We start from the raw sequence: 57,671 nt of genomic DNA, 5'->3' as shown, positions 1-57,671 counted from the left end.
AAAGATTCAGAACCACGAATCAAACTTGTTGAAAGTGGCATATTCACATTACCAAACTCTATTCTTTTGATAATCTTGTCTTCACCTCCTGCATTGGGTTTATTCACATCATTCAAGCCTTTTGTCTGAAGATCTTTCCAGGTACCTTTTGACTGCCAAACCAAATTCATTCTATTCTCAAAAGCAAAACCGCTTTGAGTATCATAATTGGCTTTAAGCTGTAAGTTTTCACCAACTTTTCCAATTAATCCCAATTGAATTCTCTGGTCAATATCAAATGTAAAACTCGTTCTGTTTTGTGGTAAAATTAAAGGGTTATCGATTTTTTGATATAGACCTCCAAAATCAAATGAAGCATATCCTGAAGGAATAATTTCAATTTTATTACTTCCAAAAATAGATTCAAAAAGTCTGTTATTGATCGTTAAAGAAGGGATAAGACCTTTCTTTGCCGCATCAGATTTATCCTTTCTGAACATTAAGTTGTAGCTGTCAGATTTATCTCTATAAAAAGCTTTAGATTGCTCTGCAAGCATAAACTCTTTATAATCTTCCGGCGACATGGCAACAGGTGGTCCGGTAATTGTATTACCAATCTTAGGATATACGTAGTACATTCCGATTTTCACATCGTAATATGCTTCATAGTAAGTTGGGTCGGTAACTTCGTAATTCTTTTTTATAGAAACACCTTGCTGATTTTGCACCTGCCCAAAAACATTCATTGAGCAGAATAAAAACGACAAGAGTATATAGATGCTGAGAAACTTATTATTTTTCACCAAATGTTAAATGTTTTTTAAAATTTGTTTTACCAATTCTTCTACAGTAATTTCCGGAACTTGTTTCAAAATTCGATCTGCAATTTTCTCACTTGTTCGTTTAGGAATCCCTAGAACTTCTAATGCAGATAACGATTCTTCCTTCACTTTATTATTCTCAAACGAAGAAATATTACCTTCAGTATTCCCGAATTTTTGAACCTTATCCTTCAAATCGACAATAATTCTTTCGGCAGTTTTTGCCCCGATTCCCTTGGCTTTCTGAATCACAGCTCCGTTTCCGGAAAGTATTGCCGATGCAATTTCTTCAAGGCTTAAAGTTGATAATAAAATAAGTGCTGAAACTGCACCTACACCGTTTACACTTATTAAGAGATTAAACATTTCTTTTTCCAAACGGGTATGAAACCCAAAAAGCAAATGCGCATCTTCACGGATGATCTGCTGAATGAATAAAAATGTTTCTTTATTTAAAGTTAGTCTTTGAGAAGTCATGAGGCTGATTCCGACATAATATCCTATACCATTTACGTTGATTACAGCGTAAGTTGGGGTAAGCTCCTGAACGATGCCTTGTAAAGAAAATATCATTATTAAATTTTATAACTTCCAAATATAGTAATTTAAACTAAGTAATAAATTCATTTAACATAAGAATGATATTTAACTTTTTTTATCATTACAATGGCAATGATTCAGCTGGAAAACAAAAAAACTCCAAAATAATTTGGAGTTCTTGTATTATGATAAAATAAACTGATTTACTTCTTGCCTTCTCTTCTCTGCGCATCCAAAACTGCAACCGTTGCCAAGTTTACAATCTCATCAACACTTGAACGCATTTGTAAAACGTGAACCGGCTGTTTCAGTCCCATCAAGATTGGCCCGATTACTTGCGCAACCTTCATTCCTCTGATAATTTTGTAAGATAAGTTTGCAGATTCTAGATTCGGGAAGATGAATGTATTAGCTGGAGTTGTTCCTAATTTTGAGAATGGATAATCACTTAAATGATCAGAGTTCATTGCAAAATCAGGCTGAATTTCTCCATCCACAATCATTTTCGGGAATTTCTCATGAAGAATATTTACTGCTTTCGCCACTTTTTTGGAAGTATCAGAAATGGCAGAAAAGTTTTCGAAACCTAACATTGCAATTCTCGGTTCAATAGCGAATGACTTCACGGTGTGTTCTGCCATTTTAGCAATATTCACTAAATCTTCAGCGGTAGGATTTTGGTTGATCGAAGTGTCTGCGAAGAAAATAGGTTTCTTTTCAGATAAAATCATCATCATTGCCGCTACTTTATCAACCCCTTTATCTTTTTCAATTACTTCTAAAACAGGTCTTAAAGTAGAAACATAGTTTTTAGAAAAACCAATAATCAATCCGTCTGTATCACCATGTTTTAGCATCAAAGGACCAAAATAATCTCTCTGGCGAACGTATCTTTTTGCTTTATACTCGTTCATCCCTTTTCTCTGACGAAGTTTCCAAAGGGTTTCTCTGTATTTTTTTCTGTTTTCTTTCTGATCGTCATCACTAGGATCGATTATCGGAACATCAATGTTGATTCCGAAACGTTCCATTTGTTCTTTCACATATTTTTTGTCCCCTAAAAGAATAGGATGAGCAATTCCTTCTTCATATAAAATCTGTGCAGCTTTCAGAACATTATATTCTTCAGCATTACCCAAAGTAATTCTCTTAGGATTTGCTTTTGCACGGTTCTGCATCATTCTCACCAATTTCTCATCTCTTCCCATTCTGTCGAGAAGCTGAGTTTCATATTCGTCGAAATCTGTGATGGTTTTTCTTGCAACTCCACTGTCAATAGCCGCTTTTGCAACTGCACTTGATACTTTAGTAATTAATCTGTTATCAAATGGTTTTGGAATGAAATATTCTCTTCCAAACTGTAAATTCTTAACATTATAAGCAAGAATTACCGCTTCAGGAACTGGTTCTTTAGCTAAATCAGCAATTGCATGAACGGCAGCCAATTTCATTTCTTCATTAATTCCTTTTGCCTGAACATCTAAAGCACCACGGAAAATATATGGGAAACCAAGAACGTTGTTTACCTGATTAGGATAATCACTTCTTCCCGTCGCCATAATCACATCCTTTCTTGTAGAAAGTGCCAAATCATAAGCGATCTCAGGATCTGGATTTGCCAATGCAAAAACGATTGGGTTTTCGTTCATGCTGCTCAACATTTCTGGTGTCATCACGTTTCCTTTAGACAAACCAATGAAAACATCTGAACCTTTTACAGCATCTTCTAAAGTTTCAACATCTGTTTGAGCAATGAAATCTAATTTTTCAGGAGTAAGATTTTCTCTTTTATGGTTGATAACACCTTTGCTGTCGCACATCAATACGTTTTCTCTTTTTAAACCAAGAGAAATATAAAGATTGGTACAAGCAATTGCTGCAGCTCCAGCTCCATTTACCACCATTTTTACTTCTTCAATATTTTTATTGGCAATCTGAAGAGAGTTAATCAATGCTGCTGCAGAAATAATAGCTGTTCCGTGCTGATCATCGTGCATCAACGGAATATCTAATTCTTCTTTTAATTTTTGCTCAATATAAAAAGCTTCCGGAGCTTTGATATCTTCAAGGTTGATTCCCCCAAAAGTTGGAGCAATCCCTTTTACGATCTGGATAAATTTATCGGGATCTTTTTCGTCGATTTCAATATCAAAAACGTTGATGTCTGCAAAAATCTTAAACAAAAGACCTTTCCCTTCCATTACCGGTTTTGAAGCTTCAGCGCCAATGTCTCCCAAACCAAGAACTGCCGTTCCGTTTGAAATAACTGCCACCAAATTTCCTTTTCCTGTATAATCGTAAACGGTTTCAGGATTTTTTTCAATTTCCAGACAAGGAATAGCCACTCCGGGAGAATAAGCCAAAGACAAATCTCTCTGCGATGAGTGTGGCTTTGAAGGAATTACCTCAATCTTTCCTTTGGGTTCTGCTTTATGATAATCTAACGCTGCCTGACTAAAGTTTTTTTCGTCGCGGTGAGTTTTACTTGACATATAATTTTCGGTTTTTTATTTAATATGTATCAAATTAGAAGTTATAAATGTTCTTTTGTCTTAAAACAAAAGAACCAAAAATTCAAGACTGGATTTCTCCGCTAAAATTTTAAAAACTTCCTAAAATTTCCAAACTCGGGCGGAAACAATTTTTCAGATGCTGATCATATTTTCTGCCGCCACTCAAACAGTGGAAATTTCTTTACGGAATCTTTTAAAATTTCTTTACGCTGCGAACTCCTAAGTCGTTTAGAAAGTTTTATTACTTAATTTGACATTTATTTATATATTATCTTTTTTATTAAACTTATTATCTACTATAAAATATATTTAATGTGGTAATCAACCAAGCTTTCGATTGGCTTCTGTACAATGTGCCCCACATTCAAATTGAGTTCTGACGCTGCAGAACGTAAAATATTTTCGTAATAATAAGCAATAGAGCCGATAAAATTGATCTCGGCATCCTGAGATTCTTCATACGGAAGAACCTGATAATCGAAAAAGTTTTTCATCTCTTCCAAAACCATTGCCTGAAAGTAAGGATGATCTTTTCTTTCGACCACAAATTTATTGAAATTGGCTAAGTAAGCATTGGGTCTGGTTGTATGATACATGTTTTTCAATGCTTCATCAATCGTTAATCCATACATTTCTTTGAACTCAAGATGTAAATCCTGAGGAAGTTTCTGCATAAAGAATCTGCGCACCAACTGTTTTCCAATGGCGCTTCCACTTCCTTCGTCACCCATAAGATAACCTAATGAAGGAAGTTTTATCTTTAAATTTTCTCCGTCAAAATAACATGAGTTCGAACCCGTTCCCAAAATACAGACAATTGTTGGTTTCCCGTTATAAGCTGCATAAGCTGCTGCATACAAATCTTCTTTTACAATAATCTCTGCATTGGTAAAAATCTTTCCTACTTCTTCTTCTATTGTCTGGCAATTTTTTCTAACGCCACATCCTGAACCGTAGAAAAAGATTTTGGTAATTGAATTTTTTACAGATAATAAACTGTTATTTTTTTCAATTTCGGGTACAATAAGCTCTTTGCTGATAAAATTGGGGTTGAAACCAATGGTTTCGGTCTTTAAGAAAACATTTTTGAAGTCGTCCAAGATTACCCAGTCAGATTTAGTAGAACCACTATCAACAATAGCAACCATATTTCTAATTTTAAGGGGCTAAATTATGAATTTATCTTTAATTAGCCCTCAAAAACAGACACAGATACTTCCATTTATGATTAAGTTCAGTTTTTGATTTCGCTTTTATTTTGGTTATACTGTATTAGCCAGTCTTCTATCTCTTCTTCAAGATAAGTAGCCTGCATTACCATCGCGTTGATAAAATCGTCGGGTACAGGATCACCATTAGAATTTTCAAGATTCCAAAGATCATCCGACATATTTTCGTACTCTGAGTACACCCTTTTGAAACGGGTATTTTCTTTTTCCAAAACTTCAATATTTTTTTGTTGAAGCTGAAATTTTCTGTATTTGTTTTGAGATTTCATACAAATATTTAGGTTAAAGTAGTTCGTAAAACTTGTGTAAATTCTTTTCATCATGCATTACAAGATAGAAAGACCATCAACAGAAAAAGTTGAAAATGAATTTTTTATCAGGTACAGTTTCTTTTGTTCTGAAAATTAAAATTAGAAATTATTTTAACACGAAAAAAAAAAATTAACAACTTTTTTCACTGTTTAACATATAGTTATAAATTTGCGTATTATTAAAATAGATGAGAGCATTACTACTACGCCACAAACAAGTATTATTATTTATTATTGCAGGCGGCCTCAGTGCGATTGTGGAAATCGGGAGTTTCAAAATATTCAGCACCTATCTTCCACAAGCCATTTCTCAGGAACAAAATTTTCACGGAATTCATTATCCGTTAAGTAATATCTTATCGACAAGCTGCGGAATTTTATTTAATTATTTTCTGAGCATCTGGTTTGTTTTTGAGCGTGGAAAGCATTCTAAACGAAAAGAATTTGCTTACTTTATGGTAGTTTCTTTTATTTCGACCATTTTAAGTTTAAGTTTCTTCCAAATCTTTTATAGTTTTATATTTAAAGATAATATTGATTTAATTTTTTATACCTTGAGTCCGGAAATGACGAGTAAGATTGCTGCTATTTTATTGGTTTCTATTCTTAATTATTCTGTAAAGAAAAAAGTAATATTTAACGGTTGATTTGTGACTACAATTTTAAATTACCTCTGGAGATTCTGGCTGATCATATTGGCTTTTGTTCTGACTATTATTCTGGGATTACCCGTTTATATTTTATCTTTAAAGAAAAACACCTTTAAATACGCTCATGTTTTAATAAGAATCTGGTGCTACGGAATGTTTTTCGGAATGGGTTTAAGATATGAACTTATCAATCTTACCGATAAAAAAATCGACAAAAACACACAATACGTTATCATTTCAAACCATACTTCGATTATGGATATTATGCTTCCCTGCATTTTGTTCCCCAATCATCAGCTTTGTTATGTTGGAAAAAAAGAACTGGAAAAAATTCCGATTTTCGGAACTATTTATAAAAGAATCTGTGTAATGGTTGACCGAAGCAGCCCAAAAAGTCGTGCCGATGTCTACAGAAGATGCGCCAAAAAAATGGAGGAAGGCAACAGTATTGTTCTTTTTCCTGAAGGCGGTGTTCCCGATGATACCTCAATTGTTTTAGATGAATTTAAAGATGGAGCTTTTACACTTTCATCCAAACACCACTCACCTATTGCTGTTTTCACTTTTATCGGTTTGAAGGAAATGTTTCCATTTGATAATTCTAAAGGCTATCCCGGAAAAGTAAAAGTATTTTTCAACGATATTCTGGAACCAACAAACTCTCCAAGAGATTTAAAACTGTCAGCTTTTGAGACAATAAAAAAAACATTAACAGAACACAGTTAATCACATAAAAAATATATATTTGTTATTAAGAATCTATTTTTAACAAATATGTCAAAAACAACTACTCAACCTACTAATTATCCCGCACTTTATACACTGATTTTAGTGTTTTTCTTTTGGGGTTTTATTGCAGCAGGAAACAGCATTTTTATTCCTTTCTGTAAAAATTATTTTTCACTCGATCAGTTCCAGTCGCAGCTTATCGATTTTGCATTCTATACTGCATACTTTTTGGGAGCATTATTGCTTTTCATATTTAGTACAATCAAAGGCATAGACATCATTGGTAAATGGGGCTACAAAAAAAGTATTGTTTACGGTCTCCTCCTTTCCGCAATCGGAGCAGCTATTATGATCGTTGCGGTGAAAGCAAATGTTTACTACGGAATGCTAATCGGATTATTCGTTGTAGCACTGGGTTTTTCTATTCAGCAGACTGCAGCCAATCCTTTCGCTGTTTTGTTGGGAGATCCTAAAACAGGAACAAGCCGACAGAATCTTGCAGGTGGAGTCAACTCTTTTGGTACATCAATCGGACCTATCATTGTAGGTTTAGCTCTTTTCGGAACTACTGCAACGGTAGATGATGATCAGATTAAACATTTAGCTTTAGACAAAGTAATTTTATTGTATACCGCTGTTGGAGCATTGTTTTTAATTGCTGCCGGAATTTTTCATTTTTCTAAAAAATTACCTGCCGGAATTTCTACAGAACCAATGGAAAAAGCAGGCAAAGCAAGAAAGAATCTAATTGCAATGACTGTTTTGGTAATTCTTTGTTTCATCCCTGTATTTGCAAGTTATAATTCTGATGCAGCTAAAAAGATAGAAACTTTTAATGAGGAAATTACCGTTTTAGAAAACAGCAAAAAATCTGAAACCAATGTTGCTACGATAGAAAATATTCAACAAAATATTGACACTAAAAAAGCAGAATTACTGGAAGTAAAACATCCTTTAGAAAAAACAAGAATGTACTATTTAGGTGGTGCTTTATTAGCCGTAGTTCTATGTCTTGTTTATGCAAATACAAGCTCTAAGAAAAATCCGGAAGGATGGGGAGCTATGAAATATCCACAGCTTGTTTTGGGAATGCTTGCCATTCTTGCTTATGTAGGGGTAGAAGTTGCTATTGGTAGTAATTTGGGTGAACTTTTAAGTTTACCGGAATTCGGAGGACATCAGTCTTCAGATTTAGCGCCTTATATTTCGATGTATTGGGGAAGTTTAATGATCGGAAGATGGACGGGTGCGATTACCGTTTTCAACCTTAATAAGCAACAGCAAATGATTGCCACTATTGTAGTTCCATTTGTTGCCTTTTTGGTGATTATAGGAATTAATGTTATTGCACAGAAAGATATGTCTAATCTGTATTTTTATGCAATCTGTATCGTTATTCAGGTGATATTATTCCTGGTGAGTAAAAATAAACCGGCTTTAACGCTTATTATTTTTGGTCTTTTTGGTGTTATTGCAATGATTGTAGGTTTAATGACCACAGGAAATTTTGCTATTTACGCATTCTTATCCGGAGGTCTTGCATGTAGCATTATGTGGCCATCAATTTTTACTTTAGCCATTACAGGATTAGGAAAATATACCGCTCAAGGTTCTGCATTCTTGGTAATGATGATTTTGGGAGGCGGAATAATTCCTCCGTTACAAGGAAAGCTTTCTGATATTATCGGAATCCACAGCTCTTATATAATCCCGGTACTCTGCTTTGCTTATATTACCCTATTTGCTTATCTTGCAAAGAAGACCTTAAGCAAACAAGGAATTGATGTTGACGTTTTAGAATCTGAAGGTGCACATTAATACTACAAAAACATATAAAAAAAAGAGATTTTGGGCGGGTATTTTACTTGCCCAATTTCTTTTGTTCTATACTTTTTCAAAACTGAAAATTGTGGTTTCTTTTTTTGAAAAAGTATTTGAATTTCAGAAAAAAATCCATCAGCTATTATTCGCATGGATTCCTTTTTCATTTGGAGATGTACTGTATATCTTATTGGGAATTTTATTGATTTATTTAATCATCAAACTCTTTAAAAAGAAAACAAGAAGCAATGCTTTATTTAAAATATTAATTGTTTTAAATATTACTTATTTCACTTATCAGGTATTTTGGGGAATGCTTTATTTTCAGACACCAATTATTGCAAAACTTCCAAAAACTGACGTTACACTGAACGTAAGAAAAGCATTAGCTTTAGAGTATCTTGAAAAATCGAAAGCAACCAGAAAGCTCGTTAAAGAAGATAAAAACGGAGTTTTTGTCATTAAAGATTTAAATGCAATTCAGCAAGAAATATTAGATCGACAAAAAACACTTCCTAATTTTATAAGTCAAAAAGAAAGCACTACAACCAATTCATTTAAATCCAGTTTATTTGGAAAAACAATGAGTTTTACAGGGATTTTAGGATATTACAATCCTTTCACTTCAGAAGCTCAATTCAATGGTGAATTACCTTCTTCTTATCTTCTATTCACTCTTTCTCATGAAAGTTCTCATCAATTGGGATTTGCAAGAGAGCAAGAAGCGAATTTTGTAGGCTATCTGATTGGTGTACATTCAAAAAATCCTGAGCTCAGATACAGCACAGAATATTTTACTTTAAAAAGTTTATTAAATTCTATCGTTAATGAAGATGAAAAGTTTGTAAAAACTGCTTTAGAAAACTATTCTGAGGGAATGAAGCGAGACCGATTGAATGAAAGGAAATTTATAGAAGAACATCAAGGCTATCTTAATGACTTTTTTGGGTTTACCAATAATCTTTTTCTTAAAAGCAATCAGCAGGAAGGCGCAATTACTTATTCTTATTTCATTGACCTTTTAGTACGCTACAAAAGCATGTTTACTCCATAAAAAAAGAATCGTATCAGGCGATACGATTCTAAAAACACAAATGATGAAAAAAAATTTATTACCTTGACTTGTTCCCTCATTCAAGGCACTGTAAAAGTACGATTTTTTTTTAAAATTCAAAATACCACCCCCTATTTTATATAACTTTTATGAAAATTTTATGATTTGAGACTTCTTAGATCTATATTTCTCTCGCAATTATGATTTACAGATTAATTAAAAAGATTGATTATAAAAGTATTATATGAAACATATTATTTCTAAAATAAAAAATAATTTAAAAACAAGGAAATAATTTTACACCCAAAATTTTAACTATTTTTAATATTTTTATTGCCTCATAAAAAAAGTATACTATTTGCCTTGATAGAATAATCAAGTCGGACATTAACAGCTATCAGAATCACACTTTTATATCTTAACTCTCATTTGGGTGTTGTATGTGTTACAAGATTATAAATGACATAAAACTTGTTCCCTTATTATTGATTTTATTTTACTATAAAATATTTTAAATCAGAAGGAAGGGATAATAAAGTTAAACAAATTAAGAAATAGAAACTCTCTGAGCTTGGAAACTGATTCCCAAATTGCTATTTTACGTTTTGCGCAAAAAAAAACCGCAATCAATGATTGCGGTTTAATATTGTAGCGAAGACGGGAATTGAACCCGTGACCTCAGGGTTATGAATCCTGCGCTCTAACCAACTGAGCTACCTCGCCTTTTTGGTGGTGCAAATATAGAAAATATTTACTAACCTCCAAAATTATTTTAGCTTAAAATATTCTAAAACATCCCCGACATGATTGGGCTTACTGATAATCTTATTGTTAGCATCTAAAATAAAATACGTTGGTGTTGCATGAATATTATAAATTTCGGCAAAAGAACTGTTCCATCCTTTCAATTCCGAATCATTGATCCAAGGAAATGCAGCAATTTTAGTTGTATAAGCATTTTTATCAGTATCTAGCGACATTCCGATTATCTGAATATTTTTTGCCTGTAAATCTTTGTATTTAGTTAAAAGCTGTGGCAATTCATTTTCACAATGCGAACAGGTTGAAGACCAAAAAACAATCACTTTTTTATCAGCTTTCACGTCAGCAATCGACTTAGCATTGGTGTTTACTGCAGAATGGAATTTATAAGCAGGAAAAACAGCACCAATATCTATAGCCGCGTTAGATTGTATGGTAGACGCCAAACGATCATTAATTGTACACTTTAAACCCTTTGCAAGGGTGAGATATTTAGTTTTAAAATCACTCATATCATACACATCAAAGATATCAATCAGTTCAGAAAGCACAGTTTGTCCTCTAGGTGTTTCAACATTTAATTTATTAATCAAAGTATCTACAGAAGCATTGACATTAGTGTTGCCACCCACATTAAGATAAGATACAAGAATTGGACGTAAAAGAGACGAACTCTCCAACATATCATTTGATTTGTCTATAAAACTGACAATCTCTTCCTGGGTGACTTTCTTTGCAGGATTATTGGAAAGAAATTTATTATAATTGGTATTATAATAATAAACAAACTGGTGTTTCGTCTGATCGATACTATTTGCGCCGGACAGTTTACCCATCTCACTGATTAATGCTTTCCCGAACTCTGTATTGTCTTTATAATACTCTTTAATCTGAACTAACGCAGGAAGAATAATTTCTTTTTTCTGAGAAGATTCCTGAATAGCATTCATCAGCTCATTAGATTCATCCTGATAAATTACATTTTGTATTTTATTTGCTTTTGTTTCAAGTTGAATGTTAATATTTTTGTTTTCAGAAATAAAACTCACAGAATTATTGGTATTTGGAAAATACACTTTCATCATTCCAGAATAATTCTTGGGGTATTTGAAAGTCCAGACATTTCCTTTACTTTTTTCTTTGGTAACAATAATATCTTTAGAACCGTTTAATGTATACAAAACAGCTTCTTGCTCATTAAAATCCGGTTGCGACTGAATATTTACAGAAAACTGCGCTTTAATAGAAAATGCCAACAGCATTCCTGATAATACAAGTATCTTTTTCATAATGTAAAAATAAAAAAACTCTCCGACTAATCAGAGAGTTTCAAATATTTTAATATAATTTTTATATTTTCTGTACCTTGTATTTTTTAGCAAAATAAAAAATTATTAAAATTGCTAAGATTACTAGAATATAAACGTACATATCAATTGGTGAAGCCACCCGTCCCGGTCCTGTTGTTCCTGGTACGCCCGGGGCCGTTCCGCCTCCTGGAGGAGTTGTTCCTGGCTGACCATAGGCAAAGGCTGATAAGAAAACTAATACTGAGGGAAGTATAAATTTATTAATCTTTTTCATATTTGCTATTTAAGTATTTTTGTATTAACCATTTCACCGCTGTCAGCAACTATTTTCACTAAATAAGAATTTTTAATAGAACCATCCAGTTCAATTACAAAATCTTTTGAAGCGCTAACATCTTTTTTAGAAATAATTAACTTACCACTCATATCATAAACCTGAATATCAGCTTTTTTCCAGTTAGGATCAAATCTCACAATATAATTTGTTATTTCAGGATTATAAACAACAACCGTACGCGATGGTTTTGTATTAACATTTTCTGTATTCAATACAGAGCTTGAGCTTGGCTCACCATAGTAAAGATCATATTCTGCATGGGTGACACTTGTAGTTGCCCCTTGATTAATCGGCTGTAAAGTTCCATTTTGTGCTTTATAGTAGAAACCAATCCCGGTAGACAATTGGTGAGTTCCATTTGCCACCAATACAGCATTTTCTCTAACTTCAAATTTATATGATTTAGCTCGGTTTAAATCATAATTTACCAATTTAATATTTTTTCCTAAAAAATTAGTCTCATTTGCTTCATTAATATATAACCAATAAGAGTTTGTATAATTCATGTCGTACCCTCCATTAGGTGCCTCTTCATAGGTATTTATTAAATCTGTAGAATACCCTACAATCTGTGTCTTAGAATCTGCAGAATGACCAGTAGTACCATTAGGATAAACCACATAATAAGTTCTACCTACCTCATTGCCATCACCATCAAGTGCAATTATTCCTAATTGTTTAACGGTTCCTGTAGTAGTATTTTTTGCAGCTGCAACATTATAATTTGTAGACTCAGTTCTTGGTAAATAATTAAATCTTCTTAGAGATCTAAAATCAAATGCTTTATCGGGCCCCGTTACGTTATCATTTAATTTCATAACAAAAGTTCCGAAGGGTCTAATCATTACATAATCTACATCACCAGTAGGTGCTCCAGCATTAAAAGTAATACTTTTATATGTACCTGTACTACCACTACCACTAGAAGAAGTATACTGTACACCTGAAGGCTCTACTCTTACTGCATATAATTGACTCAAATTATTATTATCGGTTGTGCCTGTATTTTCAGAATAGGCAATATTTCTCAAATCAAGATTAGTAAGAAACGGATTTGAGAACTGATATATATTTTTACCAAAATCCCCAGCCCAATACTGACCACCTGAACCTATTTCATAAGGATCATGCAAATATGAATTATAATATTCATTATACTGATTCACTCCGTAGCCTCCGTTACCAAAATTAGCACCAGCACCACCATCGTGTAAATTTAAAGTTAAATTTACATCACTATCTGAAAAAGGTCTTCCTTTTATTGTTCTAGTTTGCGTGTTTGCATCTAATCCTAACCCTCCTATCATTAAATATGTAGTTGACGGTAATGAAGTTCCAAATTTAGAGTTTAAACTGGTTACTGATTTTGATACTGCCGCAAAATTGTCGTAAAACAAAATTTCGTTTTTTGAATACCTCGTTGTATTAAACGTCTTACCTAATTCAGCACTCAGAGTGGAAATTGTTTTGTCATAAAATGGAATTCCCATTTGTTGATAATCTCCTTGCCTTATCTGTCTATACTCTTGATCTACAATACCAGTAATGTTACCTTGCGGAATCCCAGATATATATAACTGACCATATGTATATCTTTTAGATTCATCTACAGCAGGAGTTGATAAATCATCTGGAATGTTATGTAAAGCAAAATTATTTTCTTGATTAAGCTTATTTACAAAATTCCCACCACCATCAGCTTCCAACTTATTATCGTCTGATGCATTAATAGTTTTGAAAGAGTCCGTACTAGTTCCAACCACCATGAAGTTACCATGATTTTCAATGCTGCCAGTAGCTTTCATTTGCAAACCACCTCCGTTATATACTAATGTACCTTGGCTTACATACATTTTAGCTGCAGTATCAACATGCATAAGTATATTCTGCGCCTGAACAGAAAGACTTATAGCTAAAAGCCCTATAGTTAATAAATTTTTTTTCATTGTCGTATATTGTTTTTTGTGTTAAAAAAAATATTCGCTGTAAAGATATGACTTTTTTCTAAAAAAAAAGTAAAATCACTTAATAATCAAAATATTATCTTTTGTAAGAACAATCTCATCCTGCTCTCCTACCGTAAACATGTAGTCTTCTAATACTTTTTCAGTAGTTCCTCGTAAGCCTCTAGCGCCCAAACCTTTCTCCATAGTTTCGTCAACAATCATTTCTACAGCTTCGTCCGTGAATACCAATTTTGTGCCGTCCATTTTAAAAAGTTCCACAAATTGGTTGATAATAGAATTTTTAGGTTCTTTCATAATTCTTATCATTGTCTCTTTAGTTAACTTTTCGAGATAAGTGATAATTGGAAATCTTCCTAAAAGCTCAGGAATTAATCCAAATGAACGAAGATCGATTGCATTAATATTTGTTAAAACATATTCATCTTCTTCTACATTATTGATCTTTTCAGCACTGAAACCAATCGCCTGCTTATTCATTCTTCTTTCGATGATCTCTTTAATACCATCAAAAGCACCTCCTGCAATAAATAAAATATTTTGTGTATTTACCTGGATATATTTTTGATCAGGATGCTTTCTTCCCCCTTGTGGAGGAACATTCACGATGCTTCCCTCTAAAAGCTTCAACAAACCTTGTTGAACACCTTCACCAGAAACATCTCTCGTAAGACTCGGATTATCAGATTTTCTGGCAATTTTATCAATCTCATCAATAAAAACAATTCCTTTTTCTGCTTTTTCTACATCATAATCTGCAACCATCAAAAGTCTTGAAAGAATACTTTCAACATCTTCGCCCACATATCCTGCTTCCGTTAAAATAGTTGCATCAACAATACAGAAAGGAACATTAAGTTCTTTGGCAATAGTTTTTGCCAAAAGCGTTTTTCCAGTTCCTGTTTCACCAATCATTATAATGTTTGATTTCTCAAGCTCTACTTCCCTGTTTTCGTCTTTTGCATGGAGCAATCTTTTATAATGATTGTATACCGCAATTGAAAGCTGTTTTTTTGCCTGATCCTGCCCGATCACGTATTTATTTAAAAACTCTTTTATTTGTTTTGGTTTTTTAAGTTCGTCAATAGATTCAGCCGGTGAAAATCCCGCTGGTGAAACTGTATCTTTTACAATTGAATGCGCCTGCTCAATGCAGTTTTCACAAATAAAACCATTCTGCCCAGAAATCAGCATTTGTACTTCATTTCTTTTCTTACCACAGAAAGAACATTGGTTTGAATTCATCTCTATATAAAGTATATTATTAAAGAAAATCGTAAAAAATTTCTTTTTTACGACCTTCTATTATTGTTAAGAATTAATTATTGAATTTTGAATTTCGGAATATTCTTCCGCAGAAAGTTTCAGTCTTTCGTTTCTGAAATTCATATCCTCCATTTTATTCAATGGGATCAAATGAATATGAGCATGAGGAACTTCTAACCCCACAACTGCAACACCCACTCTTATACAAGGGATTGCATTTTTCACTTTTTTAGCAACCGTTTGTGCAAAAGCCCAAAGATTTTTGTATTCTTCGCTTTCCATGTCAAAAATAAGATCTACTTCTTTTTTAGGAATTACCAAAGTGTGACCTTTTACCAAAGGCATTGCATCTAGGAATGCTACAAAGTTTTCATCTTCTGCAATTTTATAAGCAGGAATTTCTCCGTTGATGATTTTTGTGAAAATTGAACTCATATTTAAAATTTAAATTCAGTTTACAAAGTTATGTCTAAAACCTGAAAAGACAATTTGTTACCGTTTGGAAGAACAATCTCTGCAGTTTCGCCAACTACTTTACCTAGTAAACCTTTTGCAATAGGTGTGTTTACAGAAATCTTTCCAGACTTCAAGTCACTTTCATTATCGGGAACCAAAGTGAAAACCTGCTCTTTTTTCGTATCGTTATTCAAAAGTTTTATTGTTGTAAGAATTGAAACTTTAGAAGTATCCAATTGTGTTTCATCAATTATTTTAGAAGTAGTCACAACGTCTTTTAGTTTAGAAATTCTCATTTCCAACATTCCTTGCGCCTCTTTGGCTGCATCATATTCTGCGTTTTCAGACAAGTCGCCTTTATCTCTTGCTTCTGCAATCTGTTGAGTGATTTTTGGTCTCTCAATTTTTTCTAATTGTTCAAGCTCGGCTTTCATTTTATCTAAACCTTCCTTGGTTACATAGCTTGCCATAATATTTTATTTTAGTTTTAGTATAAAAAAAATTATCCGACATTTGCCGGACAATGTTTTTGTTTATTAATCGTTATTGTTTTACAAATATATAAAAATTTATATTCAAATGAAAAAAACTTTTTCAACCCTTACAATTCTCACCTTTCTGATATTCAGTTTTTTAAATATAAATTCTTGCAGCAGCCGTGAAGATACTGTAAGTTGTTTTCCTAATTCTACAATCAATGTAAATTTAAATCTGAACCTTGCAGCTTATAACAACCTTAACTTTGTGGGACAGCCAATTTACATCGACGAACAGCAATCCGGAACAAGAGGATTAATTGTTGTGAGAACCGTCGACAATCCTGCTACGTTTAAAGTTTATGATAGAAATGCACCTCATCTTTGTCCCGACACCAATACTACTTTAGAAATAAAAAACGGCACCAGTATTTTTTGCCCAAAAGATAATGCCACATGGATTCTGATAACCGGACAGCCAACTGCTGTGGCTAATCTTCCTCCTAAAACTTATTTTTGGAACTATGACGCCGCAACAAAAAATTTAAGTTTATATAATTAATGAAAGCAGTAATACAAAGAGTTTCTGAAGCCTCTGTAAAAGTAGGCGGAAATGTTGTTGGGAAAATAAAAACCGGCTTTATGCTTCTGATCGGGATTGACGAAAGCGACGAAAAGACAGATGCTGACTGGCTTGTACAGAAAATATTAAACCTTAGAATTTTTGGCGACGAAAACGACAAACTCAACTTATCTATTAAGGATATTAAGGGAGAGATTTTGTGCATCAGTCAATTTACTTTAATTGCAGATTACAAAAAAGGCAATCGCCCATCATTTATAAAAGCAGCAAAACCTGATAAAGCCATTCCGCTTTTCGAGTATTTCAAGGAAGAACTCTCCAAATCAGATTTAAGAATTGAAAGTGGAATTTTCGGAGCAGATATGAAAGTTTCGTTAACGAACGACGGACCTGTAACGATTGTAATGGATAGTCTTACAAAACAATAATAATCCCTAACTACACAATAATTGTCTATTTCTAATAAATTTCTATCATTCAATAGAAGCAAACTATAAAATCAACAACAAAACCGCAACAAAACCCTCAAATAATCCGTATAAATACGGATATGTTTAAAAATTAACATTAATAACTATTTTTTTTTGAATTCATAGTGTTTTTTTTGTTTACCTTTATGTAACCAAAACTAAATAACTATGAAAAACTGCTATCTTCTTGTAATCCTTTTTATAATGGGTTACAATATAAATGCACAAGTGGGTATTAATACAAGTAATCCCAAATCGACATTACATGTTCAAAAAAGACCTGAGCTTACTTTTGCAGACGGTATTATTCCTCCAAGAATTTCCGGAGATTCCCTTAGATTAAAAGAAGCCGCCTACACAGCAGCTCAAAACGGAGCGATTGTTTATGTAACAAGTCCAGCAACAACGACAGGCCCCAAAACAAATGGTGTTACAAGTGATGGTTTATTTATTTACGATGCCGTTACTAATAATTCAAGTGGAAATCCAGGTCTTTGGTTTAAGTTACCAACTACGGCAAGTAGCGGCACTGCCGGTGATGTGCCTATTCTGCAAAATTTACTAGTAGTTTTAATTTATTAGGACTAACACTTGGAGCAAGTGGTCAAAAGCTTCTCAGTTTATCAGCTACTACATCAACCGGAAGTGCAGGTACCACAACTGTTCAAGTTCCGTCTACAGCTATGAATGCTGGGATATACACCGTGCCATCCACTGGTTTATATCAGATTAATTATAGTTATAAAGAAGGTTCGGGAGCCAATGTAAGTCTACTTACTAGTTCGGGTGTAGTAATAACCAGAACTCCTTTTGGATCAAGCACGCCCGCCATTTTAGAATCCCAAACATTTGGAGGCGTCAGTGTTGCACTTATTCTTACAGTAAGTATAACTCAAACTCAGATAAGTCACGTTTACAGTCTAACTGCTGGTGATCAAATTCAATTCGGGGTAAATAGATCCGCTGTATTAACTGCAGACGTAGCGAATGTTGTTGAAGCAAGTATCTCAATTTACAAAATTAGGTAACACAAATTCTTTATATGACAAAAGCTTTCTTACAATCTAAGAAAGCTTTTGATGTTTATGTTAAAACGTTTATCTTACCGGAACGCTGCTAAAGTTTAATGCAACTTTCAGATTCATATCAGAGCTTGTCTGATTTTTAAGTTCATAAACCGTTCTTACTGTTAAGCCTGAACTTTTTACTACAGAATCAAGAAAACCTGTATCATTATTTAAATCTAAATTTAAACTTGATGAATTGGTATCAATAGCCGATCTTGAAGCGACTAATTTTTCACCGGTTCCATTTGAGGAGATATAGATTTTTATAGATTTCAAAGCGCTTAGATTGCCGCCACTTGGTGAAGCTACAGAAATTTTAGCATCTGAAATTCTTACATCTTTAATCTGCGCATTGTTGTTTCCGCCCACCCAAGTCTGCACATTGGATGCAGTGGCAGTAGAAGAAACTTCTTTATCTGCAGGAACTCCTGTAGATACCAAAACATTGGTTGTGTACGGAAATGTATTTTGTACAATCGACTGTACCGCACCACAACTCGTCAAAGCGATGGATGATACTATTGCTAATGAAAATATATTTTTCATAATATTAAAATTTGAAAATTACATTTGCATAAACTATACCAATTTATTCTATTCTTACAGAAAAACGACCCACATTATCACCATCTGCCATTAGATTTTTTCCGATGATAAGCCAAACTTCACCTTTACCTAAAATTTTATAAGAAATTTCTCTTCCAAAAGGTCCGTCGTATTTTCCGTCAGGTGTTTTAATTTGATTAAAACGAATATTCATATTATTATTTTCAGGAATAATGTTCGCTTTCAACTGATCTTTCTTGTAGTTTGCAATTCTCACAACTACTTTTTGAATTTTATCTGTAAATTCACATTCTAAGGTAGAAGGAAGTTTCTCGCCGTCAACCAATTTTACGGTTTCGCCATTTTTCTTGCTTACATTCTCATCAGATTTTGTATTTACTGATTGTAAGGTGTCATTTTTTACTTTAGCATTAGTAGAATCAACTTGTAAAGCATTTGAAGACTGCTCAGAAACAATCACCGAATCTGCCTTATTTTCCTGTGAAGGAACTGCTTTTTTACATGACACAATCAATAAAAGACTTGCTAATAAAACTGAATTTTTCATAACAATTTATTTTTGAATAGTTTCATAATAAAGGATTTTAGATAAAAACGTTGGCGAAATACCTAACTTAGTTTTTTCTAAAATCTTTTTTTTAAGGTCAACATCGTTTTTCTCCTCAGCATATTTTAAAAGATATTTTTCATTAAAATTAATCGAGTTGATATGATAATCGACCACAAAATCGGGACGTTTCATATTTTGAGAGGTAATAATCCCTCCCCAATTTATAAAACTGCATACTAAAACCATTCCATAAAAACACCAGCTCATCGAGTTGAAAAGAAATGCGTTTTTCTTTTTAAACTGAATTTTGTAAAAGGTAAGAACCAAACCAATCAATGATAAAAGCAGAAAAGCGTAAACACCAAGTCTTTTGTAGGTAAAGCCATAGCTTGTAATGTATTCTGTATTTGTCAACATTGCCGAAAAAATTAAAACTACATTTAAGAAAAGCCAAACTTTGGCAAGCAACCTTAATAAACCAGATTTAGAATCAAAATTAAATGCCGATTTAAAATAAAACATCATTACCAAAATCACCATAATAATAGAAAATATGAGTGAAACTACTCGTTCATGAGTTTCCTCAGAGAGTTGATTCGGAGTTTTTGTTACCTCATAAAACTGTTCGTAGTTGTAAATTACAATAAAGAAAACAAGCAGAATATTTAGCAATACCAAAGAAATTACTCCACTCATTCGTTCTGTATCGAGATCAAGAAAAGAAAAAGTAGATTTCGGAGTTTGCTCATTTTTCTGAAAATTGTTATCAAGAAAATGATGTTGCTTATATAGAAACTTTTCAACTGCAAAGTTCCAGAAATTAAAAGCGATGAAAAACCCAAAAATACTAAGCCTAAAAATCTGCCAAAAATCAAAATCGAACTCATATTCGTTAAAAACTCCTGCAAAATGGTCGCTCACTCCTGCATAAATACCGAAAAATACCAATACAAAAATTAAAGGAACAATGACGAAAGCAAATATTTTCTGAAACAGATTCGGAATATTTTTTTTGGGCAACCAATCGCCAAAGCTAAAAACCCGACAAATGAATGTAAAAAAATTGATCACAAATACAGGAACAAGAAAAAGACTTTTCATTCTTCTGTTTCTTGACCGGAAAGAAAGCAGCAAAAGTGAAACGACTAATGCCAGAAACGAGCTAAAATCGGCGAACCATGCAAAAGCAATACTCGACGAAATTCCTGCCGCAAAAAGGAGAAAGAAAGTTTTGCTGCGGTTTCTTTCCGGGGTTTTAATAAGCGTTAAAACTGAGTACAAAACGCCTAAAATACCAAGATTCAGACCTACATCTTCGTTATAAAACAAAACGATAAATGCGATGGTGCTAAGAAATATATAGTGATGTGTTTTCATGAGTTTGAGATTAAGGTTAAGGTTAAAGTTGAGTCTAAGATTAATAGAAAACAGGAGTTTCTTTTTGCTTGAAAAAATCCTGAATATTTTCAAAATTCTGCCACAATAAAGATTCAAAATCGATGTGGTGAAATGCTCTCATACTTCTTCCTTTTTGGTAAGCATTACGATACATTTTATGATATTCCGGAAGGATAATGCTTCCTAAAACCACCGCTGCCAAAAGATGAGCATTGAGCTTTCCGTTTCCAAGAAGCAAAAACTGCATTGCGATTTCGTCTTCGAAATTGGTTCCGCAACCTGTTAATAAATGATGTACGTCGTGGTTTTCCATTTTAGGAATCATTGTAAAACCATGCTTTTTATAAAATTCACCGAGTTTTCTGCCTAAAGAATCTTTGTGAAATTCCAGCAATTGTTTTTCATTAAACTGCCATTGTCTTTTTTTCTTTTTGAAATATTTTCTGTAGAGTTTTTGTGTTTTGTCGTAGACGAAAAGGAGGAATTGTACACGTATTTTTTTCATAGTTATTTATGTTATTATTAAAAGTATGTAGACAAGAAATAAAATTGGGAAATTGAAAAATAACATAACTGCCGAATTTTTAAATTCTATTCTATTTTCTGGAAATACATAATAGAAAACAAAGAGAAACAATATCGAAAAGAGATTTATAATTAAATTGAATGCGCATAAAAACAATAAGATATATGCAAGCTCATCCTGTGTTTCAAATACTTTCAATAAAATAATTATAATTCCAATCAACCAACTAATGCCGAAATAAACTAATGCGACATTATTTAGTTTAAACTTCTTCATCACGTTCAAGCTTAAAAACCGTTATTTCCGGACGCACCATAAAACGTACCTGATAAGAATGTCCTAAAGCCCGGTTGATGTACAACATTCTTCCGTCTTTTAAATCAATTTCTCCGGAAACATATTTTCTGTTTTCCACCGGAAGAATTGGCGTAATGACTCCCGGAATTCGGCATTGTCCACCGTGAGTATGACCACTTAAAATCCAGCCTTGATAACCGTTCCAGACATCTTTGTCGCAAACATCGGGATTATGACAAAGTACAAGATTAGCTTTTTCAGGATTATAATATTTCATCACTTTCATGGGATCAAAATTGGGCGACCACAAATCATCGAAACCGATAATATTTAAGCCATGAGATTCTGTTTGCTCATTTTTAAGCATGGTGACGCCATTGTTTTGAAGAATGCGATAAATCTCTTCTGAAGAACCCAAATCTTTCCAGTTTTTTCCGTAGTCATGATTTCCAAGAATTCCGAAAGTTCCCAGCTTTCCATAAACCGCTTTTGCCATTACTTTTTCTAAATTTTTATGATCTTCTTCTGTACCATGATTCACATAATCGCCGGTGTACACCACAAAATCCGGATCGAATTCTTGAGCTTTTTCGAAAGATTCAATCAAAAAATTCCAGTCGAATCTGTTTCCAACGTGTAGATCCGAGATCTGCATCAAAATCTTTCCTTCTAATTCTTCAGGTAAATTTTTAATGGGAAGTTTCCGTTCTACAAATTCAACCCAAAAAGGCTCAATCTGCCAAGAATAGAGAAAAGGTAAAGCTCCAACTACTGAAAGCTGTAAAAGTCTTTTTAGAAATTTTTTCCTAGTCATTATTTCAAAAAAATCAAAATTAACTTCCGGCAAAAGGTGTCCCGAAAAGTCCCACTGCAAGCTCTACCCAGGTAAGAATCAGCACAAACAAAACCACAACGCATAAGAGAATTTTATAGGTTCTGTTTTTTACAATCCTACGAATCAAATCGATGATAAGAGCTGTACCAAATAAGAGAATTCCTGCAATAAGAAAATCGGAGGAAGACCAGCTGAATTCTTTAGAAAATAGATTTCCAAGTACCGCAACACCCATTATTAGAGCAGGTACAGAATAAATCATTGTTGTTTTTTGTTTTTGTGTCATCATAATATTTTTAATTTTATTTATTTAAAGTACTTTGTATTTCAAAGTAAATTTTCAAAAAAATATAGACTTTATCTGCCTATTAATTTTTCTAATGCATCAAGATGTTCGGTAAATGCAATTCTTCCCGATTGCGTTACACGATATGAAGTCTTAGGTTTTTTGCCTACAAATTCTTTTTTCACTTCAATATAATTGGCTTTTTCTAATGCATTGCTGTGACTTGCCATATTTCCGTCTGTAATCTCAAGAAGGTTTTTCATTTCAGAAAAATCAACCCAATCGTTAACCATAAGAACGGACATAATGCCCAATCTTACACGGCTTTCGAATTCTTTGTTGAGTTGACTGATGTTAATCATTGCTTAGTATTTTTGTTAATCAGCTAAAAACGTTTTTAGTTTTAAAAAATTATTATTTAGACTTCATTTAATGATTGATAAACTCAAACATTACTTTAAACACATTATATAAATTCATGAAAAAAAATAAAAGAGCGCTTATAATAATAAAGCTAAAAACTAGAATTATTATTTTAATCAGCCTATATTTAGAAATCATAAACTCATGTTTATTTATACTTCTTATGCATAATCAAACCATATACAATATGCAAAACCCCAAAACCAAAGGTCCATGCGACTAATCCCCATCCTAAAAAAAACAAAGAAATCAATCCTAAACCAATCTGACAATATCCTAAATATTTTATATCTGTTAAAGTATATCGTTCTGCATTTACCAACGCCAATCCGTAAAAAATCAAAGTAGCCGGAGCAACCAATGAAAAAAGATGATGGTACAACAAGCCCAAACAAACAAATCCACCCGTCACTAAAGGGATTGCAAAGGTAAACAAAAGTCTTTTAGTTGTCGCATCCCAGATTTTCAAACCTTTCTTTTTACTTTTATTGGCTGTAAAAAAATATCCACTTAAGACGGCAACCACCAAAATCACAGTTCCGGTAATGACCAATTCATTGATCATACTTTTACTGAAAGTGATTCTGTCACCATCAAAATAATTGAGCCCTTCCCTTTCAAAAACATAATAAACATAAGCAGCACCAAGTATTGCCGCTAAACCAGCAACAACTCCGGATAATCCACTTAATGAAATAAACCTTGAAGATCGTTCCATCATAGAACGAATGTGCGATAAGTCTTCGTGATAGTTTTTTGATTCCATATAAAAAGAACTTTGAATTACAAAGTTATATTTAATTTTCAAATAACAAAACTTTTATTGAAATATTTTATTCAAATTCTTAACTTTAAAAAAACGTATTGTATGGACAAAGAAACTTTGCGCTCAGAAATATTCAAGCATTTGGATGGTGTTGTTACAGCACCTATCGTAGCTTCGTTGATGAAAAAAGAAATCATTGCTTTGGTTATTGAGCGACAAAAAATGTCTTTGAGCGGACTTTCTGAAGAGTTGAAAGCCAACGAAGGGTATTTGAATGTCGCGATTCGGGCTTTGGCATCGCAAGGTTTTTTAGATTATGAGGTCGATAACGAGACTGATCGAATATCATTTTCAGCTAATAGCAAAACTCAGTTTCTGCAAAAATACAGTTTGCTATACCTTAAGGTAATTTCTTTTTTAAAACATTCTACGGATATTAAAAATCAGATCAACGAAAATTCATTTATTGAAGAATTTACACGATTGAGCGATTCTGTGAAAGATCATTTTGGAATTCAGCTTTCTGATGATACGGAAGAAAAAAAAATTCAGAAACAGATTTTAAAACATATTGAAGGCTGCATCATTGGTCCGGTGATTGTTTATCTCGGAATGACAGGAATGTTTCATAAATACTTTATGGAGACTTCATTTCAGGCAGCAGAGTTTCATAAAAATTCGGAAAATTTTGAAGTGATACTAGACTTCCTGGCTTATTTGGGTTGGTTTAAAAAGACTGGCGATAATTATAAATTTACCGAAACCGGAATTTATTTTGCCAAAAGAGCTCCGTCGTACGGAGTTACGGTTTCTTACCTTCCGTTGCTCAATAAAATGAATGATCTTTTATTTGGTGATGCTTCAAAAATAAGAGAAATTTCAGATGGTGAAGACGAAATTCATGTTGACCGTGCGATGAATGTTTGGGGAAGTGGCGGTTCGCATTCCAATTATTTTAAGGTGGCGAATGATTTTATTATTCAGATCTTCAATCAGCCTATCCATCTTCAGCCGAAAGGTGTTTTAGATATGGGTTGCGGAAATGGCGCTTTCATTCAACACATATTCGAAACCATAGAAAGATATACAATTCGTGGGAAAATGCTCGAAGAATATCCTTTGTTTTTGGTAGGTGCAGATTACAACCAAGCTGCTTTGAAAGTAACCAGGGCCAACCTGATTAACAACGATATTTGGGCAAAAGTAATTTGGGGTGACATTGGAAATCCTAAACAATTAGCCGATGATTTAAAAGAAAATTATGAAATTGATCTTTCAGATTTACTGAATATCAGAACATTTTTAGATCATAACAGAGTTTGGAAGGTTCCGGAGAACAGTCATCCTACAAGAATCAGCACTTCAACCGGAGCGTTTGCTTATCGAGGAAAAAGGCTTCCGAATAATTTGGTGGAAGAAAGCCTGAAAGAACATTTGGAACTTTGGCTTCCGTACATCAGAAAAAATGGACTTTTAATTATTGAACTTCACGCTTTAGATTCTAAACTGACAAGCGAAAATTTAGGAAAAACTCCGGCAACAGCGTATGAAGCGACGCATGGTTTTTCTGATCAATATATTTTGGAAGTTGATGTTTTTAAAAAGATTTGCTTAGAAACAGGATTGAATATTGATAAAGAATTATTCAAAAAATTCCCAAATTCTGAGTTGGCAACGGTTTCAATTAATTTATTGAAAAGCTAAATTTCAATACATCTCACGCAGATTTTTTTGATTAAGCAGATTTCATTTTACTGTTTTATATCTGCTAAATTTGCACAATCTTCGAGAAAATAATTATTTAAACGAAAAAAATGAAATTTGAAACAATAGAAACAGAACGTCTTCTGATTCAAAAATTAGATTCTGAAACAATGAATCAAATTTTTGAATTGAATAATGATGACGAAATTAAGAAAATACTAGGCATTACAACTGATGAAGATTTTGACCGACAGAAAAAAATCCATCAACAAGGTTATCAATCTTACAATCGAAAAATGTTGAACTTTCAGATTGTAGAAAAGCAGAGCTCAGTAATTATTGGAAATTGTGGCTTTCATACCTGGAATCCTCAACATTATCGCGCAGAAATTGGTTATGCATTAAATGCTGATGAATTTAAAAACAAAGGTTTTATGAAAGAAGCTGTTGAAAAAGTGCTTGAGTTTGGCTTTGAAGAAATGCAGCTCAACAGAATTGAAGCTTTGATTGATGAGAACAATACCCCTTCAAAAAAATTGTTAGATTATTTTGGCTTTACCAGAGAGGGAAACCTTCGTGGACATTATTTGGTGGATGGAATTTTTGAAGATTCCGTATTATATTCTTTATTGCAATCCGAATACAAAAAATAAAGCGTTGAAAGTCTCAACGCTTATTTTTTATTTTGCTCTTAATCTTTCTTTAATTGCCGCAATATTTTTCTTAGCAGAATCTTCGAGAATTAAACTTGCACTCATATGAATTCTTGCAGGCATCAATTCGTTGAAATGTTCTGTTCCTTCCCAAGAAACTTTTTTAATTAAAGCTAAAGCATCTTCACTTCTTGTTGCTAGAGTATTTAAGAATTTCTCCAATTTAGAATCCATCTCAGCAATGTTTTCTGAAACAGAATGATAAATATTATGTTGCTCTGCCCAATCTGCTGATCTGAAATCTGCATCAATTGCCATTGCCGAAAACTGAGATTTTCCGATTTTTCTTTCTACGTAAGGTCCGATTACAAAAGGTCCGATTCCCAAATTAATTTCAGTTAAAGCCAAAGCAGAATCTTTGGTTGCAAAACAGTAATCTGCACCACAAGCCAATCCTACTCCGCCACCGGTAGTTTTCCCCTGAACTCTTACCACTACAATTTTTCCGCAATTTCTCATTGCATTTAAAACTTTGGCAAAACCTCCGAAAAATTTGGTAGATGCTTCCAGTTCTTCAATTGCCAAAAGCTCATCAAAACTTGCACCAGCGCAGAATGCTTTTTCACCCTCACTTTTTACAAGAATTGCTTTTACTTCTTTTTTAGCCCCTTCTTCTAAAATTGTTTCCGCTAATTTTTCGAGAATTGCTCCGGGAAGAGCATTACTTTTTGCTGTTCCGAAAGTAATTTCGGCAATATTATTTTTAATTTCTGATGTTACAAAATCACTCATTTTTAGTCTATATTCGATTTATACAAAAGTACTAAATAAAGGACTTTTGAGAAAACTAATGTTCTAATTTTTAGTTCTAAAAATATTTAAATTAAAACTCCATCAGTAAAAATACTGATTTTTAAATACCGTATTTATACTCTATTTTGCTCTAACCGAAATCCGTTATTTTGTGATAGATAAAAAAGTTATCAAACTAATTCCCATGAAAGCTTTTATTATGCTATAAGCTTTCAACAAACGATTCTAGGCATAAATGAAATTCCCCGTTCTTCGGGGAATTAATTTTTTCAGAAAAAGCTTCATTTATTTTTTTCCGTAAAGCAGCATTCTTTTAAATGCGTAAATTGCAGGAAATGTTTCAAATTTTTCAGCAATACGCTTTTTATATTCGATGATAAATTTTTCTTTATTTTCTTCATTCAATCTTTCCAAATACGGAATCAAAGCTGAACCCGAAATAAACTGGAATAGTTGTTCTGCATTATCAGCAATAATTGGATATACTTTTATAGAAATATTTAAATCTTTCAATCCGGCATCAAACATCATTTTAGCATATTCATCCAGACTTAAAACCGGAGAAACCCTGTTCCAATGTTGAAGTTGTGTTTTGTAAGGTTCTTCCGAAGCAAGCTGAAACAAAATTTGATTAAGTATATTCTCTGATTGAATCGGCATTTGAACAGCAAATTGCCCTTTCTCACTTAATAAAGAAAGCTGCTTGGAAAATAATTTTTTGTGATCATCTGACCATTGCAAAGCTGCATTGCTAAAAATCAAGTCCCATTTTTCTTCTGAATCGTATAATTCCTCAACCGTTTTTTGCTTAAAATTTAAATTTTCATTTTTAAATTCTAAAGATTTCTGAAGCATTTCCGCAGAAGAATCAATTCCTAAAAATTCTGCATCTTCAAATTTTTCTGAAAGTATATGAGTTTGTTCACCCGTTCCGCAACCGATGTCGATTGCTTTCTTGAGATTATCAGATGAAATTAAATTCATCAAATCGAAAAAAGGTTGATAACGGATATTTTTAAATTGGTTGTAAACTTCAGGATTCCAGGGCATATTTTTTATTTTTATTTGGTTAAATTGTAAAGGCGGATTCCGTAGGAATCCTATCTGTGTAGCAATGGATGGTGTGATGAGGGCGCGTTCCGTAAGAACGCTATCTCTAATTTCTAATCGTAAAATTCAAACAAATATTGTTCCTGAAATTCAATTTCAAAAGCATTTAAAAATTCTATATATTCTTCTTTAAAAGTTTTCTTTTTATGATGTAATTCTTGGTTTAAAATATAATTTACAACTTGCTCTTTCTGACTTTTTGCGTAAGAAAATGCACCATAGCCTTGTTGCCACCCAAAGTGATTTAGACATAGCTTTTTTTCATTGATAAAATTTGTTGATTCTGTTTGACGGTTTTCACCAGATCTGAGATAGTAATTTGTAAATTTTTATAACTAAAAAAGATGTGAACATGATCCGGATTCGCATAAATAGCCAAAACTTTTTGCCCTTTATTATTGAAAATACCACAAATATATTTTTCAATTTCATCACGAACAGAATTTATAATTTTATTGTCTCTACGTTTTGTGGCAAAGACAAGTTGAATATAAATTTGTGTGTATGTGTTTGGCATTTTTCACTTTTTAGATAGCGTTCCTACGGAACGCCTAATTGCTAATCATTATCTTTTCTACACAGATTGCATTCCTACGGAATGCGCCATTCTGCGATAAATTCCTTAGAGAACAATGTTCACTTCAAAAAAAATTCTTAGGATTTTTAAACCAATAATTTATTTGTTCTTTAAAGCTAAAATATACTTATCAATATACAAATCTTTTTCTTTGGATTTGTACTGCTGAATATATCTCGGATGTTCTAAAACGGTCATTTTTTCAAACAGATGAGCTTCCTGATTTAGTTTTGAAATAAAATCGGCATTCTTTTTCCCTAAAATAAAAACTTCGGAAGTATCAAGATTTAAACTGATGTGTTTTTTCAAAGAATCAATCATAAAATCTTTTACATCATTGAAAAGTTCATTATCGTCGTAATAATTCGCATTAATCCAGTTTCCTTTTGATTTTCTTACAATCGCCAACGGAAATGGAGAATTGATATAAATATCTCTGTAAAATTCATCCGCTCCTCCATAAGCAGCAATCATATCATAAATAAAAACTGAAGAAATTTCATGCGTATAAGCAGATTCCATTTTAATTCCGCAGACACTTTCCAAACGTTTTGTATCGGTGAACGGAACTCCGGTAACTCCTGCTCCATGACGACTCGGGTTAATTCCAATTAAAAATTTTCTTTGATTTGAATCGTTGTAATATTTATGATAAAACTTTTCCATGACAACCATTGTTCCAGGATTATCTAAATACGGATTCAGAACCTGAAAATCTTTCGGTAACTTTCCGGAATACTGTAAATTCCGATTAAATTCTATGACTTTATCAGCAAAAGTTGCATTCATTAGTTCAGAAAAACAAAATTTTGTGGCTGATCATTTTCGCCTTCCTCATCGTCATCATCACTTAAAGCCAATTCGATATCAATGAACTGAATGTATAGGCCACAGATTTCTCCATTTGCATCGTAAGCAAAATACACAGGATAAGATCCATCACCAAAACCGCTTGCAAACATGGGAATTTGAAATGTTGTATTTGGAATCGTCCAGTTAATCCAATCTCCTGCATTTCTTTGATTGTTTGGGTTTTCTTTATAGCTCTGAGCAAACAATTCTGCAAAATAATCGTCATAAATATTATCTACGTTCAAATCAGCAATAAATTTATCAAATTCAGGAAGCGCTTCTGCATCTGCAATGCAACCTAATCCGGCATCAACATGAAATCCAAAAAAATCATCTTCTTTTACTCCATCCAAATTTTCATTTCCAATTAAAGCTTCCTGATAAAGAACTGGCTTTTCATCAGTAAATTTAACTTTTACAGCAGCGTACCTATCACCCCAATCTTCAGATTTCACCACAGCAATCGTTACCGGAAAATTTCCTTTTGGAGTTTCAATAAAATACGGTTTTTGTTTTGAATTCAGAAAAACCAAAGGATCTCTCACCACAACTTTTCCGGAAGGCAAAGAAACATTTCCTATTTCCATAACTTCCATTTTTTCACCTGCAATTTCTTCTAACGTGAAGTATGATTCCAAATCTGTGGGGCAAGTAAGAATATGTTTTACTTCTGCATATTTCTGCATCCAGTTTTCTTTCATAATAAAATATTTTTTGAATTGATTTTAAGTTTGAAAATAATGAATAAAAATTAAGGCATGAAATCTGGAATGTGTTTTAACAAAAGATTATAAAAAAACAGTGTAACAAAAATTGCTACACTGTTAAATTATTTTTATTGTTAAATTTAAAATATTAAATCAATCCAAACTGTTCAAAATGATGAGTAAAATGTTTCTTATGCATTAGCTCCCACATTTCTTTATTCAATTTTCCGAACACAAAATTCATATGTTCTGCTTGTGGATTTTCTTTATAATAAATAGAGAATCTCTTCAAATTATCTAAGAAAGACTGTTTTGCAGCATCAAGATTTTTATGCTTTAATTCTAATAAAGTTTCATCTTCAGCCAAGAAAGGTGCAGGGAAATCTTTTGGCATTTTTCTGTGATTATACAGAGAATCTTGCCATTTTTCCAGTTGTTCTTCAGGAGTGAAACATTTGTCAGCTTCCGGTTCGCCTAAACTTACCAAAACGCCATGTTCCAAATGCTCGATCATTTGCTGAGGAGACATTTTCCCCCAAGCTGGCTGAGTATTTTCAGATAGTCCGTTTACAATTTTCTGAACATGTTTAAGATCAATAAAAGGAGAATGTTTAGCTACTAAAGTTAAAATTGTTGCTACACAAACTACCTCTTCTCTTTGGTTCACTACTTCCACCAACCATTTTACAACACCAGAAGGAATATTTCTGCCTTTTACCCCACGGTTGATCTTTTCTTTTGCCGTTAAATAAACCGTAATCGTATCTCCTGCATAAACAGGTTTGAAGAACGAACAGTTTTCCAATCCGTAATTTGCGATAACCGGTCCTTTTTTACCTGAAACAAATAATCCAGCCGCAGCAGAAAGAATAAAGTATCCGTGAGCAACCGTTTTATCGAAAATAGTTCCCGTTAAACTTGTTGCATCTGTGTGAGCATAGAAATGATCCCAAGAAACATTAGAGAAATTAACGATATCTGCATCAGTAACTGTTCTTCCGGCAGTTTCTAGAGAATCTCCAACCTCAACATCTTCAAAATATTTTTGGAAAGGATGTTTGTCTGAATATTTTTTCTCAGCTCCTTGCTGATATACTTTTGTGATTGCCGTTAAAATATCCGGAGAACCTTGAATTGCCGTTTTTTGAAGGAAAAAATGAAGACCGTTCAATCCACCCATTTCTTCACCACCACCTGCTCTTCCAGGACCTCCATGCATTAAAGTAGGAAGCGGAGAACCGTGACCTGTACTTTCTTTCGCATTGTCTCTGTTTAAAACAAAAATTCTACCATGCTGAGAAGCCATTTTCCACGAAGTTTCGGCTACAAATTTCTCATCATGAGAGATAATTGAGCCTACCAAACTTCCTTTTCCTCTTTTTGCCAACGCTGCAGCTTCTTCCGCATCTTTGTAAGGCATCAACGTAGAAACCGGACCGAAAGCCTCGACATCGTGAGAGATATTTTTAGTGAAAGGAGAATCGTTTAAGAACAACTTTGGACTCATAAATGAACCGTTTTCGTAATCAGCATCTACTAACTCATGTTTTCCTTCGTAAACAAGCTCATTTTCAGTTTTTAAAATATCAACTTTTCTTAAAACTTCATCATACTGTTGTTTTCCAACCAAAGAACCCATTCTTGTTTCTCTGCTTAATGGATTTCCGATTTTTGTCTGATCTAAAGCTTTAGATAAAGCATTTTGAACGTCACCAATTAAGTTTTCAGGAACGATAATTCTTCTGATTGCTGTACATTTTTGTCCAGCTTTCGTCGTCATTTCTGTACGAACTTCTTTGATGAATAAATCAAATTCAGGAGTTCCCGGTTTTGCATCCAAACCAAGAATTGAACAGTTCAAAGAATCAGCCTCCATATTGAAACGAACTGCATTTCCAGCTACAGAAGGTAAAGATTTTAATTTTCTACCTGTATTTGCAGAACCTGTAAATAATACAGAATCTCCGTCCTGAACGTAGTCTAAAATATTTCCCGGTTCACCACAAACCAATTGAAGTGCCCCTTCAGGAAGAACGCCACTTTCAATCATATCCTGGAAAACCGCATTCGTTAAATAAGAACCAAACGGTGAAGGCTTCACAATTGACGGAACACCTGCTAACAAAGATGTGGATAACTTTTCTAACATTCCCCAAACCGGAAAGTTATAAGCATTAATTTGTACAGAAACCCCTTCACTTGGCGTTAAAATGTGAGCTCCCAAGAAAGTGCCATTTGCCGAAATTTTCTGAGTTTCACCATCTACCCAAAACGGAGTGTTCGGAAGCATCCTTTTCGCCAAACCAGAATAGGTAAAGAAAGTACCAAAACCACCTTCAATATCTACCCAAGAATCTGCGTGTGTTGCACCTGTTTTATATGATAATTCGTAATATTTTTTCTTTCTTTCTAAAAGGTAAAGCGCTACTTTTTTCAACATTTCTCCACGATCGTAGAATGTCATTGAAGAAAGGTTTTTGTAACCTACCGTTCTACCATAATCAAGAGCCTGCTCAAAATTCAGTCCTTCAGTATCCGAGACAGCAACTTGCTCTCCTGTCACAGCATTGTACAAAGGAATTCCGTTTCCATTTCCTTCGACCCATTCGCCGTAGATATAGTTTTTTAACTTTTCCATAAAATATTTTATATTTTAATTTAACGATGTATCAATCTAGCAGTTTACCAATGAGATGATTCGAAAATCTCAGTATGACATTATGTAATTGTTAGATTTGTACATTGGTATATTGTTACATTTATTTTGGTTCTTGATACGGAAACATTTTCACCAAACCTTCATACAAACTTCTGTGAAGAATGGTTGCGTGATTGTCTGTTTCCATCATTTTATATTCTACCGTCCAGTTTTTCTTGTTTGATTTTTTCAGAACATCGTAGAAAGCTTCAGCATCTTTTACCATTACCGGATGCTCGCCTTTTCCGACAGAAACATAAATAAATTTCTTTGTATCCGGAATTTTAGCTAACAATTGAGGAGCCTGTTTCAAAAGACTTTGATCATCCCACCATAAACTCGGACTGATGATAAAATAGTTATTAAACATTTCAGGTTTTTTCAACAAAATTTCTGTTGCTAAAAGTCCGCCCAAAGATTGTCCGAATAAATATTTATCAGTTGTTTTAAACTGACTTTCAACATAAGGTTTTAATTCTTTCTCCAAAAAACTGATGAATTTATCAGAATGTCCTGTTGTAGGATAATCTTTCTGTAAATCTTTTAAATCGGTGTGAAATGTGAAATCTCTTTTACGGTCAATATTGGCAATTCCTACCACGATTGTTTCCGGCATGGAATACATTTGATTAAAGAACTGAATCAATCCTGTAACGTGAATAAAATCTTCATTCATACTTCCATCCAGAAGATAGATAATCGGGTAAGATTTTGTTTTGTCAAAATTTTGCGGAAGATATATGTTCAGAACTCTATCTTCATTTAAAATCTTAGACTTTATGGTTCTGATTTCTCCAATAGTCAATGGCTTTACATTTTTAGTCTGAGCAAAAGTCAGAGATTGAAATGCAAGCAGAATACTGCAGAAAATGAGAAGTTTTTTTAACATATTTAAATTTAAAGTGGGTTATTTAACATCATCCCAAATGCTGTAATCAACAACTTTTGTAGGAATTTGTTGAACATATTCTGTAAACGGTTCGCAAGGTAGAATAGCGTCTTTTCCTTCTCTTGCTAATTCCTGATACAATTTTGTTCCTTCCGTTTTCCATTTAATCATTTCATCAGAAACATCACGGATAATTTTCGCAGGGCTTCCAACAATTAGTTTTCGTGCATCACATTTGAAATTCGCAGGAACAAAAGCCAATGCTCCGATAATGCATTCATCACCGATAACTGCTTTGTCCATTATAACAGCATTCATTCCAACCAAACAGTTTCTACCGATATGTCCGGAATGAATAATCGCACCGTGACCGATGTGTGCAGATTCTTCTAAAATCGTTTCAATACCCGGAAAAACGTGAAGCGTACAGTTTTCCTGAACATTGGCACCGTCTTTAATGATAATTTTGCCCCAGTCGCCACGAATAACTGCATTTGGACCGATATAAACTTCTTCCCCGATCTCTACATTCCCGATAATCACCGCTTGTGGATGAATATAAGCAGAAGGTTTGATGATGGGGCGAATGCCGTGATATGAGTAAATATTCATAAAGTTTTTTGTTAAAAAATTAATGTAACAATGTATCAGTTTACCAATGTACCAATTTAAAAGCTACTTACAAGAATTGGTACATTGATACGCTGCTAGATTGGTACATTGTTATATTGTTACATTATTGAAAAAATTACATTTTTTCAATCACCATTGCATAACCTTGCCCGACACCGATACAAAGGGTACACAATGCATATTTTTTATTTTGTTTTTGAAGTTCAAGAGCTGCAGAACCGATGATTCTCGCACCGGAAACTCCAAGTGGATGACCAATTGCGATCGCTCCACCGTTTGGATTTATTCTTGAATCGTCATCCTGTAAACCTAAACTTCTTGTTACTGCTAAAGATTGAGCAGCAAATGCTTCGTTCAATTCAATAACATCCATATCTTCTAATGAAAGATCTAATCTTTTCAATAGCTTCTGAGTCGCTTCAACAGGACCTATTCCCATGATTCTTGGTTCAACACCGGCAACAGATGAACCTAAAATCTTAGCTTTTGGTTTTAAACCATATTTTTTTACTGCTTCTTCGCTTGCTAAAATTAAAGCTGCAGCTCCGTCATTCATTCCTGAAGCGTTTCCAGCAGTTACTGTTCCGCCTTCTTTTCTGAAAGCTGGACGAAGTTTCCCTAATCCTTCCATTGAAGAAGTTGGCTTGATAAATTCGTCTGTATCGAAGATTTTCGGTTCGCCTTTTCTTTGTGGAATTTCAACTTTCACAATTTCTTCCGCCAATCTTCCGCTTTCCTGAGCTTTAGTCGCTTTTTGTTGTGACCAAAGCGCAAATTTGTCCTGGTCTTCACGACTGATGTTGTGCATTTCTGCTAAATTTTCAGCAGTGTCGCCCATTGCATCTACGCCATACATTTCTTTCATTTTCGGATTGACAAATCTCCATCCGAAAGTAGTATCAAACATCTGACTATCTCTACCAAAAGCAGTACTAGGTTTTGACATTACATAAGGCGAACGCGTCATGTGTTCTACTCCACCTGCGATGTAAATTTCACCTTCTCCTGCTGCAATCGAACGGAAAGCATTGGCAACCGCAGACATTCCTGAAGCGCACAATCTATTTACCGTTTCACCTCCGATTTTGTAAGGAAGACCAGCCAATAAAAGTCCCATCCTTGCTACGTTTCTGTTATCTTCACCTGCCTGATTAGCACATCCGAAAATAACGTCCTCAATTTCCTCAACAGGAACTTCAGGATTTCTTGCTACAATTTCTTTTAAAACAATAGCAGCCAAATCATCGGCTCTAACTTCTGAAAGACCTCCGCTTAGTTTTGAAATAGGAGTTCTGATGTAATCTATGATGTATACGTTGTTCATAATTTTAATTTGAAAAATTAAGAATGAAGAATTCTGAAAATTACTATATTCTCTTTTTCTATTTATTTGTTTTTATTTCTTATTTCTAAAACCTTTTGTAAAGTATAAGGTTCGTATTTAAAATCCTTTCCGAACATTCTCTGAGCATTCTCTTCAATGGTAGAATCAAATCCTGCATCTTTTCTTCTTTTATTTACATTTTTAGGATCTTTCAAGGGCCATACAAAATTGATAAAAACCTGTTTACCATCTTTATCCTTTGTCATTTCTCCTTTTCCTTGTGTTCCGTAGATCTGTTCTTTGTTTTCATTCATCAGATATCGGTCTTCCATCATTGCAACCCATGTAAAAGGAATTTCTTTCTTTTTTCCAGCTTCCTTAATGAGAGGCAGATATTTTCCAATCTTCGTTGAATGTTGAATGACATACCATGCCGCCTGATTTGTAGGCTCTCCTACCAATGTTTTTCCGGGATAGCCATATTTTGAAATAATATTTTCAATTTTCTGCATATTCAGACTATCATGTTCTGCAACCAATTGCCAGTTTTTCTTTTCAAACTCTTCTTTATCAATATTCAGATCTTTCAGTAATTTATCCTTTTTTTCTGGAGTTATTTCGGAGTCAAAAAGCATTCTGTAGCCCTGATCTACTTTCATGATTTCATCGAGTTCTTTTTTCAAAACTTCGTTTACTTTCTGCTGAGCATTCATCAGAAAAGTTAAAAGCGTGAAAAGCAGTAAAAACATTTTTCTCATATTGTTTAAATTTGATGGTTGGTGCTTTTACAAATCGGTTACTTTTTTTCCGATTTTATAGACTGTTCCGACAAATTTTGCAATCAATTCTTCGTTTTGATTCGTAATTTTAATGTCGTAAACAGCGGTTTTTCTTGTATCGTTTACCAAGATACTTTCTGCTCTGAAAATATCACCCTCTTTTCCTGCTTTCGTAAAATTGATGATACAGTTCAATGCAACAGCTGCATCTCCGGAATTGTTGGACGAAAATGCCAATGCAGAATCCGCAAAAGCAAACGTAACGCCTCCGTGAACGGTTTTCAACCCATTAATCATTTCCTTTTTGATGGGCATTTCGAGTAAACAATAATTTTCTTTGATTTCGATCATTTTGATATTCATCCATTGGGAAAAATAATCCTGATCAAACATATATTCTGCAACCTGTCTTGGATTCATTTTGAATTTCTGCTTGTTAATTTTTCATACAATTCATCAACCAATTTGTCGTAAACACTCATGGTCTTACCGAGAATTATCTGCTCGTATGAAAGATCTTCTGAATTTGATGGATCTTCAGTTGGATAAGGCGCACTTAAATCTATACCGTCTTCATTGGCAATTCTTTTAATCAGCTCTTTGTATTTTTCATTAAATCTTCCTAATAAATCAAGCTTTTCTTTATCATCCTTTATCGAAGAAAGTTCCTGAATTAAATATTCTTTTTCAATGAGAAGCCTTGTTTCTAACTCGGCTCGAAATCCATCTATATCCATTTTTTAATGTAATAATTTAACAATGTAACGGTTTACCAATTGAGATTCTTCGCTTTGCTCAGAATGACAGACAAATTGCTACATTGTTAGATTGGTATATTGTTACATTTTGCGTAGTAACGGGCTTTGTCTGTATCTTTCTTCCTGATATTCTTCGTAAAGACTTTGTAGAGTTTCTGAGATTTTTGCATATCCGATTTCTTTTCCCCAAGCTAATAATCCTTTTGGATAGTTTACTCCTTTTTGCATTGCCAATTCTAAATCTTCATCATTCGCAACACCTAATCTTTTTGCTTCAACCGCTTCATTGATCAACATCGAAATAATTCTTAAAAATATTTGTTGATAAAGAGTCTCGTCTTTTTGAGTAACAGGTTTTACAGCATCTTCACTATAATCATAGAAGCCTTTTCCTGTTTTTCTGCCATGAAGCTTTGCTTCAGACATTCTTTGCTGTAGGAGAGATGGTTTGTATTTCGGGTCGTAGAAATATTCGTTGTAAACCGTTTTGGTTACCGAGAAATTTACATCAACGCCAATTAAATCCATTAATTCAAAAGGACCCATTTTGAAGTTTCCAATGGTTTTCATCGCATCATCAACCTGTTCTACAGTGGCGATATTTTCTTCAACAATTCTTAAACCTTCACCATAGTAAGGACGAGCAATTCTGTTAACGATAAATCCTGGAATATCCTTTGCAATAACTGGAATTTTACCCCAATCTTTCATCAGATTATAGATTTTTTCCGCTAAAGATTTTTCTGTTAATAAAGATGGAATAACCTCAACTAAAGGCATCAAAGGAGCCGGATTGAAGAAGTGAATTCCGATGAAACGCTCCGGTTTTTGTAATTCCGCACCAAGAGAGGTGATGGAAATAGAAGATGTATTGGAACCAATGACACAGCTTTCTGAAATATGTTTCTCTAATTCTGTGAAAACCTTGGTTTTAATTTCTTTGTTTTCGATGATAGCTTCGATTACTAATTCGCAATCTTTGAAGTCTTTCAATTCTGTAGCAATGGAAATATTCGCTAAAATTTCAGCCATTTTCTCTGCCGAAATTTTTTGTTTATCAACCAATTTGGTCAATGTTTTTTCCAAACCTACAGTTGCCGTTTCTACTTGTTTTGCATTGGCGTCATAGACCCAAACTTTGCATCCGTTCGTTGCGGCTACTTGTGCAATGCCAATCCCCATCGTTCCGGCACCGATAATTCCTACGTTCATAATGTAACAGTGTATCAATGTAACAATGCAACAATCACTGTTAAACTGCTACATTGGTACATTGTTATATTAATTCTTATTTTCCTTTATAATTAGGTTTTCTTTTTTCTAAAAAGGCTTGTACCCCTTCTTTGAAGTCTTCTGTTTCTGCAGCTTCCTGTTGTAGATCGCCTTCCAATTCCAATTGTTCTTTCAATGTGTTATCGTAAGAATTGGCGAATGCTTTTTTGGTTAGTTTTAAACCAACAGTCGGCATATTGGATACTTTCTCCAAAATTTCCATTGATTTTGAATTGAATTCTTCTTCAGTGAAAACCTCAGCTACCAAACCATAAGCTTTTGATTCTTCAGCAGACAGTTTTTTTCCTGTAAATGCTAAATAATTTGCCAATTGTCTTCCCAACAATTTAGGCAAGAAATATGTACCTCCCGTGTCAGGAATTAAACCAATATTTGAAAATGCCTGAGAGAAATATGCTTTATTATTTGCCAAAACAAAGTCACAAATTAATGCCAACATTGCTCCAGCTCCAACTGCAGGACCATTCACCAAAGCAACAACCGGTTTTCTGCAACGGGTAATTTCAAGCACCAAAGGATTGTAATAATCTGTTACAATTCTTCTGATAATGTCGTTATCATGATGCTCACTACCCTGAACAAATGCATCATCCAAGTTTTGACCAGAACAAAAAGCTCTTCCTCGCCCTGAAATCGCTACACATCTTACTGTAGGATCATCACTACATTCTTTAATAAAATCTTTTAAATCTCCCAAAGATGGCTTTGTAAGCGCATTCATCGTTTCAGGCTGATTGAGGTAAGCAATTTTAAGCTTTCCGTCAAAATGTGATTCAATATCAAGTTGTGTGTACATAGTTTTTTTAATTTAAAGATTAAATTATTTAAAAATTCAAAGATTTAATAATGTACTAATTTAGTCATAATGTAGCAATTTACTCGTCTAACAATGCAACAATTGTAATGTCACGCTGAATATACTGGTAAACTGTTACATTGTTATGTTGCTACATTAATTCTAGTGGCATTTAAAATAATCAAAAGGCTCTAAACAGTCTAAACATTGATACGAAGCCTTACATAATGTAGACCCGAATCTGCTGATCTGTTTTGAATTCATCGAGCCACAACGCGGACATTTTTTAGGTTTCCCAATGTGATGTTCGTCGGCTCCTTTTTCAGGAGGTGAAATTCCGTAAACACGAAGTTTTTCTCTCGCTTCATCTGTCAACCAATCTGTTGTCCAAATCGGAAACATTTTAGTGACTACTTTCGCATCCCAACCGTTTTCTTTCATCAATTTGATGATGTCTTCCTCAATGGTAAACATAGCGGGACAGGCAGAATAAGTCGGTGTAATCGTCACTTCGCAAGAATTCTCTCCGGTAACTTTCGCTTCTCTTACAATGCCCAATTCCACAATATTGATTACCGGAATTTCCGGATCGGGGACTTGAGATAATATGTTTAATAAATTATTCAAATTTTTTAATCTAACAATTATTCAATAATTGATTTTCTAATTTTATTTTAACGCAAAGTGCGCAAAGATTTTTTTTAAACTACTAAACGTTTTTAAGTTCGCAAAGGCGTTTCACTTAGCAAAGCCAACAAAGAGTAAAATTCTCAATGACAGTTTTAACATTTCACTTTAAAAATTGTTACATTGATAAATTGCTACATTGTTACATTTGAAATCTACCACGTACATCCAGGATATGCTCTCTGCATATACTGTAATTCACAAAGCATAAATCCAAAGTATTCTGTATGATATCCTGTTCTTGATTTTGGTTGCATAAAAGGATTTGTAGGATATTCTAAACCGAAACCTTCAAAATCTTTCTTTGTAATGGCAAGAAATTCTTCGTAAAGAGCATCTGTATTCGGAGCAATATTTAAAGCTACCAAATCATCTTCACCTTCGGTTTTTGCGAATAAACCTTTCGTATATTCCCAAATATTTTCAATTGCTTTTTCTAAACGAGATTTACTCTCTTCTGTTCCCTGAGCGAAAATTTTCATCCAAGAAGCAGCGTGCGTGTAATGATATCTTACTTCTTTCAAAGATTTCTGAGCAATGGCAGACAATTCTTCATTCGCAGAGTTTGATAATGCTTCGTACATCAATTTCTGATACACCGAAAAAACATAAACTTTTAAAATCGTCTGTGCATAATCTTCGTTCGGAAGTTCTGTCCAGTGTGCATTTACATATTCGTGTTCGTATCTTAGAAAAGCCAAATCATCTTCACTTTTTCCGTTATCGATCACTCTTGAAGCGTAAACATAAAAGTTATTTGCCTGTCCAAGTTCATCCAACGCAATGTTCGTTAATGCAATATCTTCCTCCAAATAAGGACCTTCACCGCACCACGCAGACAAACGCTGTCCCATAATGAAACTGTCGTCCGCTAGTTTTAATAAATAATTATATAATGGGTTCATTTTTATAGAATTTAGAAATTAGAGGTTAGAGGTTAGAAATTAGACTAAATTCTAGAATCTAACTTCTAACTTCTTTATTACATATTTTTTACATCGTTTGGAATCTCGTAAAAAGTCGGATGACGATATAGTTTGTCATCAGCAGGATCGAAGAATGCTTCTTTATCCACCCCTTCCGAAGTCACAATATATTTACTTGGAACAACCCAAACAGAAGTTCCCTCTTTTCTTCTTGTATAAACGTCTCTTGCATTTTGCAAAGCCATTTCTGCTGTTGGAGCCTGTACAATTCCAACGTGTTTGTGAGATAATCCCGGTTTAGTCTGAATAAACACTTCCCACATATCTAAATTTGCCATAAATAAAATTAAATTTAACAATGTATCAATGTACCAGTTTACCAATGAGATGCTTCGACAAGCTCAGCATGACAATGATTGTTACATTTTTACATTGGTATATTGTTATATTGAAATTTTTTCTTGTTTTTCTGCAAAAGCAATCGCCGCTTCTTTTACCCAAAGGTTTTCTTGTTGCGCTTTTACTTTTGTCTGTAGTCTTTTCTTGTTACAAGGTCCGTTTCCTTTTAAGATTTCCATGAATTCATCCCAAGGAAGTTCTCCGAAATCGTAATGTTGTCTTTCCTCATTCCATTTTAAATCTTTATCCGGAACAGTTAATCCTAAAAACTCAGCCTGAGAAACGGTAACGTCGATAAATCTCTGACGAAGACTGTCGTTACTTTCTCTTTTTACTCTGTAATTCATAGAGATCTTAGAGTTTGGAGAACTGTCGTCATTTGGACCAAACATCATTAAAGCTGGCCACCAGAAACGATTTAGCGAAGCCTGAGCCATTTCTTTCTGCTGTTTTGTACCACGGCAAAGTGCCATTAAAATCTCATAACCCTGTCTTTGGTGGAAAGATTCTTCTTTACAGATTTTTACCATTGCTCTTGAATAAGGACCATAAGAATTCCCCATCAACATTACCTGATTCATAATTGCAGCACCATCAACCAACCAACCGATTGCGCCAATATCTGCCCAGCTCAATGTCGGATAATTGAAAATACTTGAATATTTTGCTTTTCCTTCCAACATATCGTCATAAGTCGCATCTCTATCCGCTCTGATAGTTCCGTTTCCTAAAGTTTCAGTTGCAGAATACAAGTATAAACCATGTCCTGCTTCATCCTGAACTTTAGCCAAAAGAGCCATTTTTCTTCTCAATGAAGGCGCTCTGGAAATCCAGTTGGCTTCCGGCAACATCCCAACAATCTCAGAATGCGCGTGTTGTGAAATCTGACGAACCAATAATTTTCTGTAATCATCAGGCATTACATCTTTTGGTTCTACTTTATTTTCGTCGTGTACGTATTGTACAAATTTTTCTAAATCCATAATTTTTCCAATTTAACAATGTATCAGTCTAACAATGTACCAATGATTGTTACACTGGTAAATTGATATATTGTTACATTAATTTAATTATACATCATAATTAAGCATCACCACATTCGTTGTCGGGTGACATTGACAGGTAAGAACGAAGCCTCTGGCTACTTCTTCTTCGGTAAGCGCATAGTTTTTCTCCATGAAAACTTCTCCTTCCAAAACTTCCGCTTTACACGTACAACAAACTCCTCCTTTACATGCAAAAGGTACAGGAAGATTGTCTTTCAATGCTTTATCTAAGATACTCTCTTTTTTAGAATTAAGGTGGAACGAATATTCATCATCATCAATGATTACTGTTACCATACTTTCTATATTGGCAATAGCTTTGAATTCATCGCTCATTTCCTCCGTATTCTCTTCGTCTGGAGCAGTAAAATATTCAAATAAAACCTGAATTGCCGGTACTTTCTTATCTTTCTTTAAATAATCTGCAATTCCTTTAATCATTTCTGAAGGTCCACAAATGAAGAAGGTAGATTCTTTAACATCGATATCTGTATATCTTTCGAACAGCTGATCTAATTTTTCAGGAGAGATTCTTCCCTCAAAAATTGGGTCTTCGTGCTGTTCACGACTTACTAAATAAACAACTTTCAGTCTTCCGTTAAAAGTTTCAACTAACTTATCGATTTCAGCCTTTTTCATCACATGATTCATGCTTCTGTTGCTGTAGAACAGATAAGCATTTGAATTCGGTTCCTGGTAAAGACTTTCTTTAATATTTGATAAGACCGGAGAAATTCCGCTTCCTGCCGCCAAACCAACATAAGTTTTTACGTTTGTCGGATGATAAGATGTATTGAAACCACCCATTGGAGGCATCACTTCAAGGATTTCATCCATGTGAAGATGTTCGTTGAAATAACCGGAAACTTTTCCGTTTTCCAATAATTTCACCAATACTTCCAGCGTGTTGCTTTTTTCACTCGGCGCATTGCAGATAGAATAAGAACGTCTTTCTTCGTTCCCGTTAATCATCATTCGGAAATTAAGATATTGCCCCTGCTTGAATCTGAATTTATCTTTCAGTTCCTCAGGAATTTCAACGGCTACATTTACAGCATCGTTGGTATCTTTCTGAACCCTTACAGTTTTTAATTTATAAAATGAATTCATTTTGTTTTTAGTATTCTATTAATTTTTCCACCTTCGCATTTAGGTAAGCTGTCTTGAGCATGAATTTTCACTTTCGTTGTGATTCCTACTCGTTTTTTTATTTCGTTTTCTATACTTTTTCCAAAGTTTCCGACAAAAATAGCATAATCATCGGTATTTTGATTTAAATTTTTCGAAGCTATTAATTCATCATCAATTTCAACATCAATATCCAACGCTACACACATTTGTTCTTTCTCAATCGGTGTTAAATAATAATTAGGAACCACTCCTTCCACATGAGAAAATGCTTCTTCGATTTGACTTGGGTATACATTTACCCCTCTTACAATCAGCATATCATCAGCTCTTCCAAGAATAGGTCTCATTTTAACCATTGTTCTTTTTGAATTTTCTTCATAATAAAGACTTGTGATATCATTCGTCCAGTAACGTAAAAGCGGCATTGCTTTTTTAGTTAAAGTCGTAATCACCAAAACTCCTTCTTCACCAAACGGAACAGGTTCTTTTGTAATCGGATCTAAAATTTCAGGATAAAAATGATCTTCCCAAATGTAAGAGCCTCCTTTTTCCTCAAAGTCTTCCATCGAAACTCCAGGACCGATAATTTCACTTAACCCATAAATATTGGTTGCATGAACGCCTAATCTTTCTTCAATGTGATGTCTTATCAATTCCGTCCATGGCTCTGAACCTAAAACAGCATATTTTAAACTGATTTCATTTGCCGAGATTCCTCTTTTAGCAAATTCATCAGCGATTGTTAAAGCATAAGAAGGTGAACAACAGATTACTTCAGGTTTAAAATCCATGATTAAATCTACCTGTCTTGCTGTCATTCCTCCAGAAATTGGAAGTACACTCATCCCTAGTTTTTCAGCACCATAATGTAGCCCTAGTCCGCCCGTGAAGATTCCGTATCCATAAGCATTATGCAACTGCATTCCCGGTTTTGCACCCGCTGCATTTAAAGATCTTGCTACGACTTCGCTGAATAAATCAACGTCTTCTTTTGTATATCCTACAACCGTTGGTTTTCCCGTTGTTCCGCTTGAACAGTGAATTCTTTGTAATTCAACCTTTGGAACCGTAAATAATCCGAACGGATAATTGTCTCTTAAATCTTGTTTGTAAGTAATCGGTAGTTTTGAAATATCTTCAATTGTCCTTATTTCTTGCGGTGATATTCCTAATTCATCAAATTTTCCTTTATAAAAATCTGACTTCTCTTCAAGATAACCCACCAAACTCGCCAACCTTTCCGATTGGAGATGTCTTAATTGGTCGAGTTTTAAGTATTCAACTGAAAAATCCACACTCATAACTAACTAACATTTGTTAGGTGTAAATTTAAAAAGAATTTGGAACGTGACAAAATTTTTATGACTTTCGTCATATTTTGAATGATTCTAAATAGCTGAGGCTAAGATTGAGGTTGAGTTTAAGATGAATTTGCGTCAAGTTTGTCATTCTGAAAGGAGCACAGTGGATTGAAGAATCTCTAATGATAAAGTTGAGATTCTTCCTTCGTCAGAATGACAAAATATTGTATAAAAAATATCACAAAGTTTGTCATTCAGAGCGTAACGAAGTGGAGCGTGGAATCTATTTATGTCAGTAAAGATTACTTCCAAATAACAAATTTTAAAAACCTGAATGATTTTCTCTCGCTGATTTATGAGATTAAGCAGATTTCTTTTATTTGCTTCATAGAAAATTAGACTTTGGAAACTTCAAGAATTTCCGGTCTTTCTGAATCATCTGAAATTTTTCCACTTTTGGCAAATTCAGTCCAGAGTTTTCTTAATTTTTTTCCGTTCTCATCCATGTATTTCCATGGAATATTTTTTAGAATTCCTGCATTTTTCCAGGCAGACTCGTTACCAAAAATAAAAGGAAGATCAATAGCATGAGCTCCCAAAAAGTAATTGGAAACTTTAAAACGTGGATAAATTCTAAACAAATAAACATTTCCGCCTGCTTTGGAAAAATTTTCAGCAAAATCTGCTGCAGGTTTTCCATAAATGATTTCTGTTGTTGTGCGGATTGCTTTGTTTATAATTTTTGCGGGAAAATATTTATTGATCGTATCAGAAGCTTTCAGGTAGAAAGCGGTTTCTTCATCATTCAAACCAATTAAAACATCGATTTCTTTTGCCTTGTATTTCCATTTTTCTTCTGCTTCCCATTCGTTGCACAATGGTGGAAAACCATATTGAGTTCCGAAAGGCATTGCAGCTTTTAAGCCATATTTTAAAAAAGAGGGAGTATTGTTTTTATAGTTTTCAATAATTTCTAAAACATCCGATTTATTGTTAAACATTCGGGTATTTTCCAGAAACTCTGCTGACATTTTTTGCCGGTTCTTCCTTAAACCTAAAGGAGCGCTGTGAATAATTACTCTTTTAAACAAATTTTCAGTTCCTTCTGAAATCATTAAATGAGCAATTGCATCTCCGCCTGAAGACTGCCCAAAAAGGGTAATATTTTCTGAATCTCCACCGAAAGAGGCAATATTATTTTTAATCCATTTCAACGCTTCAATCAAATCAAACAGACCTAAATTGGCAGGTTTATCTTCGTTTCCGCCTAAAAAACCAAAAACACCCAAACGGTAAGAGACTGTAACAATAATTACATTTTGTTCTTTTACCCAATCTCTGGGATCTGCCGTAAGAATATCACCGCAACCAATCTCATACGAACCACCATGAATCCAAACAATAACCGATAGTTTTTCGTTTTCCTTAAAATTTTCAGGTCTGAAGACCGAAATATATTGTGGAGATTCATCCACTTCAAAATCATCTAAATTGGTTTTGCTAATCATTTTTTCAAGAAGTGGACTGATATTTTGTGGGCAAACCGGAGTTTTTTCAGGAAAAATAATTTCTGAAACGGAAGGTTCAACAGCAATCGGTTTTTTGAACCTTTCAGAATAAGCATACCGAATGTTTTTAGCTTTTAAAATTCCGTTTTCTCTGAAAGCTAAAATTCTTCCGAAGGGCGTCTGAAAAGTATAAGTATTAGAATTATTTTGATTTGCGGTCATGGTTTCGCAATAAAATTTAAACTTATTTATAACTACAATTTACAAATTTTGTTTTAAAAAAATATGCATATCCGTTTTCCATCATAGTAAAAATTTTAACGCAAAGAGCGCAAAGATTTCTTTAAACAATTAGCTGTTTTAAGCTCGCAAAGGCGTTTGACTTTGTCGAATCTTGGATTTCACTCAGCAAAGGTTTGTCGTAATTTTCAATCATTTACACAGTACGGATACTGGATTAAAAAACTAATCACAAATTTAATTCAGAGATTTAAACTCGCTTGGAGAAACTCCTACTTTACTTTTGAATAATCTTGTAAAATGCTGCGGATATTTAAATCCCAAATCGTAAGAAATTTGACTGATGGATTTTGATGTATCAAAAATCTGATCTTTCGCCACATCGATCAGTTTATTATGAATAAATTCCTGAGCAGAAATTCCGAGCTCCTTTTTAATTAAATCGCCAAAATAATTAGCTGAAAGGTTAAGCTGTTCGGCAAAATAATTGACCATTGGAAAGCCCAGATTTTTAGGTTTATCAGATTTCAAATAATCATCCAAAGATTTCTCAAACTTTCCTATAAAATTCTGATTAATGTGGTCTCGTGTAATAAACTGACGATCGTAAAAACGCATGCAATAATTTAAAAATAGTTCAATATTATTAACAATTAGTGATTTGCTATGTTTATCAATCGCCTGCTCGAGTTCTAATTTTATATTTTTAAAACATTCCAAAATAATTTCCCTTTCTTTTTCTGAAAGATGCAATGCTTCATGAACATCATAAGAAAAAAAATTGTAGTCTCGGATGTTTCTTCCCAAATTGGTTCCTTTCAATAAATCCGGATGAAAAATTAAGGCAAAACCTGCAGGCTGAATATAAGTTCCTGCATTATAAATCCCATAAGTCTGTCCCGGAGCGATGAAAACCAGAGTTCCTTCCTGATAATCATAGCTGTGCTTTCCGTATTGCATATCACCACACATAACATCTTTCAGAAAAACAGTATAAAAACCAAACTGTCTTGTATGTTGACAAATAGGATCAGATTTAGAAAAATCTACCACACTTACCATCGGGTGCAATGTTTCGTGCTTCAGCATTTTATTGTATTCTGAAACGCTGTTGTATATTTCAACTTCCTGATTTTCCATGAAGTAAATTTTTAATTTTAATTCAAAATTACCAATTTCCGACCTACAATTTTGGGTGTAAGTAAAATTGGTAAATGATTCTGTAATTTATATAAGTATTTTTACATTTAAAGTATCGACTTTTGTATCAGAAAATTGATGATCTGTTCTTTAAATTATAATAGTTGATTTTAACGCAAAGAGCGCAAAATTTTTTTAAATGTTTGAAAATATTTTTCGTTCGCAAAGGCGTTTGACTTCGTCGAATCTTCGATTTCACTCAGCAAAGAACACGAACATTTCAAATTATGATTGATTGAAGGTAATCAGTTTAGAAAACATAGAAATAGTATAATCAAACTAAATTAAAAAATATGGACACATTTACCGTAAAAGCTTTTGGAGCAGAATCTAAAACTGCCGATTTAGCAGAAATGAATATTGAGAGAAGAGAAGTAACAGCGAATGATATAGAAATTGAAATTCTGTATTGCGGAGTTTGCCACTCTGATCTTCACACCGCAAGAAACGATTGGGGCGGAACAAAATATCCATCTGTTCCCGGTCATGAAATTATCGGAAAAATAACAAAAGTAGGTAGCGAAGTTTCTAAATTCAAAGTTGGCGATCTTGCAGGAGTTGGCTGTATAGTAGATTCTTGCGGGCATTGTAACAGCTGTAAACATGATTTGGAACAATATTGTGAAAACGGATTTACAGGAACTTACAATGGAAATGACAAGCATTTGGGAGGTCATACTTTTGGAGGATATTCTCAAAAAGTAGTTGTAGATGCAGGTCATGTTTTAAAAATTCCGGCAAATCTAGATTTGGCTGCAGTTGCACCACTTCTTTGTGCAGGAATTACAACCTGGTCACCTTTAAGACATTGGAATGTTGGAGCTGATTCTAAGGTTGCTGTTGTAGGATTAGGTGGATTGGGACACATGGCAATTAAGCTTGCAAAAGGTTTGGGAGCTGAAGTAACTTTATTCTCAAGGACTCCGGGAAAAACTGAAGATGCTAAAAAATTGGGTGCAGATCATGTTGTTATTTCGACTGATGAAGAGCAAATGAATTCTGTAAAAGGAAAGTTTGATTTAATTATCGACACTGTACCTTACGATCATGATGTAAATCCTTATATTACTACATTAACGATTAACGGAACTCATGTTTTGGTAGGTTTTATCGGCAAGATGGAAGATAGTTTATTTACTCCGCCAATGATCATGGGAAGAAAATCGGTTGCAGGTTCTGTGATCGGAGGTATTGCTGAAACTCAGGAAATGCTTGATTTCTGTGGCGAACACAATATTGTGTCTGAAATTGAAATCATTAAAATGCAAGACATCAACGAAGCATATGAAAGAATGCTGAAAAGCGATGTGAGATACCGTTTTGTGATTGATATGAAATCTTTATAATCTCAAATTTAATTATAAAAGAGACTCTTCATTTTTGGAGAGTCTTTTTTGTTTTATGAGGATAATTGACTTTGTTAGTTTTAAATAGAAAAAATTAACTAACCCCGTCTTTTTGCTTATGCAAAAATCCATTCCTTCAGAGAAGGGGAATTTTATTTGTATTCACCTTCCATTTCTTTGAAAGCCCATTCTGCCATTGAGTGAATGACGGGAATTAATTCTTTTCCTGATTGGCTTAAATTGTAGGTAACGTGTGGCGGAACAATAGGTTTCGCCGTTCTTATGACTAATCCGTCATTTTCAAGTTGTTTTAAATGTTGAATAAGCATTTTTTCTGTGATCGCCGGAATTGCACGTTTCAGTTCGCTGTATCTTTTATCACTTGTTGAAAGATGATATAAAATAATAGGTTTCCAATAGCCTCCAATCTTTTCCATCACATAGGTTACCGGACAAAGATCTAATGCAATTTTTTTATTCTGCTGAATAGTAGAACTTTCTTTAATAGCTGCCATAATACATACTTTAGGGTAAGTACTTGTATAAAAGTATGTACAAATATACCTTTGTTCTCAGAAATAAAAAAATATTTATTATGAAAATTATCATCACAGGTTCATTAGGAAATGTAGCAAAACCACTTGTTCAACAATTAATTGGCGAAGGTAACGACATCACGGTAATCAGCAGTAACGAAACTAAGAAAGACGAAATAGAAGCTTTAGGTGCAAAAGCAGCAATTGGATCTATTGCAGATTTAGATTTTTTAGTTAAAACTTTTGAAGGAGCAAATGCAGCATTTTTAATGACTCCTCCGAATATGGGCGGGGTTAATATTGTTGAAAACACCATTAATGCAGGAAAAAATTACGCAGAAGCTATTAAACAAACCGGAATAAAGAGAGTTGTCATGTTAAGCAGTATCGGTGCGGAGTCTCCTGTGGAAAACGGACCAATAAAAGGTCTTCATTTCATCGAAAAATTCTACAATGAACTGGAAAATACTTCTGTCACATTTTTAAGAGCCGGATATTTTTATTTGAACTTCTTTAATGATATTCCATTGATTAAAAATGCAGGAATTATCGGTGCTAATTTCCCTCAGGATACGAAAGTTCCGTTAGTTCACCCTATTGATATCGCCAAAGTAGCAACTGAAGAATTGGTTAAGAACTTTGAAGGCAAAAATGTAAAATATATTGTAAGTGATGAGCGTACAGCTTCTGAATTTGCTCAAGTTTTTGGAAACGCCATCGGTAAACCCGACCTTCCTTGGATTGAATTTAAAGACGAAGATTCTTTAAACGGAATGCTTCAAGCCGGACTTCCTCAGGAAATGGCTGAATTGTATACCGAAATGGGAAGAGGAATCAGAGCTGGTGTTGTACAAAAAGATTTTATTGAGCACGGTTCTGTTGTTGATGGAGAGATCAAATTAGAAGAATTTGCAAAGGAATTTGCTGAAAAATTTAATGCTTAATTTCTTTTGGTTAATTTAATAATTTCGGCGAGCCTTTGGCTCGCCGAAATTATTTGCTGATTTTTTTATTGATAGGATTTTATCCTATCCTTTAGTAGATCGTCCCTTCGGGACTCTTGAATTATTTCTTTAGTGTTTCTTTTAAAACCTTCAATTTTCCATCAATCGGCTGTGTGATCTTTAAACCCAAAATTTCAGCCACCAAAGGATAAACATTGATATTCTCAAATTCATCAATTACTAAGTTGTTATTAAAATTCAATCCCCAAGCGAAGAATGTAGCTTTCATTTCAGGGACGATTCTAGGATCATAACCGTGTTTTCCGACCGAAGTTCTTTTATCTCTTTCTAAAAATATTTTTGGCGCTTTTGGGATCAATAAAATTTGTCCTATTCTATTGTATCGGTCGTCTTTCGTTGCAAAATGCAAATATTTTGGTAATTTTTTATCCAGATAAACTTCATAATCATCGGTTTTATTGGCTTTTAATTCTTTGTAAACTTTCTTTACCTCATCAGGTTTTTTCACATAAACTCTTAATAAAGTCTGAGAGTTATAATAATCGAATCTGTTTTTATCAAAAAGCATTTGAGGAATTTCCAGTGGATTTCCACGATCAACTTTTATCATTCCATGATCGGAAACGAAGATAAAATTGACATTTTTTAAGCCTAATTGATTTACTTTCTGAACCAACTCTCCTATCGCATGATCAACTAAATGAACAGCCACTTCTGTCTCTTTTGTGTCTGGTCCGAAACGATGTCCCGCACCGTCAACTTCCGGAAAGTATAATGAAATAAAATGCGGCCTTTTATCTTCAGGAAGTTTCAGCCAGTTAATTACTTTATCCACTTTTTCAGAAGGTGTAAATTTTTCATGATATGGATAATAATATGTTGGTCTCATTCCACCTGCATCACTTGCAGAACCTACCCATTGCAAAGAAGCACTGATTGTTCCCTGTTTTTCAGCTAAGCTCCAAAGTGGAGTTCCACCGTACCAACTTCCGTCTTCAGCGTTTTGGCGGTTGCTCATTGCGTAAGCTTGTTTTCTTTGGTAATCATAGAAAAAATTATCAATTAAGCCGTGATGAGAAGGATATAATCCGGTAATTAATGTCCAGTGATTCGGAAAAGTAATACTTGGATAACTTGGAGTCATTGCTTTTGCCTGAATTCCTTGATTTGAATATTTCAAAAGATTTTGGGCATTGTATTTTTTAGCATAATCATATCTAAAACCATCTGCAGAAATCATGATGACATAAGGCTTTTGTATCGCTTCAGCATCGTTAAAACTATTAGAAATAACAATTTGAGTAGTGTCTACAATTCCTATCTGAGCAAATATTGTTAGTGATGAAGTGAGCATTAAAAATGCCAATATTTTCTTCATTCTTTTATTTTTTACAAAGGTAGCCTCAGGAAATTTCACAAAAAAGTTTCGTAAGTTAAAAAAATATTAAACCTGAAATTTTCCCCATTTTATTCTGTCATCAATCCTAAAATTAAAAGAAACAATTTCAAATACAAAAGGTGCAATAATAAAAGTCTCTTTTATCTAACAAAGTTATTAAAGCAAAAGAATGCCCCAACGAAAGTTGGGGCATTCTATATATTTAAGATAAACCTTAAGCGTTAACGTTGTTTCCTCCTAATACGAAAGGCTCAACTTCTTTGATTTCTCCGAATTGTTGCTCGTAGTTTGTGATGTTTTGCTGAAGTGCAGCTAAAACTCTTTTAGCGTGAAGCGGAGCCAAGATTACTCTTGATCTCACGTTAGCTTGCTGTACACCCGGCATAAGCTGGATGAAATCTACTACAAACTCAGATGGAGAATGGTTTACTAAAGCAAGGTTACAGTAAACTCCTGAAGCTACCATCTCGTTAAGTTGGATGTTGATGTTGTTTGGATCGTTGTTTTGATTTTGATTGTCCATTGTATAAGTTATATTTTTAAAAATGAAATTTGAGAGTGTGAAAGTATAAAAATAATTTCAAACCTCAAATTTCAAATCATTAATTTTAGTTAAGGTCTTCGAATTCTTTCTTAGAACCAACAATTACATTTTGATACTCTTTAAGACCTGTACCTGCAGGGATTCTGTGTCCTACAATTACATTTTCTTTAAGACCATTCAAGCTGTCTACTTTACCAGCAACTGCTGCTTCGTTTAGAACTTTAGTTGTTTCCTGGAATGATGCTGCAGACATGAACGACTTAGTTTGTAGAGCAGCTCTTGTAATACCTTGCAATACTGGTGTTGCAGTAGCAGGTAAAGCTTCTCTTACTTCAACTAAAGCCTGATCTTCACGCTTCAACTTAGAGTTTTCGTCTCTTAGTTCTCTTGCAGTAATCATTTGTCCCGGTTTAAATTCTTTAGAATCACCAGCTTCTGTAACTACTTTAAGACCAAATACTCTGTTGTTTTCCATTAAGAAATCGTATTTGTGCTCAAGAGCAGCTTCAAGGAACTGAGTATCACCTCCATCAACAATTGATACTTTTGTCATCATTTGTCTTACGATGATTTCGAAGTGTTTATCGTCGATTTTCACCCCTTGTAGACGGTAAACTTCCTGAATTTCATTTACTAAATATTCCTGAACCGCAGTTGGTCCTTTGATCTTCAAGATATCGTCTGGAGTAACTGAACCGTCAGAAAGTGGCGAACCAGCTCTTACGAAGTCATTCTCCTGTACTAGAATCTGGTTTGATAATTTAACTAAATAAATTTTTCTTTCACCAGTTTTAGCTTCAACGATCAATTCTCGGTTACCTCTCTTAATTTTTCCGTAAGAAACTACCCCATCGATTTCTGTAACAACCGCTGGGTTTGAAGGGTTTCTTGCTTCGAATAATTCGGTAACTCTTGGAAGACCTCCTGTAATATCCCCTGTCTTAGCAGCTTTTCTTGGGATTTTGATTAAGACTTTACCAGCCCTAATTTTTTCACCATCGTTTACCATTAAGTGGGCTCCTACCGGTAAGTTGTAACCTTTTTGTTCAACACCTTTAGAATCTACTACTTTTAATGTAGGTACGGCTTTCTTATTTCTAGATTCAGAGATTACTTTCTCTTCGAAACCAGTCTGCTCATCAATTTCTAATTGGAATGAAATACCTTGGATGATGTCTTCATACTCTACTTTACCAGCAGTCTCTGCAATAATTACCGCGTTATACGGATCCCATTTACAGATTAAATCACCTTTTTTCACTTTATCACCTGGTTTTACAGCTAATATAGCACCATAAGGTACGTTGGCAATCATTAATGGAGTTTTAGCTTCATTATCAGCAACCAATCTAAATTCTGTTGTACGTGATACTACTACTTCAGCATTGTTTCCGTTTTCATCTTCAGAAGTAATTGTTCTTACTTCATCTAATTCTACGATACCATCTCTTCTTGCGATAATTGAAGGGTTTTCTGATACGTTTGTAGATACACCTCCTTGGTGGAAAGTTCTCAATGTAAGCTGAGTTCCCGGTTCCCCAATTGATTGTGCAGCAATAACCCCTACAGCTTCACCCATATGAATTGGCTTACCCGTAGCTAGGTTTCTACCGTAACATTTAGCACAGATTCCTTTTTTAGTTTCACAAGTCAGGGGTGAACGAACCTCAACTGCTTCAATACCGATTTCTTCGATTCTTTTAGCTAAAGATTCATTAATAATCTGATCTGCCTGAGCAATTAACTCATCTGTTTCAGGGTCATAAATATTATGTAGAGAAACTCTACCTAAGATTCTTTCTGAAATCTTTTCAACGATCTCGTCATTTTTCTTAAGTGCAGTAACTTCTGTACCTCTTAAAGTTCCACAGTCGTCTTCTGTAACGATAACGTCTTGTGCAACGTCTACCAATCTTCTCGTTAAGTAACCCGCATCGGCAGTCTTAAGAGCGGTATCCGCAAGACCTTTACGAGCACCGTGAGTAGAGATAAAGTATTCTAAGATGGAAAGACCCTCCTTAAAGTTTGCAAGAATCGGGTTTTCGATAATTTCCGCACCGGTAGAACCAGCTTTTTGCGGTTTTGCCATCAAACCTCTCATCCCTGATAACTGACGGATCTGTTCCTTAGAACCCCTTGCTCCAGAGTCAAGCATCATGTATACAGAGTTGAAACCACCTTGGTCAGTTTTCATTCTGCTCATGATCATTTCAGTTAATCCTGCGTTGGTGTTTGTCCAAACGTCGATTACCTGGTTATAACGTTCTGTATCTGTAATTAGACCCATGTTATAGTTGGCTCTAATTTCGTCAACTGTTTCAATCGAAGTAGCGATCATTTTCTTTTTCTCAACAGGAACAACGATGTCACCTAATGAGAACGAAAGACCTCCTTTGAATGCATTTGAATACCCTAAGTCTTTCATTGCATCCAAGAACTTCACAGTAGTAGGAAAATCTGTATCGGCAAGTACTCTACCGATAATATTTCTTAATGATTTCTTAGTAAGAAGCTCATTAATATATCCTGACTGTTTAGGAACGATCTGGTTGAATAAGATTCTACCTACAGAAGTTTCAGTTAATTTCGTAGTGATTACTCCATCTTCTTTAATAGGAAGTCTACATCTTACTTTAGCGTTCAATGAAACTCTACCTTCAGCATAAGCGATTTCCGCTTCTTCCGGAGAGTAGAATGCAAGACCTTCACCTTTTACTTTCATTGTCTCAGTAGAGCTCAATTCTTTGGTCATGAAATAAAGCCCCAGAACCATGTCCTGAGATGGTACTGTAATTGGAGATCCGTTTGCAGGGTTCAAGATATTTTGAGAACCTAACATCAATAACTGAGCTTCAAGGATCGCTTCAGGACCCAACGGTAAGTGTACCGCCATCTGGTCACCATCGAAATCGGCGTTGAATGCTGTTGTTACTAACGGGTGTAGTTGGATTGCCTTACCTTCAATCATCTTAGGTTGGAAAGCCTGGATACCCAGTCTGTGAAGCGTAGGTGCTCTGTTTAGTAAAACAGGGTGACCTTTCATCACGTTTTCTAGAATATCATAAACTACTGGTTCTTTTCTGTCGATAATTCTTTTTGCAGATTTTACTGTTTTTACAATTCCTCTTTCAATCAGTTTTCTGATGATAAACGGTTTGTAAAGCTCAGCTGCCATATCTTTAGGAATACCACATTCGTGAAGCTGTAAGTTTGGACCTACAACAATTACCGAACGCGCCGAGTAATCTACCCTTTTCCCTAGTAAGTTCTGACGGAAACGACCTTGCTTACCTTTCAATGAATCTGAAAGTGATTTCAATGGTCTGTTTGATTCAGATTTTACTGCAGAAGATTTTCTTGTGTTATCGAATAATGAATCTACTGATTCCTGAAGCATACGCTTCTCGTTTCTCAAGATTACTTCAGGAGCTTTGATCTCCAATAATCTCTTCAAACGGTTATTTCTGATAATAACTCTTCTATAAAGGTCATTCAAGTCAGAAGTTGCGAAACGTCCTCCATCCAATGGAACTAATGGTCTTAGTTCTGGTGGGATAACAGGAAGTACACGCATGATCATCCACTCTGGTCTGTTGATCATTCTTGTATTAGCACCTCTTAATGCTTCTACAACGTTCAATCTTTTTAGAGCTTCTGTTCTTCTTTGCTTAGAACCTTCGTTGTGAGCTTTGTGTCTCAAGTCGAAAGACAATGCATCAAGATCGATTCTTTTTAATAGTTCCTCAACAGCTTCAGCACCCATTTTAGCGATAAATTTGTTTGGATCTGAATCATCAAGATACTGGTTTTCTACAGGAAGAGTTTCCATGATATCAAGGTATTCTTCTTCTGTAAGGAATTCCATGTGGTCAAAATCAGCACCGTCTAATTTCTTAGCAATACCTTGTTGAATTACCACATATCTTTCGTAATAGATAATCATATCCAATTTCTTGGAAGGAATACCTAAAAGGTAACCGATTTTGTTTGGTAAAGAACGGAAATACCAAATGTGCGCAATAGGAACAACCAAACCAATATGTCCGATTCTTTCTCTACGTACTTTTTTCTCCGTAACCTCTACACCACAACGGTCACAAACGATCCCTTTGTAACGAATTCTCTTGTATTTACCACAAGCACATTCGTAATCTTTGATAGGACCGAAGATTTTTTCACAGAACAAACCGTCTCTTTCAGGCTTGTGCGTTCTGTAGTTAATAGTTTCCGGCTTAAGAACCTCCCCTCTTGAGTCCTGTAAAATAGACTCTGGTGAAGCTAAACCGATGGTTATTTTATTAAATCTACTTGATTTATTTTTATTTGACATTTGTTAGATTTTAAATTTTAGATTTTAGATTTTAGATTAATTTTTGAATGTTGCCATTCAACATTTATAATTTAAAATTTAAAATTATTCCTCTAGTCTTACGTCTAATCCAAGACCTTGTAACTCGTGAAGTAGTACATTGAAAGATTCAGGAATACCTGGTTCAGGCATTGCTTCTCCTTTCGCAATCGCTTCATAAGTTTTTGCTCTACCAATCACGTCATCTGACTTCACAGTAAGGATCTCTCTCAAGATATTTGATGCTCCAAATGCTTCAAGAGCCCAAACCTCCATCTCTCCGAATCTCTGACCTCCAAACTGAGCTTTACCTCCTAATGGCTGTTGAGTAATCAATGAGTAAGGTCCGATAGAACGTGCGTGCATTTTGTCATCAACCATGTGTCCTAATTTCAACATATAGATGATACCAACTGTTGCAGCCTGAGTAAATCTTTCTCCGGTACCACCATCATAAAGGTGAGTGTGACCGAATTTAGGAACTCCTGCTTTCTCAGTGTACTCAGTAATCTGATCAAGACTT

Annotated in this window: 56 protein-coding genes, 1 tRNA gene and 1 pseudogene (2 of these 58 running past the window's edge); 11 read left to right on the top strand and 47 right to left on the bottom strand. The window is 34.2% G+C overall.

What is annotated here, in order from left to right:
* From sov to FDY99_RS13670, 5 genes are all read right to left on the bottom strand, one after another.
* A protein-coding gene (gene sov / locus FDY99_RS13690) for a T9SS outer membrane translocon Sov/SprA (RefSeq protein ID WP_449384934.1) crosses the window boundary here: on the bottom strand, nucleotides 1-782 show its 5' portion. Its footprint begins 6,253 nt before the window's first position; only the first 782 of its 7,035 coding nucleotides appear in the window; its start codon is at nucleotides 780-782; the stop codon falls past the left edge of the window.
* Nucleotides 783-788: 6 nt separating this feature from the next.
* Nucleotides 789-1,373: a Holliday junction branch migration protein RuvA gene (gene ruvA, locus FDY99_RS13685; protein ID WP_139422222.1), complete on the bottom strand. Its 585-nt coding sequence runs from the start codon at nucleotides 1,371-1,373 to the stop codon at nucleotides 789-791.
* Between the two features lie 170 nt (nucleotides 1,374-1,543).
* Nucleotides 1,544-3,832: an NADP-dependent malic enzyme gene (locus FDY99_RS13680; RefSeq protein WP_139422220.1), complete on the bottom strand. Its 2,289-nt coding sequence runs from the start codon at nucleotides 3,830-3,832 to the stop codon at nucleotides 1,544-1,546.
* 317 nt (nucleotides 3,833-4,149) lie between these two features.
* On the bottom strand, nucleotides 4,150-5,001 hold the full coding sequence (locus FDY99_RS13675; protein WP_115951341.1) for an ATPase: 852 nt from the start codon (nucleotides 4,999-5,001) through the stop codon (nucleotides 4,150-4,152).
* Nucleotides 5,002-5,087: 86 nt separating this feature from the next.
* Nucleotides 5,088-5,351, bottom strand: coding sequence for a hypothetical protein (locus FDY99_RS13670; RefSeq protein ID WP_074231938.1), 264 nt, complete (start codon nucleotides 5,349-5,351; stop codon nucleotides 5,088-5,090).
* Between the two features lie 230 nt (nucleotides 5,352-5,581).
* Here FDY99_RS13670 and FDY99_RS13665 point away from each other — a divergent pair, with 230 nt between their 5' ends.
* The 4 genes from FDY99_RS13665 to FDY99_RS13650 all read left to right on the top strand — a co-directional run bounded on the left by FDY99_RS13665 (nucleotide 5,582) and on the right by FDY99_RS13650 (nucleotide 9,647).
* On the top strand, nucleotides 5,582-6,040 hold the full coding sequence (locus tag FDY99_RS13665) for a GtrA family protein (protein WP_074231939.1): 459 nt from the start codon (nucleotides 5,582-5,584) through the stop codon (nucleotides 6,038-6,040).
* A gap of 3 nt (nucleotides 6,041-6,043) precedes the next feature.
* A complete protein-coding gene (locus FDY99_RS13660) occupies nucleotides 6,044-6,769 on the top strand; it encodes a lysophospholipid acyltransferase family protein (protein ID WP_139422218.1) in 726 nt (241 codons plus the stop codon).
* 48 nt (nucleotides 6,770-6,817) lie between these two features.
* Nucleotides 6,818-8,590, top strand: coding sequence for an MFS transporter (locus FDY99_RS13655; protein ID WP_074231940.1), 1,773 nt, complete (start codon nucleotides 6,818-6,820; stop codon nucleotides 8,588-8,590).
* A 91-nt stretch (nucleotides 8,591-8,681) separates the two neighbouring features.
* On the top strand, nucleotides 8,682-9,647 hold the full coding sequence (locus FDY99_RS13650) for a DUF3810 domain-containing protein (protein WP_228448795.1): 966 nt from the start codon (nucleotides 8,682-8,684) through the stop codon (nucleotides 9,645-9,647).
* Between the two features lie 649 nt (nucleotides 9,648-10,296).
* Here the strand turns inward: FDY99_RS13650 and FDY99_RS13645 are convergent.
* The 7 genes from FDY99_RS13645 to greA form a co-directional block, all read right to left on the bottom strand.
* Nucleotides 10,297-10,370: transfer RNA gene (locus FDY99_RS13645), tRNA-Met, on the bottom strand.
* 44 nt (nucleotides 10,371-10,414) lie between these two features.
* Nucleotides 10,415-11,698, bottom strand: coding sequence for a peroxiredoxin family protein (locus FDY99_RS13640; RefSeq protein WP_139422216.1), 1,284 nt, complete (start codon nucleotides 11,696-11,698; stop codon nucleotides 10,415-10,417).
* A gap of 61 nt (nucleotides 11,699-11,759) precedes the next feature.
* Nucleotides 11,760-11,993: a signal peptidase gene (locus FDY99_RS23215; RefSeq protein ID WP_185148730.1), complete on the bottom strand. Its 234-nt coding sequence runs from the start codon at nucleotides 11,991-11,993 to the stop codon at nucleotides 11,760-11,762.
* 5 nt (nucleotides 11,994-11,998) lie between these two features.
* Nucleotides 11,999-14,002: a T9SS type A sorting domain-containing protein gene (locus FDY99_RS13630; protein ID WP_139422214.1), complete on the bottom strand. Its 2,004-nt coding sequence runs from the start codon at nucleotides 14,000-14,002 to the stop codon at nucleotides 11,999-12,001.
* A 75-nt stretch (nucleotides 14,003-14,077) separates the two neighbouring features.
* A complete protein-coding gene (gene clpX / locus FDY99_RS13625; protein WP_139422212.1) occupies nucleotides 14,078-15,265 on the bottom strand; it encodes an ATP-dependent Clp protease ATP-binding subunit ClpX in 1,188 nt (395 codons plus the stop codon).
* A gap of 66 nt (nucleotides 15,266-15,331) precedes the next feature.
* On the bottom strand, nucleotides 15,332-15,721 hold the full coding sequence (locus tag FDY99_RS13620; RefSeq protein WP_139422210.1) for an HIT family protein: 390 nt from the start codon (nucleotides 15,719-15,721) through the stop codon (nucleotides 15,332-15,334).
* Between the two features lie 20 nt (nucleotides 15,722-15,741).
* Nucleotides 15,742-16,212, bottom strand: coding sequence for a transcription elongation factor GreA (gene greA / locus FDY99_RS13615; protein ID WP_074231949.1), 471 nt, complete (start codon nucleotides 16,210-16,212; stop codon nucleotides 15,742-15,744).
* 109 nt (nucleotides 16,213-16,321) lie between these two features.
* Between greA and FDY99_RS13610 the strand changes: the two genes are divergently transcribed.
* The 3 genes from FDY99_RS13610 to FDY99_RS13600 all read left to right on the top strand — a co-directional run bounded on the left by FDY99_RS13610 (nucleotide 16,322) and on the right by FDY99_RS13600 (nucleotide 17,853).
* Nucleotides 16,322-16,780 (top strand): hypothetical protein, encoded by a 459-nt coding sequence (locus FDY99_RS13610; RefSeq protein WP_102981166.1) that lies wholly within the window; start codon nucleotides 16,322-16,324, stop codon nucleotides 16,778-16,780.
* Nucleotides 16,780-17,229 (top strand): D-aminoacyl-tRNA deacylase, encoded by a 450-nt coding sequence (gene dtd / locus FDY99_RS13605; protein ID WP_139422209.1) that lies wholly within the window; start codon nucleotides 16,780-16,782, stop codon nucleotides 17,227-17,229. The genes FDY99_RS13610 and dtd overlap by 1 nt, the downstream gene beginning before the upstream one ends.
* A gap of 210 nt (nucleotides 17,230-17,439) precedes the next feature.
* Entirely contained in the window at nucleotides 17,440-17,853 is a 414-nt protein-coding gene (locus FDY99_RS13600; protein ID WP_139422206.1) for a hypothetical protein, read from the top strand.
* A gap of 515 nt (nucleotides 17,854-18,368) precedes the next feature.
* Here FDY99_RS13600 and FDY99_RS13595 read toward each other — a convergent pair.
* The 8 genes from FDY99_RS13595 to FDY99_RS13560 all read right to left on the bottom strand — a co-directional run bounded on the left by FDY99_RS13595 (nucleotide 18,369) and on the right by FDY99_RS13560 (nucleotide 23,986).
* Nucleotides 18,369-18,884 (bottom strand): hypothetical protein, encoded by a 516-nt coding sequence (locus tag FDY99_RS13595; protein WP_074231952.1) that lies wholly within the window; start codon nucleotides 18,882-18,884, stop codon nucleotides 18,369-18,371.
* 43 nt (nucleotides 18,885-18,927) lie between these two features.
* Nucleotides 18,928-19,452, bottom strand: a complete 525-nt coding sequence (locus FDY99_RS13590; protein ID WP_139422205.1) for a hypothetical protein — start codon at nucleotides 19,450-19,452, stop codon at nucleotides 18,928-18,930.
* 6 nt (nucleotides 19,453-19,458) lie between these two features.
* On the bottom strand, nucleotides 19,459-20,832 hold the full coding sequence (locus FDY99_RS13585) for a DUF4153 domain-containing protein (protein WP_139422203.1): 1,374 nt from the start codon (nucleotides 20,830-20,832) through the stop codon (nucleotides 19,459-19,461).
* A gap of 40 nt (nucleotides 20,833-20,872) precedes the next feature.
* Nucleotides 20,873-21,358, bottom strand: coding sequence for a Coq4 family protein (locus tag FDY99_RS13580; protein ID WP_102981171.1), 486 nt, complete (start codon nucleotides 21,356-21,358; stop codon nucleotides 20,873-20,875).
* Nucleotides 21,359-21,641: 283 nt separating this feature from the next.
* Complete coding sequence (locus FDY99_RS13575) at nucleotides 21,642-22,490, bottom strand: metallophosphoesterase (RefSeq protein ID WP_139422201.1); 849 nt, start codon at nucleotides 22,488-22,490, stop codon at nucleotides 21,642-21,644.
* A gap of 19 nt (nucleotides 22,491-22,509) precedes the next feature.
* Nucleotides 22,510-22,800, bottom strand: a complete 291-nt coding sequence (locus tag FDY99_RS13570; protein ID WP_228448794.1) for a hypothetical protein — start codon at nucleotides 22,798-22,800, stop codon at nucleotides 22,510-22,512.
* 68 nt (nucleotides 22,801-22,868) lie between these two features.
* Complete coding sequence (locus FDY99_RS13565) at nucleotides 22,869-23,159, bottom strand: winged helix-turn-helix domain-containing protein (RefSeq protein ID WP_066675991.1); 291 nt, start codon at nucleotides 23,157-23,159, stop codon at nucleotides 22,869-22,871.
* Between the two features lie 209 nt (nucleotides 23,160-23,368).
* The gene (locus tag FDY99_RS13560; RefSeq protein ID WP_139422199.1) at nucleotides 23,369-23,986 is read right to left on the bottom strand and encodes a hypothetical protein; all 618 of its coding nucleotides are present in this window, start codon (nucleotides 23,984-23,986) and stop codon (nucleotides 23,369-23,371) included.
* Between the two features lie 102 nt (nucleotides 23,987-24,088).
* On the opposite strand from FDY99_RS13560, the gene FDY99_RS13555 reads away from it, so the two are divergent.
* Both FDY99_RS13555 and FDY99_RS13550 read left to right on the top strand, forming a co-directional pair.
* Complete coding sequence (locus FDY99_RS13555) at nucleotides 24,089-25,690, top strand: class I SAM-dependent methyltransferase (protein WP_139422197.1); 1,602 nt, start codon at nucleotides 24,089-24,091, stop codon at nucleotides 25,688-25,690.
* A 110-nt stretch (nucleotides 25,691-25,800) separates the two neighbouring features.
* Nucleotides 25,801-26,343 (top strand): GNAT family N-acetyltransferase, encoded by a 543-nt coding sequence (locus tag FDY99_RS13550; protein WP_139422195.1) that lies wholly within the window; start codon nucleotides 25,801-25,803, stop codon nucleotides 26,341-26,343.
* Between the two features lie 27 nt (nucleotides 26,344-26,370).
* Here FDY99_RS13550 and FDY99_RS13545 read toward each other — a convergent pair whose 3' ends face one another.
* From FDY99_RS13545 to FDY99_RS13440, 22 genes and pseudogenes are all read right to left on the bottom strand, one after another.
* Nucleotides 26,371-27,135, bottom strand: a complete 765-nt coding sequence (locus FDY99_RS13545; protein WP_139422193.1) for an enoyl-CoA hydratase/isomerase family protein — start codon at nucleotides 27,133-27,135, stop codon at nucleotides 26,371-26,373.
* A gap of 306 nt (nucleotides 27,136-27,441) precedes the next feature.
* Nucleotides 27,442-28,206 (bottom strand): methyltransferase domain-containing protein, encoded by a 765-nt coding sequence (locus tag FDY99_RS13540; protein ID WP_139422191.1) that lies wholly within the window; start codon nucleotides 28,204-28,206, stop codon nucleotides 27,442-27,444.
* Between the two features lie 113 nt (nucleotides 28,207-28,319).
* Nucleotides 28,320-28,783, bottom strand: a pseudogene (gene tnpA / locus FDY99_RS23755) (IS200/IS605 family transposase).
* A gap of 159 nt (nucleotides 28,784-28,942) precedes the next feature.
* The gene (locus tag FDY99_RS13530) at nucleotides 28,943-29,632 is read right to left on the bottom strand and encodes an SMUG2 DNA glycosylase family protein (protein ID WP_139422190.1); all 690 of its coding nucleotides are present in this window, start codon (nucleotides 29,630-29,632) and stop codon (nucleotides 28,943-28,945) included.
* Entirely contained in the window at nucleotides 29,632-30,396 is a 765-nt protein-coding gene (locus FDY99_RS13525; RefSeq protein ID WP_139422188.1) for a DUF4241 domain-containing protein, read from the bottom strand. Before FDY99_RS13525 ends, FDY99_RS13530 begins: the two co-directional genes overlap by 1 nt.
* Nucleotides 30,397-30,550: 154 nt before the next feature.
* On the bottom strand, nucleotides 30,551-33,040 hold the full coding sequence (gene paaZ / locus FDY99_RS13520) for a phenylacetic acid degradation bifunctional protein PaaZ (RefSeq protein WP_139422186.1): 2,490 nt from the start codon (nucleotides 33,038-33,040) through the stop codon (nucleotides 30,551-30,553).
* Between the two features lie 121 nt (nucleotides 33,041-33,161).
* Nucleotides 33,162-33,989 carry an alpha/beta hydrolase gene (locus FDY99_RS13515; RefSeq protein ID WP_139422184.1) on the bottom strand — a complete coding sequence of 276 codons (828 nt, stop codon included), beginning with the start codon at nucleotides 33,987-33,989 and terminating at the stop codon, nucleotides 33,162-33,164.
* 18 nt (nucleotides 33,990-34,007) lie between these two features.
* Nucleotides 34,008-34,601 (bottom strand): acyltransferase, encoded by a 594-nt coding sequence (locus FDY99_RS13510; protein WP_139422182.1) that lies wholly within the window; start codon nucleotides 34,599-34,601, stop codon nucleotides 34,008-34,010.
* Nucleotides 34,602-34,737: 136 nt separating this feature from the next.
* Nucleotides 34,738-35,946 carry a 3-oxoadipyl-CoA thiolase gene (gene pcaF / locus FDY99_RS13505; protein WP_139422180.1) on the bottom strand — a complete coding sequence of 403 codons (1,209 nt, stop codon included), beginning with the start codon at nucleotides 35,944-35,946 and terminating at the stop codon, nucleotides 34,738-34,740.
* Between the two features lie 62 nt (nucleotides 35,947-36,008).
* Complete coding sequence (locus FDY99_RS13500) at nucleotides 36,009-36,704, bottom strand: DUF6624 domain-containing protein (protein ID WP_139422178.1); 696 nt, start codon at nucleotides 36,702-36,704, stop codon at nucleotides 36,009-36,011.
* A 27-nt stretch (nucleotides 36,705-36,731) separates the two neighbouring features.
* Entirely contained in the window at nucleotides 36,732-37,145 is a 414-nt protein-coding gene (locus tag FDY99_RS13495; RefSeq protein WP_139422176.1) for a PaaI family thioesterase, read from the bottom strand.
* Nucleotides 37,142-37,462 (bottom strand): hypothetical protein, encoded by a 321-nt coding sequence (locus FDY99_RS13490; RefSeq protein ID WP_139422174.1) that lies wholly within the window; start codon nucleotides 37,460-37,462, stop codon nucleotides 37,142-37,144. Before FDY99_RS13490 ends, FDY99_RS13495 begins: the two co-directional genes overlap by 4 nt.
* A 102-nt stretch (nucleotides 37,463-37,564) precedes the next feature.
* Complete coding sequence (locus FDY99_RS13485; RefSeq protein ID WP_139422172.1) at nucleotides 37,565-38,695, bottom strand: 3-hydroxyacyl-CoA dehydrogenase NAD-binding domain-containing protein; 1,131 nt, start codon at nucleotides 38,693-38,695, stop codon at nucleotides 37,565-37,567.
* Nucleotides 38,696-38,771: 76 nt separating this feature from the next.
* On the bottom strand, nucleotides 38,772-39,572 hold the full coding sequence (locus FDY99_RS13480; RefSeq protein WP_074231972.1) for an enoyl-CoA hydratase/isomerase family protein: 801 nt from the start codon (nucleotides 39,570-39,572) through the stop codon (nucleotides 38,772-38,774).
* A 162-nt stretch (nucleotides 39,573-39,734) separates the two neighbouring features.
* Nucleotides 39,735-40,199: a 1,2-phenylacetyl-CoA epoxidase subunit PaaD gene (gene paaD, locus FDY99_RS13475; protein WP_139422170.1), complete on the bottom strand. Its 465-nt coding sequence runs from the start codon at nucleotides 40,197-40,199 to the stop codon at nucleotides 39,735-39,737.
* 215 nt (nucleotides 40,200-40,414) lie between these two features.
* A complete protein-coding gene (gene paaC / locus FDY99_RS13470; RefSeq protein WP_139422168.1) occupies nucleotides 40,415-41,164 on the bottom strand; it encodes a 1,2-phenylacetyl-CoA epoxidase subunit PaaC in 750 nt (249 codons plus the stop codon).
* A 77-nt stretch (nucleotides 41,165-41,241) separates the two neighbouring features.
* A complete protein-coding gene (gene paaB, locus FDY99_RS13465) occupies nucleotides 41,242-41,523 on the bottom strand; it encodes a 1,2-phenylacetyl-CoA epoxidase subunit PaaB (protein ID WP_002981782.1) in 282 nt (93 codons plus the stop codon).
* A gap of 105 nt (nucleotides 41,524-41,628) precedes the next feature.
* Nucleotides 41,629-42,567 (bottom strand): 1,2-phenylacetyl-CoA epoxidase subunit PaaA, encoded by a 939-nt coding sequence (gene paaA, locus FDY99_RS13460; protein WP_074231975.1) that lies wholly within the window; start codon nucleotides 42,565-42,567, stop codon nucleotides 41,629-41,631.
* Between the two features lie 87 nt (nucleotides 42,568-42,654).
* Entirely contained in the window at nucleotides 42,655-43,740 is a 1,086-nt protein-coding gene (locus FDY99_RS13455) for a 2Fe-2S iron-sulfur cluster-binding protein (RefSeq protein WP_139422166.1), read from the bottom strand.
* The gene (locus tag FDY99_RS13450) at nucleotides 43,737-45,056 is read right to left on the bottom strand and encodes a phenylacetate--CoA ligase family protein (RefSeq protein WP_139423818.1); all 1,320 of its coding nucleotides are present in this window, start codon (nucleotides 45,054-45,056) and stop codon (nucleotides 43,737-43,739) included. Before FDY99_RS13450 ends, FDY99_RS13455 begins: the two co-directional genes overlap by 4 nt.
* 401 nt (nucleotides 45,057-45,457) lie before the next feature.
* On the bottom strand, nucleotides 45,458-46,792 hold the full coding sequence (locus FDY99_RS13445; RefSeq protein WP_139422164.1) for a carboxylesterase family protein: 1,335 nt from the start codon (nucleotides 46,790-46,792) through the stop codon (nucleotides 45,458-45,460).
* A 255-nt stretch (nucleotides 46,793-47,047) separates the two neighbouring features.
* Entirely contained in the window at nucleotides 47,048-47,950 is a 903-nt protein-coding gene (locus tag FDY99_RS13440) for a helix-turn-helix domain-containing protein (RefSeq protein WP_139422162.1), read from the bottom strand.
* A 353-nt stretch (nucleotides 47,951-48,303) separates the two neighbouring features.
* Between FDY99_RS13440 and FDY99_RS13435 the strand changes: the two genes are divergently transcribed.
* On the top strand, nucleotides 48,304-49,356 hold the full coding sequence (locus tag FDY99_RS13435; protein ID WP_139422160.1) for an NAD(P)-dependent alcohol dehydrogenase: 1,053 nt from the start codon (nucleotides 48,304-48,306) through the stop codon (nucleotides 49,354-49,356).
* 152 nt (nucleotides 49,357-49,508) lie between these two features.
* On the opposite strand, the gene FDY99_RS13430 is transcribed toward FDY99_RS13435, so the two are convergent.
* A complete protein-coding gene (locus tag FDY99_RS13430) occupies nucleotides 49,509-49,871 on the bottom strand; it encodes a winged helix-turn-helix transcriptional regulator (protein WP_139422158.1) in 363 nt (120 codons plus the stop codon).
* A gap of 80 nt (nucleotides 49,872-49,951) precedes the next feature.
* Between FDY99_RS13430 and FDY99_RS13425 the strand changes: the two genes are divergently transcribed.
* On the top strand, nucleotides 49,952-50,836 hold the full coding sequence (locus FDY99_RS13425; protein WP_139422156.1) for an NmrA family NAD(P)-binding protein: 885 nt from the start codon (nucleotides 49,952-49,954) through the stop codon (nucleotides 50,834-50,836).
* Nucleotides 50,837-50,957: 121 nt separating this feature from the next.
* Here FDY99_RS13425 and FDY99_RS13420 read toward each other — a convergent pair whose 3' ends face one another.
* From FDY99_RS13420 to rpoB, 4 genes are all read right to left on the bottom strand, one after another.
* Complete coding sequence (locus tag FDY99_RS13420; RefSeq protein ID WP_139422154.1) at nucleotides 50,958-52,235, bottom strand: alkaline phosphatase family protein; 1,278 nt, start codon at nucleotides 52,233-52,235, stop codon at nucleotides 50,958-50,960.
* A 235-nt stretch (nucleotides 52,236-52,470) separates the two neighbouring features.
* The gene (locus FDY99_RS13415; RefSeq protein WP_066676059.1) at nucleotides 52,471-52,779 is read right to left on the bottom strand and encodes a DUF3467 domain-containing protein; all 309 of its coding nucleotides are present in this window, start codon (nucleotides 52,777-52,779) and stop codon (nucleotides 52,471-52,473) included.
* An 85-nt stretch (nucleotides 52,780-52,864) separates the two neighbouring features.
* The gene (rpoC, locus tag FDY99_RS13410; protein ID WP_139422153.1) at nucleotides 52,865-57,130 is read right to left on the bottom strand and encodes a DNA-directed RNA polymerase subunit beta'; all 4,266 of its coding nucleotides are present in this window, start codon (nucleotides 57,128-57,130) and stop codon (nucleotides 52,865-52,867) included.
* An 84-nt stretch (nucleotides 57,131-57,214) separates the two neighbouring features.
* Nucleotides 57,215-57,671, bottom strand: the end of a protein-coding gene (gene rpoB, locus FDY99_RS13405; protein ID WP_139422151.1) for a DNA-directed RNA polymerase subunit beta. Its footprint extends 3,365 nt past the window's final position; 457 of the gene's 3,822 nt are visible here — the last part of the coding sequence; its start codon lies off the right edge, out of view; its stop codon occupies nucleotides 57,215-57,217.

Source organism: Chryseobacterium mulctrae, from assembly GCF_006175945.1.
GTDB classification, from domain to species: Bacteria; Bacteroidota; Bacteroidia; order Flavobacteriales; family Weeksellaceae; genus Chryseobacterium; species Chryseobacterium mulctrae.
Note: the sequence above shows the minus strand (reverse complement) of the source record. Positions and strands in the feature narration are given on the sequence as shown.

Coding starts and splice junctions, on each gene's coding strand:
- dtd (WP_139422209.1), top strand. CDS start 16,780: ATGAAAGCAGTAATACAAAGAGTTTCTGAAGCCTCTGTAAAAGTAGGC.
- FDY99_RS23215 (WP_185148730.1), bottom strand. CDS start 11,993: ATGAAAAAGATTAATAAATTTATACTTCCCTCAGTATTAGTTTTCTTA.
- FDY99_RS13425 (WP_139422156.1), top strand. CDS start 49,952: ATGAAAATTATCATCACAGGTTCATTAGGAAATGTAGCAAAACCACTT.
- FDY99_RS13480 (WP_074231972.1), bottom strand. CDS start 39,572: ATGTACACACAACTTGATATTGAATCACATTTTGACGGAAAGCTTAAA.
- paaB (WP_002981782.1), bottom strand. CDS start 41,523: ATGGCAAATTTAGATATGTGGGAAGTGTTTATTCAGACTAAACCGGGA.
- FDY99_RS13600 (WP_139422206.1), top strand. CDS start 17,440: ATGAAAAACTGCTATCTTCTTGTAATCCTTTTTATAATGGGTTACAAT.
- FDY99_RS13630 (WP_139422214.1), bottom strand. CDS start 14,002: ATGAAAAAAAATTTATTAACTATAGGGCTTTTAGCTATAAGTCTTTCT.
- FDY99_RS13485 (WP_139422172.1), bottom strand. CDS start 38,695: ATGAACGTAGGAATTATCGGTGCCGGAACGATGGGGATTGGCATTGCA.
- greA (WP_074231949.1), bottom strand. CDS start 16,212: ATGGCAAGCTATGTAACCAAGGAAGGTTTAGATAAAATGAAAGCCGAG.
- FDY99_RS13510 (WP_139422182.1), bottom strand. CDS start 34,601: ATGAATATTTACTCATATCACGGCATTCGCCCCATCATCAAACCTTCT.
- FDY99_RS13435 (WP_139422160.1), top strand. CDS start 48,304: ATGGACACATTTACCGTAAAAGCTTTTGGAGCAGAATCTAAAACTGCC.
- paaC (WP_139422168.1), bottom strand. CDS start 41,164: ATGAACCCATTATATAATTATTTATTAAAACTAGCGGACGACAGTTTC.
- FDY99_RS13575 (WP_139422201.1), bottom strand. CDS start 22,490: ATGACTAGGAAAAAATTTCTAAAAAGACTTTTACAGCTTTCAGTAGTT.
- FDY99_RS13430 (WP_139422158.1), bottom strand. CDS start 49,871: ATGGCAGCTATTAAAGAAAGTTCTACTATTCAGCAGAATAAAAAAATT.
- FDY99_RS13595 (WP_074231952.1), bottom strand. CDS start 18,884: ATGAAAAATATATTTTCATTAGCAATAGTATCATCCATCGCTTTGACG.
- FDY99_RS13495 (WP_139422176.1), bottom strand. CDS start 37,145: ATGAATCCAAGACAGGTTGCAGAATATATGTTTGATCAGGATTATTTT.
- clpX (WP_139422212.1), bottom strand. CDS start 15,265: ATGAATTCAAACCAATGTTCTTTCTGTGGTAAGAAAAGAAATGAAGTA.
- FDY99_RS13490 (WP_139422174.1), bottom strand. CDS start 37,462: ATGGATATAGATGGATTTCGAGCCGAGTTAGAAACAAGGCTTCTCATT.
- FDY99_RS13570 (WP_228448794.1), bottom strand. CDS start 22,800: ATGATGACACAAAAACAAAAAACAACAATGATTTATTCTGTACCTGCT.
- FDY99_RS13555 (WP_139422197.1), top strand. CDS start 24,089: ATGGACAAAGAAACTTTGCGCTCAGAAATATTCAAGCATTTGGATGGT.
- FDY99_RS13415 (WP_066676059.1), bottom strand. CDS start 52,779: ATGGACAATCAAAATCAAAACAACGATCCAAACAACATCAACATCCAA.
- FDY99_RS13545 (WP_139422193.1), bottom strand. CDS start 27,135: ATGAGTGATTTTGTAACATCAGAAATTAAAAATAATATTGCCGAAATT.
- FDY99_RS13610 (WP_102981166.1), top strand. CDS start 16,322: ATGAAAAAAACTTTTTCAACCCTTACAATTCTCACCTTTCTGATATTC.
- FDY99_RS13680 (WP_139422220.1), bottom strand. CDS start 3,832: ATGTCAAGTAAAACTCACCGCGACGAAAAAAACTTTAGTCAGGCAGCG.
- paaA (WP_074231975.1), bottom strand. CDS start 42,567: ATGGATTTAGAAAAATTTGTACAATACGTACACGACGAAAATAAAGTA.
- FDY99_RS13500 (WP_139422178.1), bottom strand. CDS start 36,704: ATGAGAAAAATGTTTTTACTGCTTTTCACGCTTTTAACTTTTCTGATG.
- FDY99_RS13590 (WP_139422205.1), bottom strand. CDS start 19,452: ATGAAAAATTCAGTTTTATTAGCAAGTCTTTTATTGATTGTGTCATGT.
- FDY99_RS13675 (WP_115951341.1), bottom strand. CDS start 5,001: ATGGTTGCTATTGTTGATAGTGGTTCTACTAAATCTGACTGGGTAATC.
- paaZ (WP_139422186.1), bottom strand. CDS start 33,040: ATGGAAAAGTTAAAAAACTATATCTACGGCGAATGGGTCGAAGGAAAT.
- FDY99_RS13640 (WP_139422216.1), bottom strand. CDS start 11,698: ATGAAAAAGATACTTGTATTATCAGGAATGCTGTTGGCATTTTCTATT.
- FDY99_RS13565 (WP_066675991.1), bottom strand. CDS start 23,159: ATGATTAACATCAGTCAACTCAACAAAGAATTCGAAAGCCGTGTAAGA.
- FDY99_RS13560 (WP_139422199.1), bottom strand. CDS start 23,986: ATGGAATCAAAAAACTATCACGAAGACTTATCGCACATTCGTTCTATG.
- rpoC (WP_139422153.1), bottom strand. CDS start 57,130: ATGTCAAATAAAAATAAATCAAGTAGATTTAATAAAATAACCATCGGT.
- FDY99_RS13670 (WP_074231938.1), bottom strand. CDS start 5,351: ATGAAATCTCAAAACAAATACAGAAAATTTCAGCTTCAACAAAAAAAT.
- pcaF (WP_139422180.1), bottom strand. CDS start 35,946: ATGAACAACGTATACATCATAGATTACATCAGAACTCCTATTTCAAAA.
- FDY99_RS13655 (WP_074231940.1), top strand. CDS start 6,818: ATGTCAAAAACAACTACTCAACCTACTAATTATCCCGCACTTTATACA.
- FDY99_RS13445 (WP_139422164.1), bottom strand. CDS start 46,792: ATGACCGCAAATCAAAATAATTCTAATACTTATACTTTTCAGACGCCC.
- ruvA (WP_139422222.1), bottom strand. CDS start 1,373: ATGATATTTTCTTTACAAGGCATCGTTCAGGAGCTTACCCCAACTTAC.
- FDY99_RS13530 (WP_139422190.1), bottom strand. CDS start 29,632: ATGAATGCAACTTTTGCTGATAAAGTCATAGAATTTAATCGGAATTTA.
- FDY99_RS13515 (WP_139422184.1), bottom strand. CDS start 33,989: ATGTTAAAAAAACTTCTCATTTTCTGCAGTATTCTGCTTGCATTTCAA.
- FDY99_RS13665 (WP_074231939.1), top strand. CDS start 5,582: ATGAGAGCATTACTACTACGCCACAAACAAGTATTATTATTTATTATT.
- FDY99_RS13455 (WP_139422166.1), bottom strand. CDS start 43,740: ATGAATTCATTTTATAAATTAAAAACTGTAAGGGTTCAGAAAGATACC.
- FDY99_RS13525 (WP_139422188.1), bottom strand. CDS start 30,396: ATGAAAGAAAACTGGATGCAGAAATATGCAGAAGTAAAACATATTCTT.
- FDY99_RS13440 (WP_139422162.1), bottom strand. CDS start 47,950: ATGGAAAATCAGGAAGTTGAAATATACAACAGCGTTTCAGAATACAAT.
- FDY99_RS13540 (WP_139422191.1), bottom strand. CDS start 28,206: ATGCCCTGGAATCCTGAAGTTTACAACCAATTTAAAAATATCCGTTAT.
- FDY99_RS13585 (WP_139422203.1), bottom strand. CDS start 20,832: ATGAAAACACATCACTATATATTTCTTAGCACCATCGCATTTATCGTT.
- FDY99_RS13620 (WP_139422210.1), bottom strand. CDS start 15,721: ATGAGTTCAATTTTCACAAAAATCATCAACGGAGAAATTCCTGCTTAT.
- FDY99_RS13580 (WP_102981171.1), bottom strand. CDS start 21,358: ATGAAAAAAATACGTGTACAATTCCTCCTTTTCGTCTACGACAAAACA.
- FDY99_RS13550 (WP_139422195.1), top strand. CDS start 25,801: ATGAAATTTGAAACAATAGAAACAGAACGTCTTCTGATTCAAAAATTA.
- FDY99_RS13420 (WP_139422154.1), bottom strand. CDS start 52,235: ATGAAGAAAATATTGGCATTTTTAATGCTCACTTCATCACTAACAATA.